Raw genomic sequence first — 56,789 nt, 5'->3', positions numbered from 1 at the left:
ACCGGATGACGACCAGAGGCGCCTGGCCTGGCAGGCGTGCGGAGGGACGCCGCCGCGGATGGAGGTAGCGCCCGGTGAGCGCTATGCTCGAACCCAGGCCTCGACGTGGAGCGTTCCGTCAAAACCGCCGAGTTGCTGATGCCCTGCGTGCCCGCGCTGCTCGTGCGCCGCGCGGCCCACCGTCCCTTGCCGCCGGAGGGACCCGAGTCCGGGTGCTTCCCCGCCGCCGTCCTGCTCGCGGACGTGTCCGGCTTCACTCCCCTCACCGAGCGCCTGGCTCAGCGGGGCTCGGCGGGCGCGGAGGAGCTGTCACGGCTGCTCGAGAAGCTGTTTGGTCCGCTCGTGGAGGTCATCACCGCGCATGGTGGGGAGATCCTCCATTTTCCCGGGGATGCGCTGCTGACGCTGTGGCCCGCGCGAGAGGGTGCGGTGGCGCTCGCGGAGGCCGTGCGGCGCTCGGCGGGGTGTGGCCTCGCGCTCCAGCGGGCGATGCGCGAGCCGCTCATGAGGGAGTTGTCTCTCTCTCTGAGGGTGACGATCGGGGCGGGCGAGGTCCAGGCGGTGGTGGTGGGAGGGGTTTCCGGACGGTGGCAGGCGCTGGTGCGCGGCGAGCCCTTCGTGCAGTTGCGCGAAGCGGAGCGCGCCGCCGCTCCGGGCGAGGTGGTGGTCTCCGTGGCGGCCCGGCGGTGTGTGGGGGAGGCGCTCACGGGCGAGGTGTTGTCTTCGGGTACGGCACGTGTGATGGCGGTGCGCGCGCCCGCGCCCCAGGCACTGTCTCCGCCGGAACTGCCCGAGGCAGCGGACGCGGCGCTGCGGCCCTTCGTGTCGAGGGTGTTGCTCGCGGCCCAGGAAGTGGGAGCCGGGTGGCTCGCCGAACTGCGCCGGGCGACGGTGCTCTTCCTGCGGCTGGAAGGGCTGCCGGAAGAGGCTTCGGACGAGCTGCTGCCGCGGCTGTCGGACGCCGTGCGCGCGATGCAGGAGGCCGTCTATGGCTTGGGCGGCAGCGTCAACCAACTCCTGGTGGACGACAAGGGTCTGGTGCTGGTGGCGGCATTCGGGCTGCCCACGTGCGCGCACGAGGATGACGCGGCGCGGGCGGTGAAGACGGCGCTCCAGGCGCTCGCGACGCTGCGAGCGCAGGGGTTGAGCGCATCCATTGGCATCGCCACCGGGCGGGTGTGCTGCGGTCTGCGCGGTGGCTCCCTCCGGCACGAGTACGCGTTGATGGGCCGGACGGTGAACCTCGCCGCGCGGCTGATGCAGCAGGCTCGGGACGATGTCCTGTTCGACGAGGCCACGGCCCAGGCCCTGGGCGAGCGCCTCTGGGCCGAGCGCCTGCCTCCGGTCAAGGTGAAGGGCGTGGCGGAGCCGGTGCCCATCTTCCGGCCTGGCGGTGTCGCGGAGGCGAGGGCCCACCGCGCCGACCCCCACGCCCTGGTGGGCCGCGATTCGGAACGCGCGGCCCTCGACGAGGCGCTGGAGGGCTTCGCCCGTGACCAGGGCGGCGTCCTGCTCGTGGAGGGCGAGGCGGGCATGGGGAAGTCCAGCCTGCTCACGTACCTGGCGCGGAGCGCGAGAGCGCGAGGGCTGCGCGTGCTGTCCGGTGCCGCGGACGCGGCGGAGAGCGCCACCCTCTACTACGCCTGGCGCCCCGTCTTCACCGCGTTGCTCGGCCTCTCCCCCACGGATCCGCTCGAGACCCGGCGCGCGGCGGTGCGGGCCCGGCTGGCCCGGGACCCCGAGGCGGAGCCGTTGGCGCCGCTGTTGAACTCCGTCTTGTTGCTGGAGCTGCCGGAGACGGAGCGCACCACGCACCTGCGCGACCAGACGCGCGCGGACACCACGCTGTCGTTGATGGCGCGGCTGCTGGGCGGAGCGGGCCCTTCGGTGCTCATCCTCGAGGACGGACATTGGCTGGACTCGTCCTCGTGGGAGTTGCTCCGGCGGGTGGCGCGCGACGTCCCCGACTGGTTGCTGGTGCTGTCCACGCGGCCTTTCCCGGACAACCCACCCCCCGCCTTCGACTCCATCTCCCGCTTGCCCTCCACCCGCCGGATGGTGCTGTCGCAAATGAAGGGCGGGGACATCCTCGCGCTGGTGTGCGAGCGGCTCGGCGTGGCACGGCTGCCGGCGGCGGTGGCTGCCTTCATCCAAGACAAGGCCGAGGGCCACCCCTTCTACAGCGAGGAACTGGCCCATGCCCTGCGCGACAACGGGCTGCTGGTCGTGGAGCGCGGCGAGTGCCGGCTGGCGCCCGAGGCGGGGAACCTGGAGGCACTGGGCCTGCCCTCCACGCTGGAGGGCCTCATCACCAGCCGCATCGATCGGCTGACGACGGTGCAGCAACTCACCCTCAAGGCGGCGAGCGTCATCGGCCGCACCTTCGGCAGCAGGCTGCTCGGGGACGTGCACCCGTTGCCCGAGGAGCGTGAGCGGCTGGAGGAGCACCTCTCGCGCTTGCAGGAGCAGGATCTCGCGCTGCCCGTGGGTGCCCCCTCCGAGCCGAGCTACCTCTTCAAGCACGTCATCACGCAAGAGGTCGCGTACAACCTGCTGCTCTTCTCGCAGCGGCGGCGGCTCCACGAGGCGGTGGCGCGCTGGTACGAGCGCACGCATGCGCGGGAGCTCACCCCCCTCTACCCGCTGCTCGCCTACCACTGGATTCGCGCGAACGTGCGCTCCAAGGCGCTCGACGCATTGGAGAAGGCGGGGGAGCACGCGCTGGCGACGCACGCGCCGAGCGAGGCGGTGGGCTTCTTCTCGAAGGCGCTGGAGCTGGAGGCGGAGGGGCCGGAGCGGGAAGCGTCCTCGCGGCGCGCGCGCTGGGAGCGGAGGCTGGGGCGCGCGCTGAGGTGGCTGGGCAAGCCCGAGGCGCGGCGGCACCTGTTACGGGCGATGGAGTTGCTGGGCCACCCGGTGCCCACGGGCCGCGGGGCGTTGGTCATGGGGACGCTGCTCGGCGCGGCGCGGCACCTCCTGGGGCGGGTGCCAGGCCTCCGGCGCCTCCCGCGAGGGAGCGAGGACTCCGAGAGGTGGGTGGAGGCGACGGAGGCGTGCGCGGACCTGGCGACGCTCGCGTACTACGATTTCGACGCGCCGATGCTCGGCTTCCTGCTGTTCCAGATGGTCAACTTCGCCGAGCGCTCCGGCATGGCGAGCCTCCGGGCGGGGGCCTACGCGTCGCTGGCGGTGTTGATGGGCGCGATTCCATTGCATGCCGCGGCCAACTCCTACATCCGTGCCAGCCTGGCGCTCGCGAGCGAAGCGAATGACCCGCGGGGAATTGTCTCCACCAGGCACGTGCTGTCGCTGTACCTGATGGAGGCGGGCCGCTTCGCCGAGGCACAAGCGATGGTGAAGGAGAGCCTCGCGGGCTTCACGAGCCTGGGCAACCTGCGCCAGGCCGATGAGGCGAGACTGGTGATGATCAACCTGCACATCTGCCAGGGGCGGCTGAGCGAGGCGGCGGCGCTGGCGGCGGCGCTGGTGGCCTCGGCGCGCGAGCGCGAGGACGCGCAATTGGCGGGGTGGGCGGGGGAGGATCTGGCGCGCGTGCTGCTGCGCAGGGGGCGTGTCGCCGAGGCCCTGGAGCACCTGCGGGTGCTGGAGCAGCAGATGGATGCGCGCGCAGTGACGTCCCTCGCGGGCTTGCTGGCGCTGGCGTGGCTGCGATGCGGCAATCCCGAGCAGGCGCGCGCCACCGCCGAGGCACGGGCGGAACAGGTGTTTCGCATCCCGCTCACGGTCCCGGTGTTGGATGGGTATAGCGGCATGGCGGAGACGTTCCTCGAGCTGTGGCTCGTGGCGCGGGAGCGGGACGAGCCGGATGCCCCGGCTCTGGAGCGCCTCGCCCGGCGCTTCTGCGAAGCGATGGAGCGAGGTGCTCGGGCTTGCGTGGTCGCGCTGCCGGCGGCGCGCCTGTGCCGGGGCCGGCTGCTGCTCGCGGATGGGCGGCGCTGGGCCGCTCGGCGGAGGTTCGAGGAAGCCGCGCGCGCGGCCGGGACCTTGGGAATGCCGCTGGAAGCGGCGACCGCGCATCACCTGCTCGCCGAGCTGGGAGGGGTGGATCGCGAGTGGCACCGCTCCGAGTCCCGGCGGCTCATGACAGGGTTGGAGGACACGTAACCATCGCTGTAGCCAAACCCGGTGAACGAAGGCCAGAGGAGCGAGTGCTATGGTGCCCACCCTCTTCGAGGAGGGGTGTTCTTGAACGTGAAGGTGTTTGGAGTGGTAGCCGGGAAAGGTGTCCGGCTCCGCCGTCACCTGCGCCCGGTGGACATTTCACGGCCCTCTCAGCCGAGGGTGCTTTGCATCTGTGCCGGAACGACGGGCGAGTGGCTGGCGTAGAGCAGCTTGTCGTCACCGCCGGTGTAGATGACGCGTGGGTCGGACGGCAGGGTCGCGTCCTTGGCGAACCCCGCGAGCGAGTCGTGCACATACGTGTCGAAGAACGCGGAGAGCTCCGGGTCACGCATCCCCCGCTTCTGCTCGAACTCGGCCTCGTAGGCGAAGAGGAGGGTGAAGTAGTGCGGCCGCAACTGGTCGCGCCCCTTCTTCTTCGCGAGCGCCTGGAGCTTGCGCGCATCCGCGATGAGCTGCCGATCGTAGATCTTGGAGTTGACGCTGAAGGACACGTCCGAACTCGGTAGCGTGTCGTAACGGGACTTCTTGGTGAGGAAGGCGTCCTGCTTCTGGGCGGCGAGCTTTGTCTGGAGCTGGAACTCCTTGCGGCCCGACTCGAACATCGTGGCCCGGGACTCCAGGAGCATCTGGGCCGCCCCCTGCGCCTGCTTGTACTCGGCCTCCAGCGCGTTCATCTCCTTCTTGAGCGCGGCCTCCTCCTTGCTCCAGATGGGCTGGAACTCGTTGAGCAGGGGCCGGTCGCGCGTGGGCCCGTAGGCGCCCCGGGCCTTCTCGTCACTGGCGGCCCGGGACATGCGCCACTGCTGGAAGACCTGGGCGTGCGCCAGCATCACCGCGCCCAGTGGCCCCGCCGTCCTCCCCACCTTCTTCATGTACAGATCGAAGCGGCGGCAGAGCACCTGGAAGGCGGACTTGCTGGCGGGATCCTCGGCGAAGTCCTCCTTGAGGACCTCGGGCAGCTCCGTCTTGATGGGCACGCCCGCCCGGATGGCCTCGTCGCGCATGTGGTGCAGCGGAATGAGGCTCAGGAACGAGCCGGGCACCGGGCTGCGCGCCCCCTCGCCCCGGCGGTAGCCGCCCCCCACGTCCGAGTGTGCTCCGGGGTAGACCATCTCCCGGCAGTTCTTCGGGTAGCTGTTTCCCTGCAGGAGGCTGTCCACGGGGAAGGAGTTGCGGATCTCATGGGCGGCGATCATGTGAACGCATGAGCCCACCATCTCGGGAATGCGCAGATCATCCCCCCAGGACATGTGGCCATTGGCTGGGCCTGAGGCGGGATCCGCGCCCGGCGCGCCCCCCTTGGCGAACGCGATGTCTTCGAGTGTGCTCCCATAGAGGTGGCGCTGCTTGAGCGCCTGCTCCAGGTCGAGCATCCCCGTCGTCAGGTCTAGGGATTGGGCATTGTTCGTCCCCATGGGCATCCCCACCGAGGCCACGGTGTCGAACAGGCCCATGAAGTACAGCTCGAAGGGAGTCCGCGTGTTCTTGGATTGAAAGGTCCAGCCGCCTCCGCTCGTCCTGGTGCAACGGTCCGCGATGCGCCGGGCGAAGGCCCGCGCCAGGGCGGCCCCACGGGAGAAGCCAAACAGGGCCACGTGGGCCGAGCGGCCCATGGCCCGGGAGAGCTGGGTCTCGAGCTTCTTCATCGCCCACTCGAGGCGCTCCTCTCCCATGCCTCCAAAGGCGAGCCCCGTGGTTGTTCCTCCCGGATCATTGATGTCCTTGAAGCGTGTACCGAGCCCCGGGATGTAATGGCTGAAGGAGACTTGTCCCTTATCGGTTTGTTGATGTGCGAGGAACAATCTCGCAACGTTGCTGTGCTCGCGATTGGCGTAATCGGCTTCCAGGTTGTTGCCAGTACCGTCGAAGAAGAAGGAGATCTTCATCCCCTGTCGCACCGTATTGGCCGACACCTTGTTTCCGATTCCGAACACGAGCGGCACGGAGCGGGTGGGCTCGACCTTCGCGCTCGAGAGAGACGCGGCCAGTTGCAGCAAGCCAGGTGATTGAAGCTTCTTTGAATCCTGCTCAGTAGCCATCTTTGCACCTCGCGGTCTGCTCGTCCGCCACCGTGTTTCCAGACTGCTTGCGCTTTTCGTCGTCGAAAGACTCCAACACCAACTTCATCTCAGGGTAGCCCTCTGACAGTTCCACCTCGATGTGCCCATCTGGAAAGAAATGAACTCCGAGGTTCTGAGGATTGGCTGGAATGGGTGCCTTCAGCACGGCTTCCGCTTCACACCAACGGTTGTTGTCCCGCGTCCATTTGATCGTCAGCGTTGTCGGCAATTCCGTACCCGGCCACAAATTCACGCAGCAGGCACTCTTCCCGCCCCCTGACGTAGGGGAACTGACGAAGATGTTGCCACCGCCCTGTCCGTTCACCATGAACGCAGCGATATACAAATCCGTGTAATTGAAGCCGTTGATCTCCAGCGACACGGGCTTGGTGATGGTGGGTTTTTCCTCGGGGGCTTGCGTCGGCTTTGACGCCGTCCTCGGGTCCGATTGGCACTGGCTGCATGCGCTCAGCAGGAGCATCGTCCCGCCAAGGAGCCCTCCCGCTCGCAGTTTGAGCACCGGAGTCCTCGTCCCCTGCTCAGAAACCATCTTTGCACCTCGTGATCCGCTCGTCCGCCACCGTATTCCCTGACTTCTTGCGCTGCCCGTTGGGGAGCGGGTGGAATGGGCCCGTTGAGCACGGCTTTTGCCTCACACCAGCGGTTGTTGTCTCGCGTCCATCCTCCGGATTGCTTGCCGTGTCATCCGCCCACTCATTCCAGGAGTCCCCCCTCCCTTCCGCCCCTCTACAGCATCCCTTGCCCCCGCCCGTCAATGAAAGGACCCGGGCACACCTTTCCCCAGATGGGCCGACGTGGCACATGCGAAGTCCGTGAACGAGCGAGTGCTATGGTGCCCACCCTCTTCGAGGAGGGGTGTACTTGAACGTGAAGGCGTTTGGAGTGGTAGCCGGAGCGGCATTCGCGCTGGGTCTGGGCCTCACTGGCGAAGCCTGGGCGGGCCCGGGCACGGTGGTCATCCCCACGGCGCCGGAGCTGGGGCTGTCGGTGCGCCTCGGTGGACAGGTGCGGATGATCCCGACGCTCGAGAGCAACTGGGACCTCGGGCTGTCCGAGCGGACGCCCATCCGTGGCATGGGGAGTCACGTGAACGAGGCGGGCATCGTCGGCCGCGACTACGTGCGCACGGAGGACCGCCTCTACTTCAACGTGAGCAGGGGCGATGACTGGGACTTCTTCATGGCGCTCGAGTTCGACAGCGTCCTGAACCAGCGGAGGACCGACCGCATCTCCAACCAGGAGAAGGGACTGTTCGATGACTTCGGCGTGGAGCGGTTGCAGGCCAGCGTGAAGCTTCCGTGGATCTCCTCCCGGCTCCATGCCGGGTGGGACACGGGGCCCTCGGCGGACATGGACGGAGGCGGGTTGCTCTACGTGGATGACGACCCAGGCCTCTGGCTGACGGGCAAGGCCGGCCCGCTGGCGTGGAAGGCCGCGTACGTCCTCAAGAACGAGTCGCAGTTCGTCTACGCGGACCGCACCACGAGCGTTCCGGGGGCCTGTCCTCCCGTCATCAACGTGCCGCCGGGCGGCGGAAGCGTCCCCACCGGTTGCGCGCAGTTGCTGCCCATCGGGGCCTTCGATCGCAACTTCGGCGAGCGGCGCATCGGGGTCGGGCGGCTCGACTTCACCCCGGTGGAGGGGTTGACCCTCTCGGGTCTCTACGCGGTGAACCACGCGCGCGTGCGCGGCCAGCCCCCCGCCACGGGAATCAACGCCCTCACCTCCGTCACCCACTACCCGGGCCTGTTGATCACCGGCAACCTGGGGGGGTTCAAGCCCATCCTGGAAGTGGCCGGGAGCTATGGCTCGGTGCACTACCCGGGCACGGCGGCGGACATCCCGGACTCTCTCGGCAAGCCGATCAACGGCCGCACCTTCCGGGTCCAGTCGTTCGCGGCCTTCGCGGACCTGGCCTACGACGCGAGCGCGGCCGTCGGCTTCAAGTTCGAGCCCCACGTGGGCGCCTATTACCTGAAGGGCGATAGCAACCCCGGGGACGACCTCCTCGGAGGCTATACGCCGGTGGTGGGCATGCCCCGGTTCACGCAGCGGTTCGGGGGGGAGAGCATGATCGTCGCCGACGGCAACATCGCCTATGGCAGCACGCTCTACAGCGCCTTTCCCGAGTTGTGGGGCAATCAGAGCAACCTGATGAGCAACGGGGCGGGGCTCTTCAGCAACGGCCGCTCGGACTCGCCCGGCCTGACGATGATCGGTGGAGGGGTGGACACCGAGCCCTTGAAGGGCACGCTGCGGTTCCGGACCAATGCCTATGCGCTCCTCTACAACGAGCGTTTCCTGGTCGGCGCGCTCTCCGAGCCCAACAATGCCTCCTCCGTGGGCCTGACCGCCCGGGACTTCGGCATCAAGCGGCTGGTGGACGAGCGCCTCTTCGGCGTGGAGTGGGACAACGAGTTGACCTACATGTTCAACAGCGTGGTTTCGGCCAAGCTCCAGTTCTCGTTCCTCTTCACGGGAGCGGCGGCCGAGCAGATCGCGGGTGCGCTCTCCGACCAGGGCAGTGGTGAGCCGGTGGAGGTCGCTGGCGTCTCGTTCGAGCGCGCGCGGCGGAGCGAGGCGGATTCGATGCGCCGGATCGCTGTCGAGTTGCTCTGGAACTTCTGACGTACCACCTCCGTGAAGCGCGGCGCGTCCGCCCCTGAGTCCGTCGAGGACTTCCTCGCGTCGCTCGAGCACCCGTTCAAGCGGGAGATCCTCGCCCTGCGGCAGTTCATCCTCGGGGCCGACCGTCGGTGCGGTTTCGTGACATGAAAGACATTGACGCGAAGAGGTCCTCCTTCGCGTCTGTCATAAGACAGTGGATCCAGTGGGTATAAGCCCCTGGCACTCGAGGGCGCTGGCTCGGCGCGGATTCACTTGATTTCACCTGGCTCCCTCGACAAGAGACGGCCTTCGCGGTGGTTGCCACGAAGTGTCTTCCGACAAACAAGGTGAGGAGATCCAGATGAACACCCAGAATCAGGATCATGGGCTCGTGCTTCGCTCGCGGGTGAGTTCCCAGGGCGAGTTGGAGTTGTCGCTGGAGCGGGTCGCGATTCCGGAACCCGCTCCGGACGAGGTCGTCATCCGCGTCGAAGCCTCGCCGATCAACCCCTCGGACCTGGGCCTGCTGCTGGGCCCGGCCGATCTGTCCACGGCCCGGGCCGGAGGAACGGCGGAAAGCCCCGTGGTCACGGCGACCATTCCGAAGCAGACGCTGACGGCCCTGGCATCTCGACTGGACAAGTCCCTGCCCGTGGGCAACGAGGGCGCCGGCGTGGTGATCAAGGCGGGCGCCAATGCCCGGGAACTGCTCGGCAAGACCGTGGCCGCGCTGGGAGGCGGCATGTACTCCCAGTTCCGGGTGATCAAGGCGTCCAACTGCCTGGTCCTGCCGGCGGACGCGACCCCGGCCGACGGCGCCTCCTGCTTCGTCAACCCGCTGACGGCGCTGGGGATGGTCGAGACCATGCGCCGGGAGGGCCACAAGGCGCTGGTGCACACGGCCGCCGCCTCCAACCTCGGACAGATGCTGAACAAGATCTGCCTCAAGGACGGCATCGGGCTGGTGAACATCGTCCGGAGCGCGGAACAGGTGGCGCTCCTGCGCGAGCTCGGCGCGACCCATGTGTATGACAGCTCCTCGGCCACGTTCACCGAGGAGCTGACCCAGGGCCTGGTGGAAACCGGCGCCACGCTCGCGTTCGACGCCACCGGTGGCGGGCGGCTCGCCGGACAGATCCTGGCCTGCATGGAAGTCGCGGCCAACCGCACCGCCACCTCCTACAGTCCTTACGGCTCAACGATCCACAAGCAGGTCTATATCTACGGCAGGCTCGAGCCGCGCCCGCTCGAACTCGCGGGCAGCTTTGGCATGGCCTGGGGGGTGGGGGGCTGGCTGCTGATGCCGTTCCTGGAGAAGATCGGACCTCAGGCCGCACAGAAGCTGCGAGACCGGGTGGCCGCCGAGCTGAAGACCACCTTCGCCAGTCATTACGTCGCGGAGCTGTCGCTGGCCGAGGCGCTGCAGCTCGACAAGATCGCCGTCTACAGCAAGCGCTCCACCGGCAAGAAGTACCTGATCAATCCCAACAAGGGTCTGCGCTAAGCCTTTGGACCCTGCTCATCCAGCGGCTTGGATGAGCAGTGCAGTGCCCAGAGCCAGCTGAGCGAGCCATCGTTGTCCCCGGCTCGCTCCATGAGCTGGGCGCGGTTCTGCCATGAGAGGGTAGGCTGCCGGCATGCGCATTCTCGAGGTCTCGAACTTCATGCCTCCCCATCCCGGAGGCATCGAAATCATGGTGGACACGCTGTTTCAGGGACTGCTGCGCCGGGGACATGACGTGCGGTGGATCGCCGGGGCCACGCCCGCGCAGCCAGGCGTCTCCGGCCCCCACGTCCGGGTGCCCGCGTGGAACTGGCTGGAGCGCAACCTCCACGTCCCCATGCCCGTGTGGTCCGCTTCCGGATGGCGGCAGCTCGACGGGCTCATCCGCGAGGTGGACGTCGTCCATGCACATGACTGTCTCTACCTGTCCTCCAGTGTGACGGCCGCGCTCTGCCGCCTTCACCGCAAGCCCCTGCTCGTCACCCAGCACGTGGGCGAGGTGCCCTATGGAGGCGCCCTGGACGCGGTGCAGGAGCTGGCCTACCGGACGCTCGGGCGCGCCGTGCTGATGGCCGCGACGGAGGTGGTGACGTACAGCCCCCACGTGCAGGCGTACTTCGCGCGGTTGGGGCTGCGCCGCCCGCTGCGCCTGATTCCGCTGGGTTTCGAGCCCCGCTTCCAGCCCCGCTCCGAGCCCGAGCGCCGCGCGGCCCGTGTGTCCTTCGGCCTGCCGGAGACCGGTCCCCTGGTGCTCTTCGCCGCCCGGCTCGTGCCCAAGAAGGGGGTGGACCTGGTGGCGCGGGTGCAGCGCCGGCTCGCTCTGGAGGGCGTCCGGTTGGTGGTCGCGGGAGATGGCCCCCTGGCACCGGAGTTCGACGGCCTGCCGGGGACGCACCACTTGAGGCAGGTGGACCACGCGCGCATGCACGAGCTCTACGCGTGCGCGGACGTGCTGCTGCTGCCCTCGCGCGGCGAGGGCCTTCCGCTCACGCTCCAGGAGGGAATGCTGACGGGCCTGCCCGCCGTCGTCTCCACGGATCCTTCCTTCACGGCCAACGTCGCGGACGCCCCCGGCGTCGTCCGGGTGGAGGGGGTGGACGCGTTGGTGGACGCCGTGCGCCGGATGTTGTCCTCCCCGCCGCCGCGCGAGACCGTGGCGCACTGGGGCCGCGAGCGCTGGGGGCTGTCGCGCTTCATCTCCGACTACGAGCAGACGCTCGAGCGGCTCGCTCGCGCGGGCTGAAGCACACCCGGGTGGGCGTCTCAGGCCCGCTCGAACACCGCGCACGTCACCTCGAAGGGGCGCACCAGCCAGGGCCACAGCCACTGCGTCAGGCTCTCGCGGGGACCAGCGCCGGTGCCCTGCTCCGGCCGGATGAGCCGCTTCATCGCCCGGGGAAGGTCCGCCGCGACGAGGTGCCAGAGCGTGCCGCATGGCACCACGTCGCCGGCCACCAGCCGGAGGTCCGGAAAGAGCGCGGCCACCTCGGTCACGGTCGGCCGGAACATCGTATCGATGGGGTCCGGATGCCAGGGAAAGGCATGGGGCACCGTCACCAGCAGCACGCCTCCTGGCGCCACCAGTCCGGCCACCTGTCGCGCGAAGTCCTCGCGGTCCGGGACGTGTTCCAGCACGCTCGTACAACAGACCGAGCGGATGCCCAGCGCGCCGAGCCGGCTCCGGCACTGGGGATCCGTGAGGCTGCCCACCACGTCCACGCCCTGCTCCGGCTTGAGGTCCTGATGGATCACCTGTCCACCCCGGCTCTGCCAGGGGGCGAAGAGCTCGCGGTGGATCCACGGCTGTTGGACCTCGCGGAAGTAACGCGTGGAACTTCCCACGTTGAGCAGGGGAGAGACGCGGGCCACGTCCATGGACTGGAGCTGGCGCGCCAGCCACCGGGCCTCGGGTTTCAGCATGCTGTGGCTCCAAGGGAGAGGAGGGGGTTCATGGCGAGGACTCCGGGAAGTCGGAGGGCAGCACCTTCTCCACCGGCGGAAAGAGCTCCTCGCGGGCCTCCTCGAGCGGGATGAGCAGGGGCTGGCAGTCGTTGCGGGTCACCACCAGCAGAAAGCCGGTGCGTCCGGGAAACCGCCGCACGAGCTGCCGGTCTCGCTCCACGCCCAGGTGGTTCGCCCAGAGGATGGGGTCGTCGAAGTCCGGTCCGTTGTTGGGCCGGGTGTGCACGAAGTTACGGGCGGGCGCCGCGCGGCAGTTGGGCGAGAAGGGAGTCACCGTGAAGACGATGGAGTTGTCGGGGGCCTCTCGCTCCACGTAGTCCAGGGGCGCGCGGATGTCCTGGGCGATCCGCGACAGCGTGCCCCAGCGAGGGGGCAGGTACATCGCGGCGCACACCAGCAGCAGCCCTCCGACGGCACCGGGCACCAGGCCCGGCCGCCCCTGGGCCCAGCTCCACCGCCACGCCGTGCGCAGCCCGTCCGTGCTCAACAGCACCAGGGGCAGCATGGCTTCCGAGTAGTGCACCGGGCCGAAGGAGTCGATCCCCGCGTCCGCCACCGGCATGTGCATCACCCAGAGCCCCGCGAGGCTCGCCGCCAGCCAGCGCGCGTGCGTCCCCCGCGCCAGGCACGCGAGCCCCAGTCCCAGGGGCCAGCCGAAGGCATCGACGTTCAGCCGGAACAGCGCCATCAAGCCCCGGGCGAGCACCAGCGAGGGCGAGCGCTCCACGAAGAAGTACCAGAAGCCCTCCGGTTGCGCGGCCTCGGGCAAGAAGGTGATGAAACGAAAGGCGTTGGCGCGCGCATAGCGCAGGCTGGCGTGGTAGCCCGTCATCCACGGCGAGCCGGTCTGGGCCGCGTTGCACAGCAGGAAGAGCGCCGCGAGCGGCACGGCCACGGCCAGGAAGGCGCCCACGCGTGCCAGCAGCCGCGGGCGTCCGTCCCGCCCGAGCCCCAGCGCCCACCACACGAGCAGCGGTCCACCCATGCCGAGCGCGGTCGCTGGACGTGTCCAGAACGCCAGACAGAAGAAGAACGCCACGAGCGCGCTCGTCCCCGCGCCGGCCCCGTCGCGCGAGCGCTGGACGAAGTACAGCAACCAGGCCAGGGAGAAGATGACGGCCGTGTGCGACATCTGGGTGGCCGCGCCCGTCATCAACAGGGGAGAGACGAGACAGAGCACTCCCGCGACGCGCGCCCAGGCGGAGCCGAACCACTCGCGCGCCACGAGGAAGACCGCCACGGTCGTCGCCCCGCTCAGCAGCGGGTTGACGAGCCAGGGCAGGCCCACCTTCATTCCGAACGCCAGCAGGAAGGGCCAGCCCAGGAAGTACTGGCTGTACAGCTTCCCGTCATTCACCAGGAAGCCGTTGTCGAAGAAGAGCTTCATCGGCGGCGAGGGCACCCACAGCCGGAAGGAGGCCAGCAGTTGGGCCGCGAAGCGGTAGGAGGCCTCGTCGTCGGTGAGCGGGGCGTGCTCCAGCAGGAGGGACTGGATGGCCAGCGGGATGCACACGCCCAGCAGGCCCAGGAAGAGCAGGGCGCGGCGGTCCGGGTACTGCCGCCATGCGCCGCTCCAGCGTTGGAGCCGTTCGGCCGGGAGTGCCCGCGCCCCGGCGAGCGCCAGGCAGACCACCACGGGCAGCCCCAGGAAGCCGAGCATGGCCGCGAGCGCGAAGTAGCGCGGCGTGGGCAGGTCGATCCGCCCGAGGTCCAACCGGAACCCCTCGTAATAGCCCTGCCAGAACGCGGCGTGGAGCAGCAGCAGGAGCGCGGCCAGCACGAGTGGCGGAAGAGGAGACCTGCCGGGCGAGGAAGGGGCCATGGGAGTGGCGGCGGATGCTAGCGCAACGCGTGCACGCGCGGAGGATGGGGATAGGATGCGGAATGCACCGCATGAACCGCCCGCCCTCACCGACGCCCCCGCGTATCGCGGTCATCCTGCCCTGCTTCAACGAGGCACCCGCCGTCGCGCAGACCGTGCAGGCCTTCAGGCGGGCCCTGCCCTCCGCGGCCCTCTACGTCTATGACAATGCCTCGACGGACGCGACGGCCCAGGTGGCCCGGGACGCGGGCGCGCTCGTGCGCTCGGAGTCCCGGCGGGGCAAGGGCAACGTGCTGCGCCGCGCCTTCGCGGACGTGGACGCCGATGTCTATGTCCTCGCCGATGGTGACGGCACCTATGACGCCAGCGCGGCCGGGGAGATGACCCGGATGCTCATGGAGGAGTCACTGGACATGGTGGTGGGCACCCGCGTGCACACCGAGCAGGAGGCCTACCGCGCGGGGCATGTCCTGGGCAACTGGCTCTTCAACCGGGTGGTGGAGGGGCTCTTCGACAAGGGCTTGTCGGACATCTTCTCCGGCTACCGCGTCCTGTCGCGGCGGTTCGTCAAATCGTTTCCCTGCACGTCCGAGGGCTTCGAGATCGAAGCGGAGATGAGCATCCACGCGCTGCAACTGCGCATGCCCATGCGCGAGGTGTCCACGCGCTATTCGAAGCGCGTGGCGGGGACCCACAGCAAGCTGAACACCTGGCGCGATGGCCTGCGCATCCTCCAGCACATCCTGCGCTTGCAGCGGCTGCTGCGTCCCCGCCAGTTCTTCGGCCTCATCGGCGCCGTGCTCACCGCCGCCGCGCTCCTGCTCTCCATCCCCGTCTTCGTCCAGTTCTTCCAGACAGGCCAGGTGCTGCGCTTTCCCACCGCCATCCTCTGCACGGGCATGGTGCTGCTGGGCGCGCTGTCGGGCCTCGTGGGCCTCGTGCTCGAGGGCGTCAGCCAGCTCTCCCTGGAGACCAAGCGGCTGAGCTACCTGTCGGTGCCGGCCTTGATGCGGCCCGGAGAGGGCGCGAGGGACTTCGGGAACGCGGGCGAGCTGGCGCCGCCCCGCGTCGACCCAGGTCCCTCGGTCGTGCTCGAATGATACCGCCGGGCGCGGCGCCCTTGCCGGAAGCGCGCGCCGCTCAGAACAGCCGCACGCCCAGGCCCAGCCGCGCGCCGTAGCCCAGCCGGCTCTGGGTCACCCCGCGCACTTCCTTGAACACGTCCACGCCGAGCTGGCCCAGCAGCGACAGCGTCAGATCCTCGCCGAGGTAGATCTCCGCGCCCACGCCGGCCAGGGGCTTGACCCGCCAGGTGCCGCCCGGGCTCAGTCCGAGGTCATACGGCACTTCCACCGTGCCGAGCGCCGCCACCGTCTCCACCACCCGCCAGGTGGCCACCAGCGCGGGATCCACCCGCAGGAACCAACCCCGCAGGTTCTGCGCGTCGAAGTAGCGGCTACCCGGGTTGGCCGTCACTCCCAGTCCCAGCTCCGGCGCCACCGCCCACGCGCCCTCGCTCCACACGGGCCAGCGCCCCACCGCCTCCACCGTCGTCGACAGGTGCAGATAGTCGAAGCGCGCCCGGGCTCCCAGCTCCCAGCCCGACAGGCCCTGCCGGTAGGACACGCCCACCTCGGGGGCACCCACCCACCCGGCCACCGCGCTCCCTCCGTCCGGAAGCACCGCCGGGGCCAGCATCGCCCCGAAGTGCCGCTGGCGGTCCTCCACACGCACTGCTTCCGTCTCCGACGGAGTCGTCTTCTCCGGCGCCGTCCCCTGCGCCATCGCCACCCACGGCATCAGCACCCAGGCCTGCATCAGTCGCTTCATAGGGCCGTGCACTCTGGCGCTTCCTCCCCGGCCCCGTCGAGCGTTTCCTTCGCTGACGTATTGCGCTATATCCAACAATTTCAGGTGCTTGGACTTCACAGCGGGACCATTCCACGTAAAACGTGCGACCCGAGTGTTTCCTGGTAGGCTTTTTACCGGAGTCTCGTATTTTTGGGCTGAAAGCGGACAGCGGATCACCCTCGAGCAGGAGTCGTCCATGGCCAACAGCACGCGCGTTGCTTCCGTCCTCGAGCCGGCGCCCACGGCGCCTTGCGCGGATGTCAGCCCCCGGCGCCGCGCCATCCGCTTCCGCCCCCGCGTGCTGCTCGCCGAGCCCCAGTGCGAGGTGCGCACCGCGCTCGCCCAGGAGCTGGTCGGCGCCGGCTTCGAGGTGGTCGCCGCCCCGGTCATCGAGGACCTGCTCGGGGAGCTGAGCGAGGGCGGGCCGCTGCCGCACCTGGTGCTGGTGCCCACCGAGGCCTCGCCGGACGGTCTGGATGGATTGACACTGTGCGAGCGGCTGCGCGCGGATCCGCGCACCGCGTCGCTGCCGGTGTACGTGTTCTCGCGCGAGGCGGCGTCCGCCCCGCGTGAGCGCGCCGAGGCCGTGCGCGTGGATGACCTGCTCGTGCAGCCGGTGGAGCCCCGGGTGGTGGTATCGCTGGCGCGGTTGAAGGCCGGACGGGGGGCGTTCGCGCCCGCCTACGAGGCGCATACCGTGCGCATGCCCCTGGCCCAGATGGTGCGGGCGCTCTTGTGCGGCTCGCGCTCCGGCCGTGTCGAGCTGCGGGACAACGAGGGCTGGCTCGCCTTCCGCCAGGGGCACGTCGTGGATGCGTCCTACGAGGGGGAGCGGGGCCTGGTCGCCCTGCGACGCCTGCTCTTCTTCGGCTCGGGAGCGTACGCGGTGTCCTTCGGGGACGCACTCGCCCAGGGCAAGCCCCTGCTCAGCCCGCGGGTGTTCACCTCGCTGCTGCTGCCGGCCGTGGAGCGCTTCACGGCCCTGTGCGCCCTGGGCATTCCGCTGTCGGCCCGGCTCTCGGTGGACTTCAAGCGGCTGGCGGACGCGCTGCACTCGTTGCCCGACGACGTGGGGCAGGTCATCCGCCTGTGCGATGGCCAGCGCACGGTGCACACCGCGCTCCTGGAGTGCGAGCTGCCGGAGATCACCACCCTGGAGGTGATGACGTTCCTGTACGCGCAAGGGGTGCTGGTGCCGGCCAACTTCATCGCCGAGCGCGAGCCGCCGAGTCCCCGCGTTCCGCCGCCCTTCTTCGAGCCGGATGGCGCCCTGGACGAGGAGCCGTTCTCGGAGGCGTTCGCGGCCGTGGATTCCCGGGCCGCCTGAGGCGCGGGCCCTCCCAAGGGGTTTGACTCCCGCCGCGCGTCCGGGCGACAAGGCGCGGCGCCGTCTCCACCTCGCCGGGGGCATCCGCCTCCAGGAGTGTCATCCCCATGTCCGGTCACAACCGATGGTCGAAGCTCAAGCGGGCCAACGCCATCATGGGCAAGACCAAGGGCAAGCTCTACTCCAAGCTCATCAAGGAGATGACCGTCGCCGCGCGGCTGGGCGGGGGCAATCCGGAGGGCAATGCCCGGCTGCGTGTGGCCATCGCCGCCGCGCGCGAGGCGAACATGCCCAACGACAACATCCAGCGCGCCATCAAGAAGGGCACGGGGGAGTTGGAGGGGGAGAGCTACGAGGAGATCGTCTACGAGGGCTATGGCCCCGGTGGAGTGGCCCTGCTGGTGGAGTGCCTCACCGACAACCGCAACCGCTCGGCGGCCGACGTGCGCTCCATGCTGGGCAAGGAGGGCGGCAACATGGGCGCGGAGGGCTCGGTGAGCTGGATGTTCCACAAGAAGGGCGTCGTCACCGTGAAGCCCGGTCCCAGCGAGGACGTGGTGATGGAGAAGGCGCTCGACGCGGGCGCCGAGGACGTGCTGCCCCTGGGCGAGGACGGCTTCGAGGTGAGATGCGCCCCGGCGGACCTGCACGCGGTGGCCTCGGCCCTGGAGGGAGCGGGCCTGAAGATAGGCGAGCAGAAGTGGACGTACCTGCCGCAGAACACCGTGCGCGTCGAGGGCGACAACGCCCGGAAGATGCTCAAGCTCATGGAGTTGCTCGAGGACAACGACGACGTGCAGAACGTCTACGCCAACTTCGAGATGGACGACGCGCTGATGGACTCGCTCTCGGGGTGAGGGGGCGGGGCGCGCACGGGTCCATCGACACGGAGCGGGCCAACGCGTTATAGGGCTGGCTGAACCCCTGTTCCGTTGTTCGCGGAGAGTTACGTGCGCGTCCTGGGCATCGATCCTGGCAGCCGCTTCATGGGCTATGGCGTGGTGGAGGATCGGCGCGGCCGTCTGGTCCATGTGGGCCATGGCGTCATCAAGGTGGACCCCGACGCCGCGCTCGAGCTGCGGCTCAAGTCGCTGCACGAGGCCCTCCTGGAGGCCTTCAAGCTCTACCGGCCCGTGTCGGTGGCGGTGGAAGGCGTGTTCACCTTCCGCAACGCGCGCAGCGCGCTCATCCTCGGACATGCCCGGGGCGTGGCGCTGCTGGCCGCCGCCCAGGCGGGGCTGAGCGTGCACGAGTACGCGCCCGCCAAGGTGAAGCGCTCGGTGGGGGCCGGGGGCGCGGCGGACAAGGATGCGGTGGAGCGCATGGTGTGCACCTTCCTCGACCTGGAGGAGCTGGAGCGCTCGGACGCGAGCGACGCGCTCGCGGTGGCCGTCTGCCACCTCAACCACGCCCGGGCGGGCGTTCCGGTGGCGGGCACCCGGGGCCGCACGCGCGCCCGCGCGACCCAGGCGAAGCTGGCCGACAAGCTCACGCCGTCCTACCGGCGTCCGGAGGCGCGATGATCGCGGCACTGCGTGGCACCGTGCAGGAGAAGAGCCTCGAGGAGGCCATCATCGACGTGGGGGGCGTGGGCTACCGCGTCTTCTTCTCCACGCTCACCCTGGGCCGGCTGCCCGCGGAGGGCGAGCCCGTGCAGGTGCGCGTGCGCACCGTGGTGCGCGAGGACGCCTTCGAGTTGTTCGGCTTCCTCTCGCGCCCCGAGGAGGAGCTCTTCCTCCTGCTCAACTCGGTGAGCCACGTGGGGCCACGGCTGGCGCTGGCGGTGCTCTCCGGCATGGAGGTGAACGAGCTGGTGGCGGCGCTCGGCCGGGGTGAGGTGGCCCGCCTCACGAAGATTCACGGCGTGGGGAAGAAGACCGCCGAGCGGCTCGTGCTGGAGCTCAAGGACAAGGTGAAGACGCTGCACCTGGAGCAGGTGGCCACGCAGCTGAAGCCGGAGGCCCCCGCGGCCAAGCACCTGGCGGACCTCATCTCGGCGCTCGTCAACCTTGGTTACAAGCAGCCCCAGGCGGAGAAGGCCGCCCAGTCCGCCAGCGAGCGGTTGGGAGAGGAGGCCGCCTTCCAGGCTCTCTTCCGCGAGGCGCTCAAGGTCCTGCGCGCGACGCCTTGAGGCCGGGGGTCGCTCGCGAGGCCGCTCGCACGGAGGCTCAGAAGTAGGTGACGCGCACCTCGGGCTCCGGCGCCTGGTCCGGGACGCCCTCGCGCTTGCGCTGGCAGGCGGCGCAGCACTCCGCCCACGGCACGAGCTGGAGCCGCTCGATCAGGATGATGGCGTAGCAGTCCTCGCACAGGCCGTAGATGCCCGGGGTCACCTCGAGCTTGTGGATGGCCCGCTGCACGCGCGGCAGCAGCTGATCATCCCGCTCCTCGCCGGACTCGGCCGCCTCGCGCAACTGCTCACGCTGGTCCTCGTCGATGGTGGCCCACACCCACTCCGGGGGCTGCTTGCCGGACAGGACGTAATGCAGCACGTGGAGCTGGTGCTCGGCCTCGCGGCGCTGGGCCTCGCGGCGCATGGTGACGAGCTTCGGATTCTCCATGAGGCGCGACAGGCGCTGCTGCACCTCGCGCCGCATCCCGGTGTCCCGGGTGATGTGCTCGATATAGGCCTGGGGCGAGACTTCCGCGGGTCCACACACCTGCTGGAGCACGCGCTCGAAGACGGGCTCGATGCCCACGGTCGCCGCGGTGGCGATCCAACTCGTGGAGGCGTTCAGCGCATCGAGGGTGGAGAGGATCGCTTGATGGATGTCCTTCCACTGCGTCGGAGGGCCTTCTGGGGAACCGGTCGTCATGCCTGGGGGCATCTAACCACAGGGAACCGGGAGACACACGAGCCCGCTTTTCTCGCGGAGCGCGCCAGGAAGGTCCACCGCCGGGCCTCCCTGGCGCGCTCGGCTGCTCCACGGGCGAACCCAGGATTCCCAGGCGCCCGAGGAGTTGCTCCCAGGCGTGCTCAGGCGGCGGAGGCCAGGCGGATGCGGCCGTGCGCCGGCGCGGGCAGGGTGAGGGTGGGCGTGAGTCCAGGGGACACCTTCGCTCCCGTCAGCAGCGACGAGGGGTGGAAGTTCACGAAGCACCCATCCACCCGCGAGGGTCCCGCGAACACCTTCTCCACGATCATCGACGAGTACTGCTCCAGCGAGCTCTCGCGGGTGTTGCCGTTGAGGACGACTTCCCAGCCCATCTGCTCGGCGAAGGCGCGCACGCCGGGGATGCTCGATTGCAGCGGGGTGTAGCTCTCGGTGGCGATGCCGTTCTCGCTCACCACGAAGATCTCCTGATCCGTGGCCACCGCGAGCGACATGTTCCCCAGCGTGTGCCCGGGCGTCGACAGGAGCGCCACGCCCCGGCCGAGCCACGTGTCCCCGTCCAGCAGCACCACGCGCTCCCCGGGCACTCCGTCCGTCCCTCCCGGCACGTACCAGACGCGCTCCAGCGGGTGCAGGTTCTTCACCGAGGACCACTCGGCGCGCTGCACCAACAGCTTCGCCCGGGGGAAGTACGCGGGCTGGCCGTCGCCCCCGAGCCAGCGCCGCACGTCCTGCACGTGCAGGTGATCGAAGGCGATGTAGTCCACGTCCCCGGGCCCGAGGCCCAGCGCCTCGAGGTGCCCCTGCACGGTGCCGTGCTTGCGCGTCATCACCTTGTCCGCGAGGAAGGCGCCGTACTTGCCGCGCAGCGACTTGTAGAAGGGCGCCTCATGCCCGCGCTCATAATCGCTCGGGTTGAAGAGCAGCACGCGCGGGGTTCCCTCCTCCTCGTACTGCACCACCTGCATGCGGTTCATGATCATCACGTAGGGCGCCGGAGAGAGCGCCGCGCCGCTGAAGGCGAACAGGGCCGGATAGGGGAAGGTGATGAGGTCGCAGGTGGCGAGCGCCTGGACCGGGCCATCCGCCGCGAAGACCTCGCGCGCCTGCCAGGCCGCCCGGCGCAGCTTCTGCAACCGGGAGCTGGCGAGGGGCTCGGCGCGGGCTTCGGAGAGGAAGGGCAGGGGGCGGAAGGAAGGAGTCATGGGGTTCACCGGGAAAACGCACGATCCAGGGGGAATGTGTCGCACGTTTCGAGGGGCGGCTGGATGCTCCCGGGCGCGGCGGGGGGGCCTCGGGTTCACTGGTAGACGGGGCTTGCGGGCAGGCGGCCCGGTGGCCGGCGAGCATCGGAGCGCATCATGTAGAGAGCCCTCCACGCGAAGGCCATTCTGGTAGGGTGGGGGCAGAGGACTGGCATGGCGAAGCGGAAATCGGAAGACGCGCTCTCGGGCGAGGCGCTCAACGACGAAGTGCGGGTCGAGGCCTCGCTGCGTCCACGCTCCTTCGACGAGTACGTGGGCCAGAGCGCCGTCGTCGACAAGCTCCGGGTGTACGTGCAGGCGGCGCGCAGCCGCGGGGAAGCGCTCGATCACTGCCTGTTCTCCGGGCCTCCCGGCCTGGGCAAGACGTCGCTCGCCTACCTCATGGCCACGGAGCTGGGCGTGGGCATCCACGTCACCAGCGGCCCGGCGCTCGAGCGCAAGGGGGACCTGGCCGGCCTGCTCACCAACCTCAACGAGCGCGACATCCTCTTCATCGACGAGGTGCACCGCCTCAACGCCGCCATCGAGGAGTACCTCTATCCGGCGATGGAGGACTTCCGGCTGGACATCACCATCGACACCGGCCCCGCCGCGCGCGCGATGAAGATCGACCTGCCGCCCTTCACCCTCATCGGCGCCACCACGCGCACGGGCCTGCTCACCTCGCCCCTGCGCGACCGCTTCCAGATCCAGGAGCGGCTCGAGTACTACGAGCCCAAGCACCTGGAGATGATCCTCAACCGCTCCGCGCGCATCCTGGGCGTGAAGCTGGAGCGTGACGGCGCCCGGGAGATCTCCACCCGCGCCCGGGGCACGCCCCGCATCGCCAACCGGCTCCTGCGCCGCCTGCGCGACTTCGCCCAGGTGGAGGGCGATGGCACCATCACCCGGGAGCTCGCCGCCCAGGCGCTCACCCGGCTGGGCGTGGATGCCTCGGGCCTGGACGCCATGGATCGGAAGATCCTCCTGGCCATCCTCGAGAAGTTCGGCGGGGGACCGGTGGGCGTGGAGACGATCGCCGCGAGCGTGGGCGAGCAGCGCGACACCATCGAGGATGTGTACGAGCCGTACCTCTTGCAGGAGGGCTTCCTGCAGCGCACGCCGCGGGGCCGCACGGCCACGCACCGCGCCTACACGTACTTCAACAAGAAGGCGCCCGAGTCGGCGCAGGGGACCCTCTGGTGAGCACCGCGCCCGTCGTCCATCCGCCTCGTGCCTCGCGCGTCCCCCGCGACTTCTACGAGGACTTCGTGCGCTTCTCCCAGGGCAGCCAGGCCGGCTTCCTCGCCGAGCGCGAGCGCTGGCTGCGTGCCTTGCCCGTGGAGGCGCGCGAGGAGCTGCTCTTCGAGTTCGAGATGCTCCTGCGCGGCCTGGAGCGCTATGTCCACCAGGAGGACAACGGCGTCACCGATGCCCAGGAGCAGCCGCTCGTCACGCGCGACTTCCGCGAGGAACTCAAGGACATCCGCGCCACGCTCAGCCAGGCCATCCGCCTCGCCCGGCACCTGTTGGATCCGGACTCGGATCAGAAGCTGCAATTCCGCCGCTACGTGGAGACGCAGCTCGCCGATGACCGGGGCCTGCGCTCGCGCATCGAGGGCGAGCGCAAGCAGGAGACGCCCCAGGAGAGCCTCTTCGTCCTGCGCCAGTCCTTCGAGTCGCTGCGCAACCTCATCGACCACCTGCTGCAACTGCCGGTGTGCGGCCTGAGCCTCTTCACCGACGTGGGCAACCTCGTCCTGCGCGAGATCGTCCTCAACCGCTACTTCCGGCCCTGCCGCCTCACCGAGTTCCGTCTCGAGTATGACCGGCTGCGCTCGGCGCGCCTGCTGGCGCTGCTCGCCACGGTGCCCGCGGAGACCCGGCCCCTCTTCACCACCGTCTATCTGGGCCTGTTCCGGCTGTTGCACTGCCTGGCCTACGTGAGTCAGGACGCCCAGGGGCCCATTCCCCGGCGCGTGCGCGTGCTGCTCGCCCTGGTGCGCAGCGAGGCGCTCAGCCTCGTGGGCTACCTGAAGAACGAGATCGCTCCCCGGGCGGGCCCCAAGCCGCTCCAGGCCGCGTGCCTGCGCGCCGCGCGTGACATCGCCCGCGAGACGGAGCGCATCGCCCGCGACATCCTCGTGGAGCTGGACAGGGATCGGGCCGCCGCCGCGCGTGCCTCCTACGCCTTCACCCAGCTCTTCCAGGCCCAGGTGGTGGCGCTCACCGAGGCGCTCTCCCCCGGCTCCGCCTCCGGCGAGGCCCCCTACGAGCAGCTCGTCTCCGCCACCGAGAGCGCCGAGCGGCTGCGCCGCGACCTGTGGGTCTTCTCCCAGCTGTGCCGCGCGGCCGAGGGCCACCTGCGCAACGACAACGTGCCGTCGGCCGAGGCCGTCATCTCCAGCATCGTGGCCTTCCTCGGCTACTTCCAGGACGGCAGCTACCAGTTGCTGCGCTACGTGGACTACGAGGCCTTCGATCGTTTCTCCGCGCTGCTCACCGAGCTGCCCTGGCCTCCCGAGGGGCCCGCCGTGCGCACCCGTCTGATCGAGGATCTGCGCGGCTTCTCCCAGGTGCTGGAGAACACCTTCGCCGCCGTCAGCCGCCGCGCCCAACTCCGGGGCTTCAACTTCGACCGGGAAGAGGCGGAGCGCCTGCGGGATCGCTTCCTCGCCGAAGGCAGCTGAGCCGGTGGGCCCGGACGGGCCCCCGTGACGGTTTCATCTGGTGCGGGTTTCGTCCGGTTAGCGGCATTGCAACCGCGCTGGACTTCACGCTTTTTGCCCGCCGCCGTTTGATTCCGGCCCCCCGTCTGCGCTATCTGCGGGGCGTCCGTGACGCGCCAGGACGGCGCGTCGGCAAGTAAAAGTCCGGACACATTTGTCACGGTGGCGGGGCTGGTGCACGGCGGGTCGAGGGGCTGTCGGAGTTCCCGAGGACGGGAGACTTCCAGCGGGACGCCCGAAAACCCAATGAGTTCAAGCCCTTGGCCGAGGGTTGACTCTCCACGCTTCCCCTCGCAGGTTGAAGGGGGGCCTGGTTTGGGTTTTGCAAAGATACGCAGCGCGTCAGATGGGCAGTGAACAGTGAAGGCCCGGGCCCGGAGGTGGAATCCGGGGTGGGGCCAGAGAAGCATCCGCATCGGCGAGGCGACAAAAGAACATGCCTTACACCTCCTTCAACCAGCGCACCCTCCTCCAGCCCGTCCGTTGCCAGGGGGTGGGACTCCACTCCGGCGCCCCGGTGAACCTGTCCCTGCTGCCCGCGCCGGTGAACCACGGCGTCGTCTTCGTGCGCACGGACACGCCGCGCCCGGTCTCCATCCCCGCGTTGACGGAGTACGTGGTGGACACGTCCCTGGCCACCACCCTGGGCAAGGACGGCGTGAAGGTGAGCACGGTGGAGCACCTGATGTCGGCGCTGGCCGGCATGGGGCTGGACAACGTGCGCGTGGAGCTGGATGGCCCCGAGGTGCCCATCATGGATGGGAGCGCCGCTCCCTTCTCCTCCCTCATCTCCGAGGCGGGGGTGCGCGAGCAGGAGGAGCCGCGCCGCCTGCTGGTCATCAAGAAGACGGTGACGGTGACGGACGGGGACAAGGAGGCGAGCCTGTCGCCCGCCAAGGGCTTCCGCATCTCGTGCACCGTGGACTTCAAGCACCCGCTCATCACCGAGCAGTCCTTCGAGCTGGAGTTCTCCGACCGGTGCTTCGCCCGGGAGATTTCCCGCGCGCGCACCTTCTGCTTCCGCCGGGACGTGGAGATGCTGCAGAAGATGGGTCTGGCGCGTGGCGGCTCGCTGGACAACGCCATCGTGGTGGATGAGTTCTCCATCCTCAACCCGGACGGCCTGCGCTTCGCGGATGAGTTCGTGCGTCACAAGATCCTGGACGCCATCGGTGACATCTCCCTCTTTGGCCGCCCGGTGATGGGCCACCTCAAGGCCTTCAAGACGGGCCACGCACTCAACCAGAAGCTGGTCAAGGCGGTGCTCGCCGACCCCAGCTCCTATGAGATCGTCCCGGCGCGCAAGCACCTGGAGCTGCCCGAGCTGCGCCTGCCGGAACTCGGGCTCGAGCCCCTGGTGGCCTGAGAAATTTCTTTGCGACTTCGGGGTTTTCTCGATTAAGGACCCCAACCCATATGCTCATGCGCTCGACTTCCACCCTCCTGGCCGGTCTGCTGGCGGCCTCCCTGTTCTCCGGCTGCAACAAGGAGAAGGCCCCGGCGACCGCCGGCGCTCCCACCACCTCCGCCTCCGCCACGGAGCCCGCCGCCGACACCGTCGTGGCCACCTTCGGCGACGGACAGAAGATCACCTTCGGTGAGCTCAACGAGCGCATCAAGGAGCCGCTGGCCAACCTGGAGAAGCAGAAGTTCCAGACGCGCAAGCAGGGCCTGGATGGCTTCGTGGTGGAGAAGCTCGTGAAGGCCGAGGCCGCCAAGCGCGGCCTCACCGAGGAGCAGCTGGTCAAGGCCGAGGTGGACGACAAGATTCCCCAGCCGCCCGAGGAGGAGATCAAGAAGCTGTACGACGATGCCAAGGAACGGCTGCCCCCGGGCGCCACCTACGAGCAGTTCAAGCCGCAGATCGTCGAATTCCTCAACAGCTCGAAGAAGCAGGAGCGCGCGCGCGAGTACTTCGCCGAGCTGAAGAAGAACGCCAACGTGCAGATCACCCTGCCCGAGCCCCCGCGCCCGCCCGCCGAGCGCAAGGAAGTGGCCGCCACCGGCCCCTCGCGCGGCCCGGACGGCGCGCCCATCACCATCGTGGAGTTCAGCGACTTCCAGTGCCCCTTCTGCAGCCGCGCCGTGAAGACGGTGGACGAGGTGCTCAAGGCCTACCCGGACAAGGTGAAGCTGGTGTTCCGCCAGTTCCCCCTGGACTTCCACAAGGAGGCCCCCAAGGCCGCCGAGGCCTCGCTGTGCGCCCAGGATCAGAACAAGTTCTGGGAGTACCACGACGCCCTGTTCGCCAATCAGCAGGCCCTCAAGGTGGAGGACCTCAAGGCGCACGCCAAGACGGTGGGCCTGGACACGGCGAAGTTCGACAAGTGCCTGGACTCGGGTGAGAAGGCCGCCGTGGTGAAGGCCGATCAGGAGGCCGGCTCGAAGGTGGGCGTCACGGGCACCCCGGCGTTCTTCATCAACGGCATCCTGCTGTCAGGCGCCCAGCCGATCGACGAGTTCAAGAGCATCATCGACAACGAGCTGAAGGCCAAGCAGTAGGGAGTCCGCGTGGCGGCTCGTCCCAAGGCCTCGCTTCGCCCAGGGCAGGGCGGTGAGCCGGCGGTGCTCGAGTTGGAGCGCCCGCTCGCCGCCAGCCTCACGCCGGGCCAACCCCTCGTGGCGCATTTCCACTCGTCCGAGGGGGTGGTGTTGTTGCGCGAGCCCGCCGCCCTGGGCGGCTTCTTCGCCGGCAGCCTCAGCTCGCTGTCCGTGGAGGAGGTGCTCGGCCACGTCGTCTCCGGCATCCGCAGCGGCCAGCTCACCCTCCAGAATGGTCCGGTGCAGCGCACCGTCACCTTCCGGGATGGCCAGCCCACCTTCGCCGTCTCCAGCGTGCACCACGAGCGGCTCGGCTCCGTGGTGGTGCAGCTGGGGCTCGTCACGCCCGAGCAGCTCCACCTCGCGCTCGGCAAGGTGACGCCCTCCTTGCGCATCGGCGCGGTGCTCACCCGCGAGGGCTTCCTGTCCGAGGCCAACCTCTACAGCGCCATGACGTACCTGGTGCGCGAGGTGATGCTCAACCTCTTCGAGATGGCCGAGGGCAGCTTCCTCTTCCTCGAGGGGCGCCAGCCTCCGGGAGATCAGGTGAAGCTCCAGGAGCGCACGAGGGATCTGGTCATCCAGGGCCTCAAGCGGGGCGAGGCGGTGGCGCGGCTGCGCCGGCGCTTCCCGGATGATCTGATGGTCACCACCGGCGCCGAGGCGCCTCCTCCCGGCGAGGAGTCCCTCTTCGCCCAGGCGGCCCCCGGCACCTCGCTGGGCGCGCTGCGCTCCTTCTGGGAGGGCAGCCTCTTTTCCTTCCTCACCTGGGTGGAGGAGCGCATGCGCGATGGCGCGCTCGTCATCCAGCTCAGGACGACCGTGCCGGCCGTGGCGCCTGTGGCGCCCGTTCCCCGGCGAGCCTCGGGCACCTTCGCGGCGATTCCCCCGCCCGTGGTGGCGCCCATGAGCCCCGAGGAGCGCTTCAACTCGCTGCTCGCGCAGATCCACACCGCCATCCGCCTCGCGGGCGCCAACCCGGACCTGCTGCGCGGCTTCCTCGAGTCGCCCCAGCCCGGGCTGGAGGCGGCCTACGAGGGGGTGACGCTCGGGCCGGATGGCCGGCTGGACGTGGAGCGCATCCGCAGCAACGTCTCCAGTGGCGGCGAGGCGCTCGCGCGCGCCATGACGCTCGAGGCGCTCGATGCCTTCGTGTCCTATGCGCTCTTCTCCGCGCGCAACGTGCTGCCCGGAGAGATGTCCGAGCGGCTCTACCGCGGCTACCGCGACCTGCAAGAGGGACTGTCATGACGGAGGTATTCCCCGCGCGGGAGCGGATCGCGCTCGCCGCGGATCTCCCCCTGGACGAGGGCCTGCGCCTCTATGAGCGCGTGGCGCCCCACGTGGGCTACGCCAAGGTGGGCCTGTCGCTCTTCGTGGAGCATGGGCCCCCGGCCGTGGCCGCCTTCCAGCGGCTGGGCGCGCGCATCTTCCTCGACCTGAAGCTGCACGACATCCCCAACACCGTGGAGCTGGCGGCGGCGCGCGCCGGAGCGCTCGGCGTGTCGCTGCTCACCGTGCACGCGGCTGGAGGCGAGAGCATGCTGCGCGCCGCGGTGAAGGGCGCGCGCGAAGGGGCCCGCGCCAAGGGACATGAGGCCCCCCGGGTGCTCGCGGTGACGGTGCTCACCTCCCTGTCCGCCGCGGAGGTGGCGGCGGTGGGCCTGCCCGGCACGCCCGAGGAGGCCGCGCTACGGCTGGCGCGGCTGGCCGTGGGCGCGGGCGTGGACGGTCTCGTGTGCTCGCCCCGCGAGGCCGCCGCCTTCCGCCGCGAGCTCGGGCCCACGCCCTTCCTGTGTACCCCCGGCATCCGTCCCGCGGGCGCCGCGGCGGGGGACCAGAGCCGCGCGGAGACGCCCGCCTTCGCCCGGCGCGCGGGGGCGGATCTGCTCGTGGTGGGCCGCCCCATCCACACCGCCCCCGAGCCGCTGGCGGCCGCGCGCGCCATCGCCGAGGAAGTTTCCTCCGCCTGACATCTCGCGACAGCCCCCCCTGTCTTCCCCCTGGCCGCTTCCGCCCCCCGTCCCCAGCTTGTGTCCCAGGCCATCCGGCCAGGAGAGAACACATGGACGCAAGGCGGTTGTTGGGGTGGGGCCTGGTCGCACTCTGCACGGCATGCAGCGGGGCGAAGCAGGCGGTGCGGGCGTCGTCCAATGAGGCGGTGGGCGGTTCGGGGCTCGTGGCGGAGCGCTCCCAGGAGTCGCAGCTGCCGCCGGAGTCCCGGCGCTACGTGGATCAGACCCTGGGCTTCGAGCTCACCCAGCCGGGGGGCGACTGGCTCCTGGATGAGACGGACGAGCAGACGCCCGAGGGGCTCGCCATTCCCGTCGTCCTGCGCCACCGCACGAGCGGTGCCCAGGTGGTGTTGCAGGTGGCGCCCGCGGTGGCCTCGCCCATCCAGTTCGCCGAGCGGCTGACACTGGGGTTGCGCAGCCAGCCCGGTTTCGTCACCAGCGATCCGGAGCCGCTGGCCCTGTCCGACAGCGCCGTGGGCTTCCAGTTCGCCGTGGGCGACAACGTGCGCGGCCGTGTGGTGGTGCGCGACGGCAGCGCGGGCCACGTCTTCATGATGCTCGCCACGTGGCCCTCGGCCGCGCCGGACGAGGTGCCCGAGACGGTGAACACCCTCTTCGAGAGTGTCCACCCGCTGCCCGTGGAGGTGCCCGAGCAGCTCTGAGCCCGGGACTCAGCTCCGGGCGCGCCCGCCACGCGCGGGCCTGGCCTTGGGCGCGGGGGCGGCAGGGGCCTGCGTGGCCTCGCTGCCCTCGAGCTGCGCGGCGCGGCGCCGCACGTACTCCACGAGCGTGCGCACGCCCACGCCCGTGGGGCCCTTGCCGTTGTAGCCGCGCTCCTTGGGGCTGATGGAGGGGCCCGCGATGTCCAGGTGCACCCACGGCGTGTCCCCGACGAACTCCTTGAGGAAGAGCGCCGCGTTGGTGGCGCCGCCCCAGCGCTCGCCCGAGTTCTTCATGTCGGCGATCTCCGAGCGCAGCGCGTCCTTCTGCAGCTCCGTCACCGGCATGCGCCACATCTCCTCGCCCGCCGCGCGCGCCGACTCCAGCAGCTCGTTCACCGTCGCGTCGTGGTCGCCGAACGCGCCCGTGAGGTAGTGGCCGAGCGCCACCATGCACGCGCCGGTGAGCGTGGCCAGATCGATGAGCGCCGCGGGCTTGTGCTCGTTGGCCCAGGTGATGATGTCGCCGAGCACCAGGCGGCCCTCGGCGTCCGTGTTCGTCACCTCCACCGTCTTGCCCGAGCGCGACACGAGCACGTCGCTCGGCCGGTAGGAGGTGCCCGACGGCATGTTCTCGCACGCGCCGATGAAGGCGTGCACGGGGAAGGGCGGCTTGAGCGCGGCGATGACCTTCATGGCCCCGAGCACCGCGGCCGAGCCGGCCATGTCCGTCTTCATGTCCACCATGGAGTCGGTGGGCTTGAGCGACAGGCCGCCGGAGTCGAAGGTGACGGCCTTGCCCACCAGCGCCACGGGGGCCTGCTTCGCGTGTTTGGCATTCTTCGGCGTGTACTCGAGGTGGATGAGCTGGGGCTCGTTCACGCTGCCCCGGGCCACCGCGAGGAACATCCCCATCTTCAACCGCTCGAGCTCCTTGCGGCCACCCACGCTCGCCTTGAGGCCGGCCTGGCGCGCCATGTCCTGCGCCGCGCGGGCCAGCCGCTCGGGGTTGATGACGTTGGGCGGCTCGTTGGTGAGATCCCTCGCCCAGTTGGTGGCCTCGGCCACGCGCTGCGCGAGCGCCACCGTCTGCTCGAGCTCCTTCGTCTTCTCCCCCTCGGCGAGCGCCAGCTTCACCGTGGTCAGCCGGGGCGCGTTCTTCTCCTCGCGGGCCGAGGACTTGTAGGTCTCGAAGCGGTAGGCGCCCAGCTCCAGGCCCTCCACCACGGCGCGCACGCTGGACGTGGCGTCCAGCCCCCCAGGCAGCGCGAACACCAGCGAGCGCACCTTGAGCCGCTGGGCCGTCTTCGCCGCGCGGCCCGCCGTCAGGCGCAACACCTCGGGGGTGAAACGGGCGCGGGTGCCCAGGCCGAGCAGCAGCACGCGCTCCGCCTCGAGCTTGCCGAGCGAGTGCATCACGAAGGTCTGCTCGCTCTTGCCCTTGAAGCCCTCCTGGGTGGCGGCTGGCAGCAGCCGGGCCTCGAGCGCGGCGTGGGCCTGGGCGAGCAGGCCGGGCGCACCTTCCCCGGTCTCGCCTTCGAAGAGGGGAATCACGAGCAGCTCACCGCTCGCGCGGGCGAGTTCGCCGGAGATGAAACTGAAATTCATGCGGGGGGACAGCTCCTGAAGAGGGAAAGGGGCGCGGGACTGTATCGCCCGGAATGTTTCAAGCAAGAAGGGTCGAACACTCCCGCGTTGCATTGCCCCGTGGGGCTGACTAGGTCCTGCCCATGCCTTCGCTGTTGCTCCACCTCACGGCCATCGAGCGGCTGGCCGCCAATCCCGGCGAGCTGCCCGAGGACTTCATCCGCGCGCTCTCCGAGGACCTGGCCTACGCGCGCTTCGGCGCGGCCCTGCCGGACCTGCCCCTGTGCGATGGGCTCTTCGGCGGGCTGGGTGCCAACTTCTCCGGTCGGGACTGGCCCCCCTTCGCGCGCATGTTCCACGAGCGCGCCCCGGTGGCCCTGGGCCTGAAGATGGCCGAGCTGGTGGCCGCCGGCGCCCTGGTGGGCACCGAGGCCGGGCTGGCGATCCTGGCCGGCTACTTCACCCACCTGTGCCTGGATCGCGCGCTCCACCCCCGGGTGGACGAGCTGGTGCTGCGCCACCGGCGCCGGGGCGAGCACGCCCTTGTCGCCCACCGGCAGATCGAGTGGACCCAGACGCTCTTCTACCTGCGCGAGCTGCATGGGGCGGACCTCATGGGCAGCCCCCGCCTGCGCTCGCGCTTCCAGGTCACCAAGAGCGCGGGCATGCCGCTCAAGGGCATCGGCCGGGGCATCTACGAGCTGGTGCGGCTCGCCTCCCAGGAGACGCTGCAGCAGGCGCCCACCAAGGCCGAGCTGGACGGGTGGGTGCGCGGCCTGTACCTGGGCGGGCTCTACCTCTCCAGTCCCCTGGGCCGCATGCGCGCCCTGCCGGCCTGGTCCCAGTTGAGCTTCCAGGAACTCTACCGCAACGACTCCTTCGACTTCGCCGCCGAGGTGGAGCGCGCCGTGGAGCAGTCGCGCGCGGTGCTGCGGCGGCTGTTGGCCTTCATGGCCCGGGGCATTTTCACTCCCCGTGCCCGCTCGCGCTTCCTCGCCGAGTTCCCCGAAGGAAACATCGGCGCGCGCGCCGCCTAGGCAGAGCCTCCCGGTATTGTCCCGCGGTGGGGGGCTGCCAGCCGATCGAGCCCTGAAAGAGGGGGGAATGCTCCTATCCGAACGTCAAGGGGGCCCCTATCCTCTTTTTGGGTATGACGCTTCTCCTCTTGATCGCAGCGGGTGTGTTCGCGGGAACCATGGGTTCTCTCCTGGGGGTTGGAGGAGGTGTCCTCCTGGTTCCAACGCTCGTCCTGGGGTTCAAGGTGCCGCTGGAGGACGCGGTGCCGGCGAGCCTGATGTGCGTGGTGGCCAGCTCCTGTGGCGCGTCGGCGCGCTACGTGGAGCGGCGGCTGAGTGACATCCGCCTGGGCCTGACGCTGGAGCTGGCCACGGTGACGGGCGCCATCGTCGGCGGGCTGGTGGCGAGCCTGGTGGCTCCCGCCTGGGTCGCCCTGGTGTTCGGCCTCTTCACGCTCTACGTGTCGGCGCAGATGCTGCTGGCGCGCCCGATTCAGGAGCAGGGGCTCGAGGACTACGAGCCCACCAACTATCCGCTGGGCATTTCCGGCTCGTTCGTGGCCGGGGGCCTGTCGGCGCTGCTGGGCGTGGGCGGGGGTCCACTCAAGGTGCCGCTGATGAACCACGGCATGCGCGTGCCCTTCAAGGTGGCCAGCGCCACGAGCAACCTGATGGTTGGCGTGACGGGGGCCGCGAGCGTGGCCGCCTACGCCTGGCGCGGACACATGAACCTCGCGCTGGTGGCGCCGCTGGTGGTGGGAGTGTTGGCGGGGGCCTCGGTGGGCAGCCGGCTCATGCCTCGCCTGCCCACGGCCGTGCTGCGCCGGATGTTCGCCTGTGTGCTGCTGGTGGTGGCGGCACAGATGCTGTGGAAGGGAGTGGAGGGGATATGGCCGAGCGTGGCGAGGTGATGACGAAGAATGTGTCCGTGCCCGTGGCGCAGTGGGTGCCCCAGGAGGCGCCCCGGCGGGCTGGGCCCCGGCGGGCCGTCTCGGGTACCTACCCGGCGGTGCCCCAGGCCGCCACTCCCCCCACCCCCGAGCACATCGCGCGCGCGGAGGCCGGGGAGCGGTGGATCTCCCGGCTCCTCCGGGGGGGCGCGGCCTGCAGTGGCGCGCTCTTCCTGCTGTCCCTGGCGCTCGAGTCCCTGCCGGACAGCGAGTCCGTGCACGTGGCCATCGACGTGCTGCGCAAGGGCGCCGCGTCCGCGCTGTTGGCGACCCCGGTGGTGCGCCTGGTGGTGGCGGGCACCACGCTCGGCATCCGCGGCGAGTGGCGTTATGCCGCCTACGCCGCCGTGGTGTTGGGCCTGCTCGCGGTGGCGGTGGGGGCCGGCTTCCACACCTGAGCCCCGGGGCCCGGGCGCTCAGTCCACGAGCGCTTGATAGACGAGCTGACGCAGCTGCGAGCGGATGGGGTAGGCGCTGGACGGCATGAGCTGGGTCATGAAGACCACGGTCAGGTGCTCGGCCGGATCGACCCAGAACGCGGTGCTCGCCATGCCGCCCCAGTGGTACTCGCCCACGCTCGTGGGCGTGCGGTAGGCCACCGGATTGTCGACCACGGCGAAGCCGAGCCCGAAGCCGACTCCGTCGAACCGGGTCTCGGCGAACAGCGGCCGACCAAAGGTGGCCAGGTCCGCCTTCCCCGGCAAGTGGTTCTGGGTCATGTAGCGCACGGTCCTCGGGGACAGCAGGCGCACGCCATCGAGTTCTCCGCCGCGCAGGAGCATCCAGGTGAAGCGCGTGTAGTCGCGCGTCGTCGACACCAGCCCGCCCCCGCCCGACAGCCACACCGGGGGACGCATCACCTCCTGGCCGATCGCGTCGATGCGCGCCGTGCCCGGGGCTCCGGGCGCGCGGGTGTACAGCGCCGCCAGCCGGGAGTGCTGGGCCTCGGGACACCAGAAGGCGGTGTCCGTCATCCCGAGCGGCCCGAGGATGCGTTCGGAGAAGAAGGTGTCGAGCGACTGGCCGGAGACGGCTTCGACGAACCGGCCGAGCACGTCCGTGGCCACCGAGTAGTTCCACTCCGCCCCGGGCTGGAATGCGAGCGGCAGCTTCGCCCACGCGCGCACGCGCGTGGCGAGATCGGCGTTGTTGCCCAGTTCGGCTTCCGCGAGCCGGTAGATCTCATCGGTGACGTGCACGCGGTGGAAGCCGTACGTCAGCCCGGCGGTCTGGGTGAGCAGGTGCCACACGCGCAGGGGCTCCGTCGCGGGCACGGTGACGGGTTTGGCCGCGGGCCCTCCGGTGTAGACGCGGGGCTCGGCGAACTCGGGCAGCCAGCGGCTGACGGGATCGGACAGCTCGAAGGCGCCTTCCTCCCAGAGCATCATCGCCGCGACGGAGGTGAGGGGCTTCGTCATGGAGTAGATGCGCCAGAGGGTATCCGTGCGCACCGGCACGCCCGCCTCCTTGTCGGCGAGCCCGTGGGACGTCAGGTGCGCGACCTTGCCGTGGCGAGACACCATCACCTGCCAGCCGGCGAGCCGCCCGTCGTCGACGTAGCGGCTGAAGTGCGTGTCGATGCGCCGCAGCCGCCGCGCGTCCAGGCCCACCTCGCCTGGGTCCACGTTGACGCCAAAGCCCATGCTGGAGTCGGTCATCGCGCCGTCCACCCGCAGTCCATCATCTGGGCGGCGCCGGTGATGCCGCCCGCCGCGTCCGAGCACAGGAAGGTCGCGTAGGCGGCCACCTCCGAGGGCTCCAGGAGCCGTTTGACGGCGGCGGGGGCGAGCATGATCTTCTCGATGACGTCGGCTTCGCTCATGTGGTTGACGCGGGCCTGATCGGCGATCTGCTTCTCCACGAGCGGGGTGCGCACGTAGCTGGGGCACAGGGCGTTGACCGTCACGCCCTTGTCCGCGGCCTCCAGGGCCACCGTCTTCGTGAGCCCCATGAGCCCGTGCTTGGCGGAGATGTAGGCGGACTTGTATGGCGAGGCCACCACGCCGTGCAGCGAGGAGATGTTGAGGATGCGGCCCCACTTGCGCGCGTACATGAGGGGCAGGGCGTAGCGGGTGAGCAGGAAGGGCCCCACGAGCATGATGCGGATCATCAGCTCCCACTTGTCCTCGGGGAACTCCTCCACGGGGGACACGTGCTGGAGCCCCGCGTTGTTCACCAAGATGTCGAGCCGACCCCACTCCTTCTGCGCCCGCTCGACGAGGAGCCGGCAGTCCTCGCGCGAGGAGACGTCGGCCCGCTGCGCGATGGCGCCCGGGATGCGCCCGGCCACCGCGCGCGCGCCCGCCTCGTCGAGGTCCGAGACCAGCACCCGGGCTCCTTGCGCGCCCAGCGCCTCGGCGATCGCCTGACCAATTCCACTCGCCGCGCCCGTCACGAGCGCACACCTGTCCGTCAACGTTCCCATGGGTGCTCCTTGCATGGGGGGAATCATCCCCAGTGCGAGCAGCACCGACAAGCCCGTCCCTCGGGTTTCGCAGGGGCCCTCTTGTCTCTTGCCGTCATGACGCGAGCGCGCATAAACCGCGCGCCCATGAACCTGAACAACAAGTGGCTGTGGATGCTGGGCGTGGTGGGACTGATGGGCTGCGGCGTGAGTTCCCAGTCCGATGCCGTGACCGTGGCCGCCCGGAACTCCTGCGAGGCCTACGCGGACTGTGAGCAGATTGGCAGCGGCAAGAAGTACGCGAACGACGATGACTGCATGACGAGAGAGAAGGCCTTCTGGAACAACCTCTGGTCGGTGGAGGCCTGTGACGATCACATCAACAGCAAGAACTTCGACTCCTGCCAGGATGCCATCAAGGTTCTGTCGTGTGGCAGCATCGTCGATCAGGCCCTGCTTGTCGCCGAGAAGTGCCCCCGGAACAAGGTCTGTAGCGGCAATCCGTAATCCGTAGACGAGCCAGGTCTCTCCCGGAAAGGGCTCAGCTTTCCGGGAGGCTGTAGCAAGGGATGTCACGCCCCGGTCGCCAGCAGGCGAGCCGGGTTTTTATTTTCAAGGTCATCAGGATATTCTGGTTAAGCGCTAATTCATGGATGAAATCAGGATTATCAGGGACAATGACAGTCCGCGCATTGGCGCAGCCTCGCCAGGGGGGACTCTGGCGAGCATGAGAAAGAAAAGAGAACCACGATGAGTTCACCGCGTACGGGCCTTGTCACCCTCTTCGTCATGAACCTGCTTTGCGCCTGCGGAGGTGAGGAGGGCGACGGCAGCGGTCCGTACGGCATCACCACGGCCGCGAGCAGTGCACCCACCCTGGATCAGACCAACAACCCGGTGTACGCCGAACTCAACAGCTACAAGAGCTGGCTCAGCACCAGCACGAACGCGGCCACCGCGCTCGCGGCCGACACCACCAAGGCCAACAACATCGTCTCCTGGCAGATGCCGCACGGCGGCTTCTACAAGATTCCCTCGTGGTACAGTTCCGCCTGGAACGGCAAGGCGGCACGCTCGGAGTGGCTCGGCGCGAACGGTGTGGAACTGGGCACCATCGACAACGGCGCCACGGTCTCCGAAATCCTCTTCCTCGCCGACGTCTACAAGCGCGGCGGCAAAACCAACCACCGCGACGCTGCCCGCCGGGCGCTCGACTTCCTGCTGACCATGCAGTCCTCCTCGGGTGGCTGGCCGCAGGTCTATCCGGCGCGTACCGGCACGAGCTACTCCAACTACATCACCTTCAACGACAATGCGATGGTGCGGGTGCTGGTGCTGCTCGATCACGCCTCGCGACAGAAGGCACCGCTCGACGGCGACATCTTCACCGCCGAGCAGCGCGCGAAGCTCGCCCCCGCGATCGACAAGGGCGTGAACTACATCCTCAAGGCGCAGATCGTTCAGGGCGGCGTGAAGACCGTGTGGTGTGCCCAGCATGATCCGGCCAGCTACGCCCCGAAGGGAGCCCGGGCCTATGAGCTGCCCTCCAGGAGCGGCAGCGAATCGGTGGGGATCGTCGCCTTCCTGATGACCCGTCCGCAGACCGCCGAGGTCAAGGCCGCCGTCCAGGCCGCGATTGCCTGGTTCAAGAGAAGCACGGTCAAGGTCGCCAACACCGCCTATGTGAAGCGCCCCTCGGGCAACACCGACGACTCCTACAACCCGATCCAGACCAGGTCCGGCAGCACCATGTGGTACCGCTTCTATGATCTGAACCAGGACAAGGGCTTCTTCAGCGACCGCACCGGCGGCATGTTCTACAACATCATGGACATCGAGGCCGAGCGCCGCTACGGCTACCAGTGGGGCGGCGACTACGGCACCAGGCTGATCAAATACAGCGACTCGGTGGGCTACTGAAGCCACCTGCCTCCGCCAGATGCGCGACAGGCGACTCAGGCGCGGTCGCTGACACAGCGGCCTCGCCTGGGAGGAGTTGGACGTCCGGACCCTCCCGGCATGCATGGACCCTCGCCGGGCGGTTGCGCGGGCGCTTCGCGCTGGTGTTCCCATGCGCTCGATGAGCGTCATGTCCACCCTGCAAGCGCGGGCTCCCGCCCTACTGGACGTCCCAGGCAAGGGCCGGGTCGCCGTGTTCTCGTTCGGGACGAGGAGCAGCGGCATCCCGCCGGAGTGGGCGGCGAGCACGGACAGGCCAGGGGTGGAGTTGCTGGAGAACCTGGCTCCCGCCACGGCGCGCGGCATCGGTGCGAGGGTGCGCGCCATCAAGCACACGGGAGCACTCGTCATCGCCTCCATCCACTGGGGGGGGCAACTGGGGTTACGAGGTGCCCTCCGCGCAGCGGGAGTTCGCCCGGGCCCTCATCGACGAGGCGGGGGTGGATGTCGTCCACGGCCACTCCTCCCACCATCCCCGTGGCATCGAGATCCACCGGGAGCGCCCCATCCTTTATGGCTGTGGAGACTTCCTGAACGACTACGAAGGTATCCGCGACAACGAGGGCTTTCGTGGTGACCTGACCCTGATGTACTTCGTGACGCTGGAGCCCGCGAGCGGCCGGCTGCTTTCCTTCCGCATGACGCCCATGCGGGTGCGCCGCTTCCAGGTGTGCCGGGCCTCCTCCGCCGACGCCGGGTGGTTGCAGGGCATCCTGGACCGGGAGGGCCGCCAGTTCGGCACTCGCGTCACCCTGGCAGGAGACGGCTCACTCTGGCTGCACTGGACCTGACCCCCAGCGCGTTCGGCGATCCTCGGCATCGACAACCCTGCGACGATGGCATGGCGATTCGATGAAGGCCCTGAACCTCTCCTCGGTTCGTGATGCCATCGAGCCCGATGCCGAGCGCCATGCCTCCGAGCGCGGTGAGCCCCAGAAGGTACGGTCCGAGGCGGCTGCATTCTCGAGGGGAGTCGCTCACGTCTGCGCCTCCTGGGGCGGCGGAGCCCGGGAGCTTACCTCACGAGTCACACAGGGGGGAATGACTGGGGCGGTGCCCGCGTCGAGGATGAGCCGCTCGCCCTGGCTCGTCATCTCATGACGCATCCCGCCACATCACGGGTCCGCAACTTTTCTTGTCGAGTTCTGAGAATGTAAACAGACCCCACACATCAGGGGCCAACGCTTCCGCCATTCGAGAGACCGGGCTCCATGAACATCAACCGACTGCCGCCGCGTCCGCCGCCCCCGCCGCCTCCTCCTCCGAAGGTGGCCCCGCGCGCCAACGCGCCCGCGCCCCGCGCCCAGCCGCCGGTGCTCCCCAGCAAGGACACCTTCCAGCGCGCGTCGGCCTTGAGCACGCGCCCCGCGGCCCCTCCGGTGAATCAGGCCGCGGCCCCGGTATCCGCCGCGCGCGGCTTCGCCGGCGTCCAGGCCCAGGGCACGGTGCGAACCGAGCCGGCGGGCTTCTTCGAGAACCTGGGCCACGGCATCCAGGACCTGGGCCACGGCATCCAGGACCTCGCCCACGACACGGTCGAGGGCGCCACGGATCTCGCCCACGACGTGGCCCACGGTGCCACGGACCTCTTCAATGGCGCGGTCGAGGGTGCCCGGGACCTCGCGCAAGGCACAGCCGATGCGGTGCAACAGGGGCTCGATGTCCTCGACACTGCCGTGACTGGCACGGGCAACTACGCGCCCGAGCCGGCCCCCGGTTTCGGCACCACTCCGCCCGGCACGCCCATGCCTCCGGGCGCCCGGCCCGTTCAGGGTCCCCAGCCCACGGATGTGCCGGGCGTGTCGAAGGATCCCGATGATGGCTGGATCGTCGGCGCCGGCCCCACGGGCCCCACCGCCTATCCGCCCAACACGCCGCCCGATCAGGTCAAGCCCTTCACCCCCGAGGGGCAGGAGCCGAACGCGCCCCGGCCCACCGTCTTCTTCACCAATGGCATCCTGACCAACAGCGCGGATCAGGCGAAGGCCGCGCAGCAGCTCGCCAACCAGACCGGTGCCAACGTCGTCTGTGTCCACAACGGCACGGGCGGGTTCGTCCCCGACGTGGCCCAGGCGGGCGGCGACCGGCTGAGCCTGCCCGGCAACGCGGCGACCAATACCCTCACCAACCTGATGACCCAGGCCGCCCGCTCCGGCCAGCCAGTGCACGTGGCGGCGCACAGCCAGGGCGGCATCATCACCAGCGATGCCCTGCAGCAGACCAAGGACAACCTGCGTGCCCAGGGCATGAGCGCCACCCAGGTCGAGCGGACCATGGGCAACTTCCAGGTGGAGACCTTCGGCGGCGCCGCGGCGTCCTATCCATCGGGGCCGCGGTATACGCACGTGATCCACCCGGGCGACCCGGTCTCCGGCCCCCTGGGCATGGGCCAGCCGGCCAACGCGGCGCGGGCCCTCGCCAGCGGCCAGCGCGTCGTCGTCGCGCCCAACCCCGGGCCCATCTACGGCGATCCGTTCCAGAACCACGGCTTCTCTGGCTACGTGCCCCAGGCCCGCCTGCCCTGACACTCACATGGTCCACGCGGCCCGCAGGACGAAGCGCCGCACGCGCCAGTCCTTCGGGGCCAGGTTCTGCAGCGCGGGCTCGATGCGCCCCCCAGCGGGTGATGTGTACCGAGGCATCGCTCAAGGTGGACCCCTTCTCGAGAGGTGAAGAGGATGAGCGCGCGCTGGTGGTCACGGGGATGAAATGGGCAGGGATGGGGTTGTGACGCGCGTGCTTGCTCGGCGCCTCGTGTGGCGGGCCTTCTCCCGGCCTTGGTTGGATTTTCAATCCATTCGAGTGGGCCGCTGACCTTATCTGTGTGAATTCAATCAGGACTGAGGGTGGGGGTCTTCGCGACCACTATCAACGTTCATATCCATTCGTTCCACCCCGAGTCCGGTGCTGGGCAGGGGGGCGTGGATGATGGACATGGCCACCGCGAGGGTCGCGCCATGGTGAACGAAAGGGAACGAGGCTCATGACGAAGCGCATCATTGGGGGATGGGTTCTGGCAATGGCGCTCACGGCGTGCGGTGGGACTGAGGACGACTCTCAGGGCGCCACGGCCACCGATGACGGTCCGTCGATGATGGTCATCGAGGGAGAGGGCATCGCGGAAGAGCCAGTGGCCTCCTTCGAGGAGACCAACCCGGACGGCGTCAGCATGGCCGCGGGATGCTGGGTGGTGCTGGATTACTGTCGATCGCCGTCCACCGGTCAACCGATCTGTCACTTCACCAATTGCACAGCCGCCCGGGCCATCAAGGAGTGCAAGGCCCTGTATCGCAAGTACTGCTGACCGCCGCGAGCGGTTCACGGCGCGGGGCCGACATTCCCGAGCGGCCCCACCACACGTTGGAACTCAGCGCTTGACGGCGTAGTGCGGCAGCACCTGAGCCAGTGCGCCCTGGCCCCGCGCCTCAAAGGCTTTGAGCGCGAGGCCCGCGTCCCTCACTGAGGGCAACTTCCTCCTTGCTGCGGAGGCAGGATGTAGGCCGCGACTCCTTCGTATTTGTAGCGGTAGGTGCGAACGGCGTTGGTTGTCTCCTGCCAGGAGGCCGTATAGAAGTGATCCGTTCCACTCGAAAGCCGATAGAACGGACAGGTCCCCGGCTGCTGTTGGGCGTAGACATAGCAGGCGACGCCTTCATACACATACGCGCCTCCGGCGATGGCGAGGTCCCGTTCCTGCCAGGAGATCGTGTAGAAGTGGTCTCCCACCTTGCCGCCCCACAACCGGTAGAGCGGAGTGGTTCCTCCCTCGGGAGTGGAATGGCAGATGCCCGAAGAGCCCTCATAGGTGTAGGAGCCATTGACGGCCTGGATCATCTCGTCGAAGTTCGTGGTGTAGAAATGGTCCGTAGTGGACGCGGAGTACATGCGGTAGAGCGGAGCTTGTGCGGCTATGCCGAGGGCGGGCACAAGGGTCACGATCAGCGCCGTCGCTGTCTTTCTCATCGCGGGAATCTCCAGTCACACCAAGGAAGTAAACCCAGCCTCGTAACGGTTGTCAGAGGCGTCAAGATCATGTGGTTCCCTTTCTCATACAGAAGGCGCGTGCGATTTACTCCGCACCCGGAGTCGGACCTCATGGCGCTCCGCGAACTCCTAGGACCTCCACGGATTGTGTCTGGTTGCCTGGCAGGGGAAGCACAAGGCTGACGTATAGGAAGGACAGGATCCCTGTTGTGGGGGGAGCGGGCGGGCGCGGAGCGGGAAGTGAGGGCCGCTGACGGGTAGCCTGCCAGCGTAGGTCACCTTCTCTGGCGGGGCGCAGCACCGGATGAGGACTGCGGTGGTGTTGGGAGGAGCAGCCCTTCAGCCACCCTCCTGCCGAACTCGTTTCTCCGATGGAAGTTTTCGCGTGACACCGTCGTGTTTCCCCACGTTCGACTCCGCAGGTGGGGAACACACTCCCTCCCACCTGGGTGGGCCCGGAGGTATAAGAGCACTTCTTCAATCCAAGGAGCCTCGAATGCGCATGCATTGGTGTGTCGTCCTGCTGGTTCCGTTGGTCGGGTGCGTCTCGCAGAAGGCGTTCGACTCAAAGTCGAAGGAGGCGCTCACCCTCAAGCAGCAGTACGACGAGCAACAGGAGCAACTGAAGGCCCTGGAACAGCAGCTTGGCGCGGCCCAGAAGGAGAACGAGGCGCTGGAGTCCTCGCTCTCCAGCAGCGACGCCGAGCGCCGCGCGCTGCGCAAGCGCGTGGACGAGCTGTCGGACCTCAACCAGGAACTGTCCCGCAGCACCGAGAAGCTCGCCGCGGCGAAGGAGGCGCTCGAGAAGAAGTCCAGCGAGTACGAGAACCTCGCCAAGAGCCTCAAGGAGGAGATCAAGACCGGGAAGATCGAGCTGTCCGAGCTGAAGGGCCGGATGGTGGTGAAGATGAAGGACAAGATCCTCTTCTCCTCCGGCAGCACGAAGCTCAACAAGGAGGGCCAGGATGCGCTGGCGAAGGTGGCGCAGGCACTCAAGGACGTGGAAGGGAAGATCATCCGGGTCGAGGGCCACACGGACAACGTTCCGCTGCCGACGGACGCGAAGACGGAGTTCGACTCGAACTGGGAGCTGTCCACCACGCGCGCGCTCGTGGTCGTGAAGCTGCTGCAGGAGCAGGGCGTGCCGCCCACGATGCTCTCCGCGCTGGGCTATGGCGAGTACCAGCCCATTGCCTCCAACCAGACGGTGGAGGGGCGGAGCCTGAACCGGCGCATCGAGATCGTTCTCGCGCCGGCCGAGCAGGCTCCGTCCGCGGTGGTGGCGGCCTCGGTGAAGAAGGCGCCGGCGCCGGCGCCGGCTCCCGTGGTGAAGCCGGCCTCCGGCACCAAGCCCGCCGCGAAGAAGAAGTAGCGGCACGCAAGAAGGCGCGGCGCTGAAGCCAACCTTGTCTCTTGTCTTGGAGCGGCTCCCCACGTCCGTGGGCTCGAAGGGATGAACCGGAGTTCACGGAGTGGAGGAGGCGGGGGCCGGCGGCCCGACCCCAGCAACCCCAGAGGGCTGGAAGGAAGCGGGGCATGATGCGCCTCATGCCCCGCCGTCTCACCTGATGGCTTCTTGAATCTGCCCGCTAGAAGCCGCTGAAGGCGTACAGCGCACGGTGGCTCGACTTTGTACTGCTCACCGTGTAGTCGATCGGCGACGGTTGCACGGCCCCTTGGACGAACAGGTCGTCGAGCTTGGCTGCCCCGTACTTGAGGATGAGGCGGTATGAGCGTTGATTCGGGTAGGTCCCACCTCGTCGCGTGCGCATGCGGCCAGGTGGTATTCGAGGCGGCGGGTGCGCCGATCCTGACCACGGTATGTGATTGCGCGAGCTGCCGCGAAGCGGGCCGGCGGATCGAGGCGCTTCCCGGCGCGGCACCGGTGCTCGATGCCGATGGCGGCACCAGCTTCGTGCTCCATCGCAAGGACCGCGTGCGCTGCACGAGGGGTGGGGCGCAGCTCAAGGAATATCGCCTCAAGCCCGATTCGCCGACGCGGCGGGTGGTGGCGACCTGCTGCAATTCGGCGATGTTCCTCGAATTCAACAAAGGCCATTGGCTGAGCCTGTACCGGAACCGCATCCCCGGTGCGCCGCCGGTGGAGATGCGGGTGATGAGCGGGGACCGCCCCGAGGGCGCGCCCCTGGACGGAAACGTGCCTGCCCATGCCACGCATTCGGTGGCGTTCATGTGGCGGCTGTTCGCGGCGTGGTTCGCGATGGGACTGCGCGTTCCGCGCGGCATCGATGGCACGAAGATCGAGGCATGAGCGGCGCCGACGACGATCCTCATCCTGAAGGAGTCCGTGCAGGGCGCGGTTTCGGCCCTTGAGACGCTCCTGGGTGGGCACTCAGCGCTTGACGGCGTAGTGCAGCAGCACCACGCCACTCAGGTACGTGCGGGTGCCGAGCAACTCGAGTCCGACGAGCTGGGAGAGCCGCGGGGCGACGGCCTTGCCCGAGCCAATCATCACCGGGTTGACCTTGATGAGCACCTCGTCGATGAGGCCCGCATCGAAGAGGGTCGTCGCCAGGAGCCCTCCGCCGCACAGGTAGATGTCCTTGCTGACGCTCAGTTTGGCGGCGCGCACGATGCGGCTCATGTCCTTCTGCTGGCCCGGACGCGATTTGAGTTCCCTCACGAAGCCGACGGCGTCGTCCCGGACGAGGTTCACTCGGGGGGAGGGACTCTCCTTCATGGAGCGCGAGCAGACATGGGTCTCCATGGAAGGGTACGGGTCCGTGACGCCCACCTTCAGACCGAACTCGTAGGTGCTTCGCCCCATCACCACGGTGTCGTACGCCGAGGCCAGGTCATCGAGGTAGTCCATGACGTGGTCGGGGGGGGAGAGGTGGGGGAAGAAATCGGTCGAGTCATCCTCGCGGGCGATGAAGCCGTCGAGGGTCATGGCCACGTGGTACTTGAGCTTGCGCATCTGGGCTTGCATGGGAACTCCACCGGGGTCCTGGACTCCGGGATGAAGGGGGGAGACCGGTGGGCCCAGCTTACTGGACCGCCAGCCCCGCGAGGGCCCGCCGGGTCCCTTGCCCCTGGGCATGACAATGGATTCCTCCATCCTCCGTACTGCTGGAGGACAGGAGCATCGTGCTCCGGATGGAGGATTCGCACCATGCTGGACCTGCACATCGATCAGCGCTTCAAGCGCACTTGGGACTTCTTCGTGGCCAACGCCGCCGCCCTGCTCCTGGGCAGCCTCGTGGTCCTGGCCGGCTCGATCGTCGTCATCCCAGCGCCCTGGTTCGCCTTCAACCTGCTGCAGGAAACCCTTGAGTGCATGCGCACCGGACGCCCCGTGCGCTGGCAGGCGGCCTACGATCGGCCGGGCAATTTCCTCAGGAGCTGGGGCCTCGCCCTGGCCATGGGCATTCCCATCGCCCTGGGCTTCATGCTCTTCGTGGTGCCGGGTGTGCTCCTGGCGCTCTTCTGGTTGCATGCGCCGCTGCTCGCCGCCGAGGGGCGTCCGGTCCTGGAGTCCCTCGGCGAGAGCGGCCGCATCTTCCAGCGTCGCAAGGACTGGGCCTCGTACTTCATCAACTTCCTCGTCCTGGTGGTGCTGTCGGCCGTGGCGGGAGCCACGGTGCTGGCGTGCCTCGTCACGCTGCCGCTTTCCCTCATCTATCTGGCCTACTGCCACACCGACGAGCTGAGGCTGGGGACGGTGCCGCCGCCGTCCGAGCGGCGGATCATCGTGTGAACCCGCGCCGTCCCGCGGTGGCCGCGCCCAGAGCAGGCATCGCGAAGGGGCTACACGCCCCCGGCTCCGTCATGGTGTCGTCCAGGAGAGGGCGACCTGGGCGCCGCCATCCGTCGGAGCCGCGCTGAGGGTGGGCGTCGCCGCGGACGGCCGGAGGAACAGGAGGCTGCCAAGGCTCGCCGCCGCTCCGGCTCCCATGAGAATCCACCCGGCGGCCTCGAAGGCCCTGCCCTGGGTCACGGTGGCGTTCAATTGCTCCCGCGTGGTGACGGAGGCCTCGCCCTGGCGGAGTTGCTGCTCCAGTGACTTCGCCCGGAGCCAGGACAGCGCGCCCACGACGGCGGCGCCCCCTCCCGCGATGGCCACTGGCACCCGGTAGGGCGAAAAGCGATCACCCTGGGAGGGTTGTGCGGAGACGCTGGGCAGGGGCACCTCCGCGGGCTTGTCCGGAGGGGGAGGCGCCTTCGCGGCCAGGGAGGCCTTTACCCGGGTGCGGACCTTCTCCAACTGGGCGGTGATCTTGGGCGACACATCCAGGGGAATCTGCGCATCCGGGGAGAGCGTCAACGCGCGCTCGAAGCACTGTTCCGCCAACCCTGTCTGCTGCGCCGTCTCGTAACGCAGCACCCCCTCCAACAGGGAGATGGTGACCAGCTGCTCGGTTGTATTGGCGGGCCACTTCGCCGCCTTCTCGAGCATCTGCAGGGCGTCGTTGTATTTGAACTTCTCCCGCAGCTGCGTGGCCTTGGCGATATAGGGATTGTCGTGCTCCTTGGCCGCGGCCCAGGACGCGCTCCAGGGGGCGCTCAGGACGAGCAACACTCCACACACCGCTGCCTTGCTCCTGCTGCCTGGTCCTCGCGAATGGCTGTTCATGTGTTGGGGCAGGCCCCCCTGCGCGGGCCTCTGGGGGGGTTGTCCATGAGCCCATATCCCCATGCCGGACCACAGTCCACTACCCCGTGCCGCGTCGAGGACGGCAAAACCAGGGATTTCTGTTGCGAACACGTTGCTTGTCTGGCGGCTCGTGGCGGACGGAGCCGGGTGGCTCCGCCTCGTTCCCGACAGTGTGTGGAAGTGGGTGACTCCCTGTCCCGCCTCTGCTAACGAAAACACGAAGATTCCCTCGCTCGTGGCGCATGGAAGGAGTGATCTGTCCGAATGAACCTGGGCAGGTACCAGCTGATGGGCAAACTGGCCTCCGGCGGTATGGCGGAGGTGTACCTCGCCAAGGCCGCGGGCCCCATGGGCTTCGAGAAGAAGCTCGTGGTCAAGCGCATCCTCCCCCATCTGGCCGAGGACGAGTCGTTCATCGAGATGTTCTTCGCCGAGGCCCGGCTCGTCGCGCGGCTGGACCACCCCAACATCGTGCAGATCTTCGACTTCGGTGAGGCCGATGGCTCGTACTTCCTCGCCATGGAGTACATCGACGGGCTCAACCTGCGTGTACTCCTCAAGCGGGTGCGCGCGGCCGGAGAGCGGCTGCCGGTTGCGTTGTGCGCGAAGATCGTCTCCACGGCCTGCGAGGGGCTCGCCTACGCTCACGAGTTCGTGGAGCCCGACACCGGGAAGCCGCTGCACCTGGTCCACCGGGACATCAGCCCCGACAACATCCTCGTGTCCACCCATGGGGCGGTGAAGCTGGCGGACTTCGGCATCGCCAAGGCGGCCAATCAGCTACACCGCACGCAGACGGGCATCGTCAAGGGCAAGGCGTCCTACATGTCGCCCGAGCAGCTCCAGGGCAAGCCGCTGGATGCGCGCGCCGATCTCTTCGCCCTGGGCGTGGTGCTCTACGAGCTGCTCAGCGGGCGCAAGCCCTTCGAGGCCGAGAACCCGACGGGGATGATGCTGGCCATCCTCCACGAGGAGCCCATTCCCGTGACGCGCTACCGGGAAGATGTTCCCCCGCGCGTGCAGCAGATCCTCGCGCGGACCCTCGCCAAGGAGCGGGACGCGCGCTACGCGAACTGCCGCGAGCTGCAGCTGGACCTGGAGCGCTACCTGCGCACCGTGGACGAGCCCGTGGGTCCCGTCGACATCTCCCGCTGGGTCGCCCGCTTCTCCTCGCCCGGAGCGCCCGAGGCCAACAAGACGCCCAACGCGAAGCTGCTGCTGGAGACGCCCTCGCTCGCCGCGCCCGTGAGCACCCGGGTTTCCCCCCCATCAAGTGAGCGCACGCGGCAGGGGAACGACACCGAATCGCCCGCGAGGGCCCCCACGCTCGTGGAGGAGCCGCTCTCCGCGGGTGATTCCACCCGGACCGATCCGACCCAGCCCCGAGCACCAGGTGCTGCTCTCTCCCGATGGACGGGGAGGGTGGTCCTGGGCGTGTCGGTGCTGGCCCTGGCGTCGGTGGGCTTTGGTGTCTGGCGGGTGACCCAGCCGACTCCGGCTCCCGTTTCTTCCGTGGGCCTGGTGGAGTCCGCGAGCCCTCGTCCCGAGAACCCCGCCAGGCCCGAGGCCGGGGTGGGTCCTTCGCCCACGCCTCCCGTGCCCGTCCCATCCCCGCCCGGCCCGGAGAAGAAGGCGTCCGCCTCCGCCGAGTCCCAGCCGCCCTCGGCCACCGCGCCCACGCCGCCGGAGCCCGAGCCGTCAGCGCCCGCCGCGCTCCTTCCCGCCTCCTTCCGGGTCGAGTCCAACCTCCCTGGCCTGGTGCGGGTGGGCGGCAAGCCCTTTGGAGCCACCCCCGCGGACGTGAAGGGCCTCACGCCTGGCCGGGTGAGCGTGGAGGTGTTCGACAAGCAGCAGGGCTTCTCCAAGAAGCAGACCTTCGAACTCAAGCCCGGCGACAATGGCGTGCTGCGGTTCACCATTGGCAAGGGGCGGTTGTCATTCCTCGTGCTGCCCTATGCCACCGTGGTGCTCGACGGCAAGACCCTGGGGGATACGCCCCTGCCTCCCGTGGAGGTCTACGAGGGCCGCCATGTCATCAAGCTCATCAATGACAAGCAGGGCGCTCCGGTGACGCGCGAGTTCGTGGTCAAGCCGGGCGACAACCCATTCATGTTCAACTACAACGCCCCGCGCTGACCCTGACACCCATGCCGAGCAAGGCCATCACCGTCGACCAGTACCTCGCCTCGCTTCCCGAGGACCGCCGCGCGGCTCTCTCCGCCGTGCGCGAGGTCATCCGGAAGAACCTCGATGGGGACTACGAGGAGGGCATGCAGTACGGGATGATTGGCTACTACGTCCCGCACACGGTGTTCCCGGCGGGCTACCACGTCGATCCGAAGCAGCCGCTGCCGTTCGCGTCACTGGCCTCCCAGAAGAACCACATGGCCGTCTATTTGATGTGTGTCTACGGCCAGCCAGAGCAGGAGCAGTGGTTTCGCGAGGCGTGGGCGAAGACGGGCAAGAAGCTCGACATGGGCAAGTCGTGCGTGCGCTTCAAGAAGCTCGAGGACGTGGCGCTCGGCGTGATTGGCGAGGCCATCCGCCGCATGCCCGCGAAGAAGTACATCGCGCACTACGAGTCCGTGATCCGGCCTCCGGAGAAGAAGAAGGCGCCGGGTGCCAGGAAGGACACCCCAGCGGCGAAGCGGAAGCCGGCGGCGAAGAAGCGCGCGAAGTGAGAGTCCGGCGCCTCACCCCCGATGGAGATGGCGCTGGAGGAAGCCCAGCGTCCGCTCCCAGCTGTCCTCCCAGTCCTGCTGTCTCATCATGTGGTCCGACTCCGGGTACTCGTAGTACTCGACGTGGGAGCCCCAGCCGGGCAGTCCCTGCCAGAGCGTCTGGGCGAAGTCGCGCGCCCAGTGCGGCGGGACGACGCCATCCCGGCCCGCGTTCACCATGAGCAGGGGGTTGCGCGCGCAGTCCCACGGACGGTGGACGGGTGCATGGCGCATCAGCTCGCCAATCTCCTCGGTGATGGGCCCTTCCCGGGGCGTCCAGTCCGGTGAGCCGAGCAGGGACACCGTGGCCTGGACCCTCGAGTCCTCCATGGCCACCGCCAGCGCGGTGTACGCCCCGAACGAGATGCCCACCAGCCCGATGGGGCCATGGCCCTCGTACACCACGTGGTCGATGACGCGGGACACCTCCCGGGCGGCCTCGCGGATGGCATGCAGCAGCCGGGCATGGGACTCGGGAGGGCCGAGCCGCTCCATCTCATCCAACCACGCGTCGCGCCGGGCCCCGTGGTGCGGAGCGTCCACCCCCACCGCGCTGAAGCCCCGGTGGGCGAGCAGGTTCAGCTCCCCCCGCTGGACTTCCGCGTGGGCGCCCAGCCCGTGCAGGACGAGGACGGCCGGAGCGGGCCGGGGCTCGACGTGCAGCTTGAGTACGGGAATGCGTCCATCCACCTGGAAGCGGTATTCGTCGGGCATGTGGCGAGTCTAGGCGGGGTGCCGCGAGCCATGCATCGCCCCTGGCGCCCGGGTGTGATAGCCCGTCCGGGTGAGCTCTTCCTTCAAGACCCTCGGCCTCTCCGATGAATCGCTCGATGCGGTGCGGCGTGCCCGCTTCGCCTCGCCCACTCCCATCCAGGCCCAGGCCATTCCTCCGGCGCTCGCCGGACGGGACGTCATCGGCTGCGCCGCCACCGGCACCGGCAAGACCGCCGCCTACCTGCTGCCCCTCGTCGAGCGGCTGGCGGGGGCTCCCGGCCCGGCCGGAGTGGTGCTCGCCCCCACACGTGAGCTCGTCCAGCAGATCGCCGACGAGGCCACCTTCTTCGGCCAGCCCCGGGGCCTCTCCCAGGCGGTCGTCATCGGCGGCACGGACGCGACGGCCCAGGCCGAGGCGCTCCGTCAGAATCCCTCCCTGGTGCTCGCCACCCCGGGCCGGCTGGCCGACCTGCTCCAGGCGGGTGTGGTGAACCTCTCCACGGTGCGTATGCTCGTGCTCGACGAGGCGGACCGCATGCTGGAGATGGGCTTCATGCCCGAGCTGGAGAAGATCCTCGCCGCGCTGCCCCGCGAGCGCCAGACGCTCCTGTTCTCCGCCACCCTGGGCCACAACGTGACGCGCTTCGCCCAGGAGGTGCTGCGCAAGCCCGTCCGGGTGGAAGTCACTCCGAGCGGCACGCCCGCCGCGCGCGCCGTGCAGCGGCTGTATGACGTGCAGTCGGAGGAGAAGTACCCCCTGCTGCTCACGCTGCTCGCGAAGGATCAGCTCAGCGCCATCGTCTTCACCCGCACCCGCGAGCGCGCCGAGAAGGTGCAGGGCTACCTCAAGCAGGCGGGCCACAAGACGGCCACCATCCACTCCGATCGCACGCAGGGGCAGCGCCGTCAGGCGCTCGCGGGTTTCCGCGAGGGGAAGTACCGGTGCCTGGTGGCCACGGACATCGCCTCGCGCGGGCTGGACGTGGAGGACATCGGCCACGTCATCAACTTCGACCTGCCGCACTCGCCCGAGGACTACGTGCACCGCATCGGCCGCACGGCGCGAGCGGGCGCGAGCGGGCGGGCGTCGACGTTCGTCACCGAGCGGGACGCGGAGACGGTGATCGCCATCGAGCGCATCACCCGCATGAGCCTGCCGCGCACCGAGGTGCCCCGGAAGGATCCGGTCTACGTCGAGGCGCTGGCGGCGTTCCGGGCCCGGAAGGAGGACGAGGACCTGTTGGACGCGCTGGACGCCCCGCGCCCCCGCGCGGCCGAGAAGGCGCCGGCCCGTCCTGCCCGTGCGAAGGGGGCGGGGAGCGAGGCGCGAGGCGCGGGCCATCCGCGCGAGCGCTCGGAGCGAAGGGGAGGGGAGTCCAGCCGCCGTGAGGCGCCGGGCCGGGCCGCGGGGGCCTCGCGTGGCGGCACGGGCCGGGCCAAGGGCCGGGAGGAGTCACGCGAGCGCGGCTTTGGCCGGGGCGCGGCGCCTCGTGGCGCGGCGAAGGCGGGAGGCAAGTCACCCCGGGCCGCGGGGGGTCCGGAACGGAAGGGTCCCCGCGGCGCCGGCGCGGCTCGCCCCGGTGGCCGGGCGGGTGGGCGCAAGGGCGGGCCCGCTCGTGGGTCGGGTGCGCCTTCTCGAGGACGGGGCGGCGGGGGACGGGGGCGCCGGTAGTCGAAGTTGATTCTTCGGGCACGTCCAGGGACACGGGTTGACACGTCGAAGGATGGGTTGACGCATCGGCGGTGCTGGCTGACACGTCAAAGCCATCCATGGCGATCTGGCCTCTCCTCTGCCAATGAGAGGCATGGTTGTTGCTGAGCCCTTTGGAAGACAACCCCCAAGAAACGATGGACACCCCCATGGAGAGGACCATGAAGAACATGAGACGTCTTGCGAATTCCGTCACGCTTTGCACCGGCATGTTGTTGCTGGCGGGGGCCCCCGCGTGGGCGCAGAAGGAAGAACTCTGGCTCGAGACCCAGAGCGCTACCCCCATCCGCGGCACGGCGGCGCTCAAGCGGGGCACGCCGTATCTCCTCACGATGAAGGGGACCTACAACACGTGGAAAACTCTCGACAAGACTGGCTCGAAGTCAGGCAAGCCGGAGCCCACGCCCATGTTCCCGAGCCCGAAGGGCGCGAACAAGCTGGTGGGGATCGACCCCGAGTTCGTCTTCGCGTGGCCCACGGACTCCAGCCTGGACAAGGGCTCGCAGCCCTCTCCCGTGAGAGCGAGCAGCATCCAGGTCAGCCTGGATGGTGGGAAGACGTGGAAGCACCCGTCGAGCACGGCGCCCTTCAACGCGACCGACCACGCGTACAACTACGAGCTGGCTGGAGACGACAACGCGCTGCAGGTGCGCTTCGTCGACAGTCCCTACAGTGACAACTACGGGCGCGTGCAGATCTCCGTGCAGCCCGCCGAGGAGCTGTGGCTCGACTCCCGGAGCGGCGCCCCCATCCGCAGCGAGCTGGTGCTCGAGAAGGGCAAGCCGTATCGCTTCACGATGCAGGGGACGTTCAGCGCCTGGGGTGGCTTCACCACCGTCGGCGCGAACTCGGGCAAGCCGGATCCCTCGCCCATGTTCCCGAGCCCCAATCGAGCGAATCAGCAGGTTGGCATCGACCCCGAGTTCGTCTTCGCGTGGCCCAAGGGCTCCGGTCTGGAGCGGAGTTCGGAGCCTTCTCCCCGGAGAAACACTGGCTCCATCGAGATCAGCCTGGACGGGGGGAAGACGTGGAAGCACCCGTCCAGCACGGCGCCCTTCAACGCGACCGACCACAAGTACACCTATGAGGTGAGCGGGGACGGCAACGCGCTGCAGGTGCGCTTCCTCGACAAGCCCTACGGCGACAACTCCGGACGCGTGCGGATCTTCCTGCTGCCCGGTGCCTAGCCTCATCTGCCCGGCCGTGGGGAGGCTGCTTCAATCCGGGGCTCATCAATCGTGGTAGCGTGTGCCGCCTGGTACGACCAGGGGGCCACCACGTTGCACGGTTTTTCGAGCCAAGAGCGTTCCACGGTGTTCGTCGTGGATGACGATCCCTCGGTGCTGCGCAGCCTCTCGCGCATGTTCCAGCTGGAAGGGTACGAGGTCGAGAGCTTCGAGCACCCGCGACAGGTGCTGGAGCGAAAACCCGGACGGCGTCCGGGGTGCGTGGTGCTGGACCTGCGCATGCCGGAGCTCAACGGGCTGGAACTTCAGGAGGAGCTGCGGCGCGCGGGGTGGATGCAGCCCATTGTCTTCATCAGCGGACACGGAGATGTGCCGGCGGCGGTGAAGGCCATGAAGGCCGGTGCCGTGGACTTTCTGCCCAAGCCGGTCGGCATGGCGGAACTGCTGGAAGCGGTGGAGCGGGCGTTGGCGCGGGACCGGGCGGCGGTGGCCTCCGAGCAGGAACTCGAGGCGCTGCGGCTCCGCTTCTCCACGCTGTCGCCCCGCGAGCGGGAGGTCTGCCAGTGGGTGGCGCGGGGGCTGCTCAACAAGCAGATCGCCGCCGAGCTGGGCACCGCCGAGCAGACCGTGCGCCTGCAGCGCGCCCGAGCCATGGAGAAACTGGCGGTGGACTCGGTGCCCGAGCTGGTGCGGCTGCTGGAGCGGCTGGGCTCACCGCCGTGAGGCCAACCACTGGGACACTTCGGCCAGCCGGGGGGCATTGCCGCGGTGTTGCCAGTCCTTCTGGGCCCGGGTGGCCAGCTCGAGGGCGCGAGGACGCTCCTGCTTCGACTCCCAGAGGGCCTGGGCCAGCACGAACCGCGTCTCCGTGGCCGCCTCCTCCGGCGCGAGCCGCAAGGCCCGCTCGAGCAAGGGCACGGCGGCCGCGGGCTTGCCGCGCGCCAGTTGGAGCAACCCCAGCCCGGTGAGCGGCTCCGCCAGTCCGGCGTGCTCTTCCGGCTGTTGTTGCAGGGCCAGGGCGCGATCCAACTGCCACTGCGCCTCCTCATACCGGCCCAGCCGCGTGAGGGCCCGGCCCAGCAGGGTGCGCGGGACGGAGAGCATCGGGAACTGGGGACCCAGCGCCTTCTCCAGCACCGCCAGCGCGCGCTCCAGCCGGGCCTTGGCTTCTTCATTCCGGCCCAGGTCGACGAGTGCACCCCCCAGGTTGACGAGCATGGCCGCCACATCCGGGTGCTCGGGCCCAAAGGTCTTCTCCTGAATGGCCAACGCGCGCTCGAACCGCAGCCGCGCGTCTTCATACCGGCCCAGGCCCGCCAGATCGATGCCCAGACTGGCGAGCACCTTGGAAACGTCGGGGTGCTCGGGGCCCAGCGCCTTCTCCAGGATGGCCAGGCCGCGCTCATGCCGGGCCCGGGCCTCCTCGTACCGTCCCTGGTCCAGGAGCACATTTCCCAGCTGGCTGAGCAGGGTTGCCGTCTGGAGATGATCGGGGCCCAGGGCAGCCTCCACGATGTTCAGGGCGCGCTCGTGCCGCACGCGGGCCTCCTCGAACTGGCCTAGCTCCTTGAACACGATGCCCAGGGTGGCGAGCGCGTGGGCGACCGACAGGTGCGTGGGTCCCACCGTGTCCCGCTGGATGGCCAGGGCGCGTTCGAGCCGCTCCCGCGCCTCCGCGTACTGGCCCATGCGCCGGAGCACGTTGCCCAGATCCGTGAGCGCCAGGGCCACCTGGAGGTGGCTCTTTCCGTGGAGCTTCTCTCGAAGGGACAAGACGTGCTCATAGCGCTCCCTGGCCTGCTTGAACTGGCCCACGTTCTCCAGCAGCCGGCCGCGCACCTGGAGCGAGTCGGCGCGAGTCGCCTCGTCTCCCGCCAGCTCCACCACCGTCTCCACCATCGGCTCCAGCCACTCGGCGTCCTTGGGGCGGGCCTGGCGGATGCCCACCAGCAGCAGCCGAAGGTTCCAGGCTCGCGCCACCAGCACCGCGTCCCTGCCCCTGGCCGCCTCGGAGATGGCCCGCAGCGCCGTGCTCTCGCTGCCCTTGTAGTCGCCCGCGCCCTCTTGCAGCTGGGCTCGGAGCAGCAGGGCTCGCGCATGCAGGGGCGCATGGCCCACCGGCTCCACCTGGGGCAGCAGCTGCTCGCTCAGCGCCAGCCCCTCTTCGTACTTTCCCGCCGAGAGCAGCACCGCCAGCGGCTCCACCTGCGCCTGTAGTGCCTCCACCCGCGCGCGCACCTGGGGATCCTCGGGAGGCGGCACCGCCGCCAACAGCGCCTGGGCATCCGCGCAGTACTCCAGCGGCGACAGCGCCTGCGCCACCTGCACCGCCTTGTCGACGAGTTCCGGATCCGGCCCGCGCCCCAGCAGTCCGGTGAAGGTCTGGAGCTGGCCGCGCCGCTGCTCCAGGCAGGCCTCCCTCAGGAGATCCAGGCGCTGGGAGCGTGGTGCCGCCGCCGGGTGCGCGGCCGCCACCTGGCACACTTCAATCCGCTGCTTCACCCAGGCCTGGGCATACCCATCCAGCAGCCGCTCTACGCGCCGCGCGGTGTCCTTCGCATACGGCAGCCCCGTGGCCTCCAGGGCCTGGGTGACGCGGGCCTTCACCGGCGCGTCCCATACGCCCTCCAGGCGATGCTCCAGACTCTCGCAGCCGGGGCCCTGCTGGCGCCCCCACGTCCAGACCGCCAGCCCCGCGAGCAGCGCCACCGACGCGGTCAGTCCGCCCATCCGCAGCCAGGTGCGGCGCCGCACCTCGGGATCGTCCTCCAGCCGCCGCAACACCTGCTCCAAGGAGCCAGGCCGCTGCAGCGGGTCGGGGTGCAGGCCCTGCGAGACCGCGCGAGAGACCCAGGCCGGTACCTGCGAGTCCTCGGGAGGAACCGGTGGCTGGCGCTCCTTGAGACGGAGGATCGAGGCCATCGAATCCATGGGGTAGGGGACCCGCCCATGGAGCGCCTCATGGAGCGAGGCACAAAAGGCATACACGTCACTGCGCACGTTCGCTGTCTCGCCTTGGAGCAGCTCCGGAGCCATGTACGCGGGCGTCCCCAGCACGGAGCCCGGCAGGGTGAGCGGCGCCTGCATCGCCGAGCTGGGAAGGGCGGTGCCAGGCGGCTCGGCGTCGTCCGGGACGGACCCGGCACGTGCCAGGCCAAAGTCCGTGACGCGCACCCGGCCGTCCTCGCCGACCAGGACATTGTCCGGCTTGAAGTCGCGGTGAACGAGGCCCGCCGCGTGCGCGGCCGCCAGCCCGCGCCCCGCGTCCAGATAGGCGTCAATCACCTGGCGCCAGGGCCGGGACGGAGTGTGCTGGCACCAGCTGCGCAACGTCTGTCCCTGGACGTACTCCATGGCGATGAAGACGGAGCCATCCTCGAGCGTCCCCGCGTCATAGACCGCCACCACGTGGGGATGATTGAGGCGGGCCATGCTCTGCGCCTCACGCACCATGCGGACCTGGGCCAACCCATCTCCTCCGCGGTCCGCCTCGCGCGAGTGCACCAGCTTCAGGGCCACGCGCCGATCCAGTCTCGCGTCATAGGCGGCCAACACCACGCCCATGCCGCCCTGCCCCAAGACGTCCAGCACGGTGTAGCGGCCCGCCAGGGTGCGCCCGGGAGCCACGTGCAAGCCCTCACCCCCTGACGCAGGGGGCGTGGGCCGCTCGTCCGCGGCGGGGGAGGGGCCCCTCCGCGGGCTGATGACCGTGCGGGCTTCCCCGGGGGCCGCCGTGCGCTCATCCTGCTCGGGCTCACTCATCCACGCAGCTCCTCGTCTGGTTCACGAATGGAAGCCAGCCCATCCACAACTCCGAGTACCTGTCAATTCGACCTGGAGCGTACGGGATGGAATGATGGGAGCGATGGCAGGAGGGAGGTTGCGGCCTGCACGGAGAATGGGGATGCGCGCCCTGGGTGTTTTGATGCCGTGGCCGATGGCCACCCCGATCTTGGCCGCCGAGCCGGGCAACATGGTGCTGCTCGCGGTGGTGGCGGCGGTCCTGCTCCAGGCGGCGCTCATCGTCGTGCTGTTGCTGGAGCGGCGCAGGCGCATGGGCGCCCAGCGGCTGAACCTGGCCGTGCTGGATTCGCTCCCGGGCGCGGTGGCCATTCTGGACAGGCGGGGCGCGGTGCTTCGGGCCAGCGCCCCCTCGGCCCAACGCGAGGGGCTGGGCGCGTTGTCCACCCAGCGGCTGCTCTTCCCGGGCAGCTCCTACCTGCGGTCCCTGCAGAAGCTGGCGCACGAGGGCGAGCTCGAGACGGCGGGAGTGGCCACGCTGCTGGAGGACGTGCTCTCGGGCCGGGTGGAGGAGGGCATGGTGGAGTTCCGGGGTCCTCGGGCGGACACCTGGTTCGAGCTGCGCGCCCGGCGGCTGGAGCTGCCGGGCGGTGGCGCCGTGGTCACGGTGGTGGACGCGACTCCGCGCAGGCGCGCCGAACTGGAGGCACGCCGGGCCCGGGACGAGCGGGCCCACATGGAACGGGTCGCCGCGGTGGGCGAGTTGGGGGCCTCCATCGCCCATGAACTGAACCAGCCCCTGTCGGCCATTCTCACCAACGCCGAGACGGCACGGCGGCTGCTGCAGCGCACGCCGGCCGATCTCACCCTGCTGCGAGAGAT

The 56,789-nt window shown here is 69.2% G+C and carries 48 protein-coding genes and 2 pseudogenes (1 of these 50 cut by a window edge); 35 read left to right on the top strand and 15 right to left on the bottom strand.

The annotated features are described in order from the left end of the window. Positions 1–105 precede the first annotated feature (105 nt). On the top strand, positions 106–4,125 hold the full coding sequence (locus F0U63_RS33300; protein WP_395836204.1) for an AAA family ATPase: 4,020 nt from the start codon (positions 106–108) through the stop codon (positions 4,123–4,125). Between the two features lie 167 nt (positions 4,126–4,292). Here the strand turns inward: F0U63_RS33300 and F0U63_RS33295 are convergent, their stop codons facing one another. Beyond that, positions 4,293–6,182, bottom strand: a complete 1,890-nt coding sequence (locus F0U63_RS33295) for a T6SS phospholipase effector Tle1-like catalytic domain-containing protein (RefSeq protein WP_395836202.1) — start codon at positions 6,180–6,182, stop codon at positions 4,293–4,295. After that, the gene (locus F0U63_RS33290) at positions 6,172–6,684 is read right to left on the bottom strand and encodes a DUF3304 domain-containing protein (RefSeq protein WP_395836200.1); all 513 of its coding nucleotides are present in this window, start codon (positions 6,682–6,684) and stop codon (positions 6,172–6,174) included. The genes F0U63_RS33295 and F0U63_RS33290 overlap by 11 nt, the downstream gene beginning before the upstream one ends. A gap of 401 nt (positions 6,685–7,085) precedes the next feature. Between F0U63_RS33290 and F0U63_RS33285 the strand changes: the two genes are divergently transcribed. The 4 genes from F0U63_RS33285 to F0U63_RS33270 all read left to right on the top strand — a co-directional run bounded on the left by F0U63_RS33285 (position 7,086) and on the right by F0U63_RS33270 (position 11,578). Next, a complete protein-coding gene (locus F0U63_RS33285; protein ID WP_395836198.1) occupies positions 7,086–8,852 on the top strand; it encodes a hypothetical protein in 1,767 nt (588 codons plus the stop codon). Between the two features lie 12 nt (positions 8,853–8,864). Continuing rightward, positions 8,865–8,999: a hypothetical protein gene (locus F0U63_RS33280; protein WP_395836196.1), complete on the top strand. Its 135-nt coding sequence runs from the start codon at positions 8,865–8,867 to the stop codon at positions 8,997–8,999. 193 nt (positions 9,000–9,192) lie between these two features. Continuing rightward, positions 9,193–10,335 (top strand): zinc-binding dehydrogenase, encoded by a 1,143-nt coding sequence (locus tag F0U63_RS33275; protein WP_395836194.1) that lies wholly within the window; start codon positions 9,193–9,195, stop codon positions 10,333–10,335. Positions 10,336–10,468: 133 nt separating this feature from the next. Beyond that, positions 10,469–11,578, top strand: a complete 1,110-nt coding sequence (locus F0U63_RS33270) for a glycosyltransferase family 4 protein (protein WP_395836192.1) — start codon at positions 10,469–10,471, stop codon at positions 11,576–11,578. 20 nt (positions 11,579–11,598) lie between these two features. Here F0U63_RS33270 and F0U63_RS33265 read toward each other — a convergent pair whose 3' ends face one another. Both F0U63_RS33265 and F0U63_RS33260 read right to left on the bottom strand, forming a co-directional pair. Next, the gene (locus F0U63_RS33265; protein ID WP_395836190.1) at positions 11,599–12,255 is read right to left on the bottom strand and encodes a class I SAM-dependent methyltransferase; all 657 of its coding nucleotides are present in this window, start codon (positions 12,253–12,255) and stop codon (positions 11,599–11,601) included. Between the two features lie 28 nt (positions 12,256–12,283). After that, positions 12,284–14,119, bottom strand: a complete 1,836-nt coding sequence (locus F0U63_RS33260) for an ArnT family glycosyltransferase (protein WP_395836188.1) — start codon at positions 14,117–14,119, stop codon at positions 12,284–12,286. Between the two features lie 62 nt (positions 14,120–14,181). On the opposite strand from F0U63_RS33260, the gene F0U63_RS33255 reads away from it, so the two are divergent. After that, entirely contained in the window at positions 14,182–15,219 is a 1,038-nt protein-coding gene (locus tag F0U63_RS33255) for a glycosyltransferase (RefSeq protein ID WP_395836186.1), read from the top strand. 40 nt (positions 15,220–15,259) lie between these two features. On the opposite strand, the gene F0U63_RS33250 is transcribed toward F0U63_RS33255, so the two are convergent. Beyond that, positions 15,260–15,949, bottom strand: a complete 690-nt coding sequence (locus F0U63_RS33250; RefSeq protein ID WP_395836184.1) for a hypothetical protein — start codon at positions 15,947–15,949, stop codon at positions 15,260–15,262. A 217-nt stretch (positions 15,950–16,166) separates the two neighbouring features. Here F0U63_RS33250 and F0U63_RS33245 point away from each other — a divergent pair, with 217 nt between their 5' ends. From F0U63_RS33245 to ruvA, 4 genes are all read left to right on the top strand, one after another. Beyond that, the gene (locus F0U63_RS33245; RefSeq protein WP_395836182.1) at positions 16,167–17,297 is read left to right on the top strand and encodes a DNA-binding response regulator; all 1,131 of its coding nucleotides are present in this window, start codon (positions 16,167–16,169) and stop codon (positions 17,295–17,297) included. Positions 17,298–17,404: 107 nt separating this feature from the next. Then, entirely contained in the window at positions 17,405–18,154 is a 750-nt protein-coding gene (locus tag F0U63_RS33240) for a YebC/PmpR family DNA-binding transcriptional regulator (protein WP_395836180.1), read from the top strand. 93 nt (positions 18,155–18,247) lie between these two features. Further along, positions 18,248–18,820: a crossover junction endodeoxyribonuclease RuvC gene (gene ruvC / locus F0U63_RS33235; RefSeq protein ID WP_395836178.1), complete on the top strand. Its 573-nt coding sequence runs from the start codon at positions 18,248–18,250 to the stop codon at positions 18,818–18,820. After that, positions 18,817–19,428: a Holliday junction branch migration protein RuvA gene (gene ruvA, locus F0U63_RS33230; protein ID WP_095989057.1), complete on the top strand. Its 612-nt coding sequence runs from the start codon at positions 18,817–18,819 to the stop codon at positions 19,426–19,428. Before ruvC ends, ruvA begins: the two co-directional genes overlap by 4 nt. Before the next feature lie 37 nt (positions 19,429–19,465). On the opposite strand, the gene F0U63_RS33225 is transcribed toward ruvA, so the two are convergent. Beyond that, complete coding sequence (locus F0U63_RS33225) at positions 19,466–20,113, bottom strand: TraR/DksA family transcriptional regulator (RefSeq protein ID WP_395836176.1); 648 nt, start codon at positions 20,111–20,113, stop codon at positions 19,466–19,468. A 161-nt stretch (positions 20,114–20,274) separates the two neighbouring features. Continuing rightward, complete coding sequence (locus tag F0U63_RS33220; RefSeq protein WP_395836174.1) at positions 20,275–21,336, bottom strand: hypothetical protein; 1,062 nt, start codon at positions 21,334–21,336, stop codon at positions 20,275–20,277. A 213-nt stretch (positions 21,337–21,549) separates the two neighbouring features. On the opposite strand from F0U63_RS33220, the gene ruvB reads away from it, so the two are divergent. The 7 genes from ruvB (at position 21,550) to F0U63_RS33185 (ending at position 29,322) form a co-directional block, all read left to right on the top strand. Continuing rightward, complete coding sequence (gene ruvB / locus F0U63_RS33215; protein WP_395836172.1) at positions 21,550–22,581, top strand: Holliday junction branch migration DNA helicase RuvB; 1,032 nt, start codon at positions 21,550–21,552, stop codon at positions 22,579–22,581. Next, positions 22,578–24,065 carry a hypothetical protein gene (locus F0U63_RS33210; RefSeq protein WP_395836169.1) on the top strand — a complete coding sequence of 496 codons (1,488 nt, stop codon included), beginning with the start codon at positions 22,578–22,580 and terminating at the stop codon, positions 24,063–24,065. Before ruvB ends, F0U63_RS33210 begins: the two co-directional genes overlap by 4 nt. A gap of 475 nt (positions 24,066–24,540) precedes the next feature. Continuing rightward, positions 24,541–25,470, top strand: a complete 930-nt coding sequence (gene lpxC / locus F0U63_RS33205; RefSeq protein ID WP_395836167.1) for a UDP-3-O-acyl-N-acetylglucosamine deacetylase — start codon at positions 24,541–24,543, stop codon at positions 25,468–25,470. Between the two features lie 50 nt (positions 25,471–25,520). Continuing rightward, positions 25,521–26,606, top strand: coding sequence for a thioredoxin domain-containing protein (locus F0U63_RS33200; RefSeq protein ID WP_395836165.1), 1,086 nt, complete (start codon positions 25,521–25,523; stop codon positions 26,604–26,606). A gap of 9 nt (positions 26,607–26,615) precedes the next feature. Beyond that, complete coding sequence (locus tag F0U63_RS33195) at positions 26,616–27,896, top strand: DUF4388 domain-containing protein (RefSeq protein ID WP_395836163.1); 1,281 nt, start codon at positions 26,616–26,618, stop codon at positions 27,894–27,896. Then, positions 27,893–28,618 carry an orotidine-5'-phosphate decarboxylase gene (pyrF, locus tag F0U63_RS33190; RefSeq protein ID WP_395836161.1) on the top strand — a complete coding sequence of 242 codons (726 nt, stop codon included), beginning with the start codon at positions 27,893–27,895 and terminating at the stop codon, positions 28,616–28,618. The genes F0U63_RS33195 and pyrF overlap by 4 nt, the downstream gene beginning before the upstream one ends. Positions 28,619–28,710: 92 nt before the next feature. Continuing rightward, complete coding sequence (locus F0U63_RS33185) at positions 28,711–29,322, top strand: hypothetical protein (protein WP_395836159.1); 612 nt, start codon at positions 28,711–28,713, stop codon at positions 29,320–29,322. A gap of 9 nt (positions 29,323–29,331) precedes the next feature. Here the strand turns inward: F0U63_RS33185 and F0U63_RS33180 are convergent, their stop codons facing one another. Next, positions 29,332–30,927 carry a leucyl aminopeptidase gene (locus tag F0U63_RS33180; RefSeq protein WP_395836157.1) on the bottom strand — a complete coding sequence of 532 codons (1,596 nt, stop codon included), beginning with the start codon at positions 30,925–30,927 and terminating at the stop codon, positions 29,332–29,334. 122 nt (positions 30,928–31,049) lie between these two features. On the opposite strand from F0U63_RS33180, the gene F0U63_RS33175 reads away from it, so the two are divergent. From F0U63_RS33175 to F0U63_RS33165, 3 genes are all read left to right on the top strand, one after another. Next, positions 31,050–31,943, top strand: coding sequence for a zinc dependent phospholipase C family protein (locus tag F0U63_RS33175; RefSeq protein WP_395836155.1), 894 nt, complete (start codon positions 31,050–31,052; stop codon positions 31,941–31,943). A 113-nt stretch (positions 31,944–32,056) separates the two neighbouring features. Continuing rightward, positions 32,057–32,833: a sulfite exporter TauE/SafE family protein gene (locus F0U63_RS33170; protein ID WP_395836153.1), complete on the top strand. Its 777-nt coding sequence runs from the start codon at positions 32,057–32,059 to the stop codon at positions 32,831–32,833. Then, on the top strand, positions 32,812–33,270 hold the full coding sequence (locus F0U63_RS33165; RefSeq protein ID WP_395836151.1) for a DUF1634 domain-containing protein: 459 nt from the start codon (positions 32,812–32,814) through the stop codon (positions 33,268–33,270). The genes F0U63_RS33170 and F0U63_RS33165 overlap by 22 nt, the downstream gene beginning before the upstream one ends. 18 nt (positions 33,271–33,288) lie before the next feature. On the opposite strand, the gene F0U63_RS33160 is transcribed toward F0U63_RS33165, so the two are convergent. Continuing rightward, the gene (locus tag F0U63_RS33160) at positions 33,289–34,530 is read right to left on the bottom strand and encodes a serine hydrolase domain-containing protein (protein WP_395836149.1); all 1,242 of its coding nucleotides are present in this window, start codon (positions 34,528–34,530) and stop codon (positions 33,289–33,291) included. Next, a complete protein-coding gene (locus F0U63_RS33155; RefSeq protein WP_395836147.1) occupies positions 34,527–35,297 on the bottom strand; it encodes a 3-hydroxybutyrate dehydrogenase in 771 nt (256 codons plus the stop codon). Before F0U63_RS33155 ends, F0U63_RS33160 begins: the two co-directional genes overlap by 4 nt. 126 nt (positions 35,298–35,423) lie before the next feature. Here F0U63_RS33155 and F0U63_RS33150 point away from each other — a divergent pair, with 126 nt between their 5' ends. From F0U63_RS33150 to F0U63_RS33125, 6 genes and pseudogenes are all read left to right on the top strand, one after another. Next, positions 35,424–35,783, top strand: coding sequence for a DUF6184 family natural product biosynthesis lipoprotein (locus F0U63_RS33150; RefSeq protein WP_395836145.1), 360 nt, complete (start codon positions 35,424–35,426; stop codon positions 35,781–35,783). A gap of 243 nt (positions 35,784–36,026) precedes the next feature. Continuing rightward, positions 36,027–37,196, top strand: a complete 1,170-nt coding sequence (gene pelA, locus F0U63_RS33145) for a pectate lyase (protein WP_395836143.1) — start codon at positions 36,027–36,029, stop codon at positions 37,194–37,196. A 103-nt stretch (positions 37,197–37,299) separates the two neighbouring features. After that, positions 37,300–37,551, top strand: a pseudogene (locus F0U63_RS33140) (hypothetical protein); the annotation flags it as partial. A gap of 73 nt (positions 37,552–37,624) precedes the next feature. After that, a complete protein-coding gene (locus tag F0U63_RS33135) occupies positions 37,625–38,026 on the top strand; it encodes a CapA family protein (RefSeq protein ID WP_395836141.1) in 402 nt (133 codons plus the stop codon). A gap of 420 nt (positions 38,027–38,446) precedes the next feature. Next, complete coding sequence (locus F0U63_RS33130; RefSeq protein WP_395836139.1) at positions 38,447–39,760, top strand: hypothetical protein; 1,314 nt, start codon at positions 38,447–38,449, stop codon at positions 39,758–39,760. 458 nt (positions 39,761–40,218) lie between these two features. Beyond that, on the top strand, positions 40,219–40,539 hold the full coding sequence (locus F0U63_RS33125) for a hypothetical protein (protein ID WP_395836137.1): 321 nt from the start codon (positions 40,219–40,221) through the stop codon (positions 40,537–40,539). A gap of 152 nt (positions 40,540–40,691) precedes the next feature. Here the strand turns inward: F0U63_RS33125 and F0U63_RS33120 are convergent, their stop codons facing one another. Continuing rightward, entirely contained in the window at positions 40,692–41,198 is a 507-nt protein-coding gene (locus F0U63_RS33120; RefSeq protein WP_395836135.1) for a hypothetical protein, read from the bottom strand. A 517-nt stretch (positions 41,199–41,715) separates the two neighbouring features. Between F0U63_RS33120 and F0U63_RS33115 the strand changes: the two genes are divergently transcribed. Both F0U63_RS33115 and F0U63_RS33110 read left to right on the top strand, forming a co-directional pair. Continuing rightward, positions 41,716–42,591 (top strand): OmpA family protein, encoded by an 876-nt coding sequence (locus F0U63_RS33115; protein WP_395836133.1) that lies wholly within the window; start codon positions 41,716–41,718, stop codon positions 42,589–42,591. A gap of 357 nt (positions 42,592–42,948) precedes the next feature. After that, complete coding sequence (locus F0U63_RS33110; RefSeq protein WP_395836131.1) at positions 42,949–43,491, top strand: GFA family protein; 543 nt, start codon at positions 42,949–42,951, stop codon at positions 43,489–43,491. 81 nt (positions 43,492–43,572) lie between these two features. On the opposite strand, the gene F0U63_RS33105 is transcribed toward F0U63_RS33110, so the two are convergent. Then, entirely contained in the window at positions 43,573–44,169 is a 597-nt protein-coding gene (locus tag F0U63_RS33105; protein ID WP_395836129.1) for a dihydrofolate reductase family protein, read from the bottom strand. A gap of 183 nt (positions 44,170–44,352) precedes the next feature. Here F0U63_RS33105 and F0U63_RS33100 point away from each other — a divergent pair, with 183 nt between their 5' ends. Continuing rightward, on the top strand, positions 44,353–44,937 hold the full coding sequence (locus F0U63_RS33100; RefSeq protein WP_395836127.1) for a hypothetical protein: 585 nt from the start codon (positions 44,353–44,355) through the stop codon (positions 44,935–44,937). 69 nt (positions 44,938–45,006) lie between these two features. Here F0U63_RS33100 and F0U63_RS33095 read toward each other — a convergent pair whose 3' ends face one another. Further along, complete coding sequence (locus F0U63_RS33095) at positions 45,007–45,768, bottom strand: hypothetical protein (RefSeq protein ID WP_395836125.1); 762 nt, start codon at positions 45,766–45,768, stop codon at positions 45,007–45,009. Between the two features lie 330 nt (positions 45,769–46,098). On the opposite strand from F0U63_RS33095, the pseudogene F0U63_RS33090 reads away from it, so the two are divergent. Together F0U63_RS33090 and F0U63_RS33085 are read left to right on the top strand one after the other, a co-directional pair. Beyond that, a pseudogene (locus F0U63_RS33090) lies at positions 46,099–46,975 on the top strand (serine/threonine protein kinase); the annotation flags it as partial. Between the two features lie 1,006 nt (positions 46,976–47,981). Continuing rightward, the gene (locus F0U63_RS33085) at positions 47,982–48,515 is read left to right on the top strand and encodes a DUF1801 domain-containing protein (RefSeq protein WP_395836123.1); all 534 of its coding nucleotides are present in this window, start codon (positions 47,982–47,984) and stop codon (positions 48,513–48,515) included. 12 nt (positions 48,516–48,527) lie between these two features. Here F0U63_RS33085 and F0U63_RS33080 read toward each other — a convergent pair whose 3' ends face one another. After that, a complete protein-coding gene (locus F0U63_RS33080) occupies positions 48,528–49,268 on the bottom strand; it encodes a dienelactone hydrolase family protein (protein ID WP_395836121.1) in 741 nt (246 codons plus the stop codon). A gap of 70 nt (positions 49,269–49,338) precedes the next feature. Between F0U63_RS33080 and F0U63_RS33075 the strand changes: the two genes are divergently transcribed. From F0U63_RS33075 to F0U63_RS33065, 3 genes are all read left to right on the top strand, one after another. Next, positions 49,339–50,940 carry a DEAD/DEAH box helicase gene (locus F0U63_RS33075; protein ID WP_395836119.1) on the top strand — a complete coding sequence of 534 codons (1,602 nt, stop codon included), beginning with the start codon at positions 49,339–49,341 and terminating at the stop codon, positions 50,938–50,940. Between the two features lie 209 nt (positions 50,941–51,149). Beyond that, a complete protein-coding gene (locus tag F0U63_RS33070) occupies positions 51,150–52,166 on the top strand; it encodes a hypothetical protein (protein ID WP_395836117.1) in 1,017 nt (338 codons plus the stop codon). Positions 52,167–52,292: 126 nt separating this feature from the next. Then, positions 52,293–52,889, top strand: coding sequence for a response regulator transcription factor (locus tag F0U63_RS33065; protein ID WP_395836115.1), 597 nt, complete (start codon positions 52,293–52,295; stop codon positions 52,887–52,889). Here the strand turns inward: F0U63_RS33065 and F0U63_RS33060 are convergent. Continuing rightward, positions 52,878–55,928: a tetratricopeptide repeat protein gene (locus tag F0U63_RS33060; protein WP_395836113.1), complete on the bottom strand. Its 3,051-nt coding sequence runs from the start codon at positions 55,926–55,928 to the stop codon at positions 52,878–52,880. The genes F0U63_RS33065 and F0U63_RS33060 overlap by 12 nt on opposite strands. 175 nt (positions 55,929–56,103) lie before the next feature. Between F0U63_RS33060 and F0U63_RS33055 the strand changes: the two genes are divergently transcribed. Further along, on the top strand, positions 56,104–56,789 hold the 5' portion of the coding sequence (locus F0U63_RS33055) for a sensor histidine kinase (RefSeq protein WP_395836112.1). The gene runs 538 nt beyond the window's last position; the window shows 686 of its 1,224 coding nt (coding positions 1–686); the start codon lies at positions 56,104–56,106; its stop codon lies off the right edge, out of view.

The sequence above is a fragment of the Cystobacter fuscus genome, from assembly GCF_044360685.1.
Lineage (GTDB): Bacteria > Myxococcota > Myxococcia > Myxococcales > Myxococcaceae > Cystobacter > Cystobacter fuscus_C.
Note: the sequence above shows the minus strand (reverse complement) of the source record. Positions and strands in the feature narration are given on the sequence as shown.

Excerpts from the sequence above, each read along its gene's own strand:
- F0U63_RS33175 (WP_395836155.1), top strand. The coding sequence starts at position 31,050 with ATGCCTTCGCTGTTGCTCCACCTCACGGCCATCGAGCGGCTGGCCGCC.
- F0U63_RS33250 (WP_395836184.1), bottom strand. The coding sequence starts at position 15,949 with ATGAAGCGACTGATGCAGGCCTGGGTGCTGATGCCGTGGGTGGCGATG.
- F0U63_RS33200 (WP_395836165.1), top strand. The coding sequence starts at position 25,521 with ATGCTCATGCGCTCGACTTCCACCCTCCTGGCCGGTCTGCTGGCGGCC.
- F0U63_RS33100 (WP_395836127.1), top strand. The coding sequence starts at position 44,353 with ATGCTGGACCTGCACATCGATCAGCGCTTCAAGCGCACTTGGGACTTC.
- F0U63_RS33070 (WP_395836117.1), top strand. The coding sequence starts at position 51,150 with ATGAGACGTCTTGCGAATTCCGTCACGCTTTGCACCGGCATGTTGTTG.
- pelA (WP_395836143.1), top strand. The coding sequence starts at position 36,027 with ATGAGTTCACCGCGTACGGGCCTTGTCACCCTCTTCGTCATGAACCTG.
- F0U63_RS33295 (WP_395836202.1), bottom strand. The coding sequence starts at position 6,182 with ATGGCTACTGAGCAGGATTCAAAGAAGCTTCAATCACCTGGCTTGCTG.
- F0U63_RS33105 (WP_395836129.1), bottom strand. The coding sequence starts at position 44,169 with ATGCAAGCCCAGATGCGCAAGCTCAAGTACCACGTGGCCATGACCCTC.
- F0U63_RS33220 (WP_395836174.1), bottom strand. The coding sequence starts at position 21,336 with ATGACTCCTTCCTTCCGCCCCCTGCCCTTCCTCTCCGAAGCCCGCGCC.
- F0U63_RS33130 (WP_395836139.1), top strand. The coding sequence starts at position 38,447 with ATGAACATCAACCGACTGCCGCCGCGTCCGCCGCCCCCGCCGCCTCCT.
- F0U63_RS33180 (WP_395836157.1), bottom strand. The coding sequence starts at position 30,927 with ATGAATTTCAGTTTCATCTCCGGCGAACTCGCCCGCGCGAGCGGTGAG.
- F0U63_RS33110 (WP_395836131.1), top strand. The coding sequence starts at position 42,949 with ATGAGCGTTGATTCGGGTAGGTCCCACCTCGTCGCGTGCGCATGCGGC.
- F0U63_RS33165 (WP_395836151.1), top strand. The coding sequence starts at position 32,812 with ATGGCCGAGCGTGGCGAGGTGATGACGAAGAATGTGTCCGTGCCCGTG.
- F0U63_RS33125 (WP_395836137.1), top strand. The coding sequence starts at position 40,219 with ATGACGAAGCGCATCATTGGGGGATGGGTTCTGGCAATGGCGCTCACG.
- F0U63_RS33245 (WP_395836182.1), top strand. The coding sequence starts at position 16,167 with ATGGCCAACAGCACGCGCGTTGCTTCCGTCCTCGAGCCGGCGCCCACG.
- F0U63_RS33120 (WP_395836135.1), bottom strand. The coding sequence starts at position 41,198 with ATGAGAAAGACAGCGACGGCGCTGATCGTGACCCTTGTGCCCGCCCTC.
- F0U63_RS33085 (WP_395836123.1), top strand. The coding sequence starts at position 47,982 with ATGCCGAGCAAGGCCATCACCGTCGACCAGTACCTCGCCTCGCTTCCC.
- F0U63_RS33265 (WP_395836190.1), bottom strand. The coding sequence starts at position 12,255 with ATGCTGAAACCCGAGGCCCGGTGGCTGGCGCGCCAGCTCCAGTCCATG.
- ruvA (WP_095989057.1), top strand. The coding sequence starts at position 18,817 with ATGATCGCGGCACTGCGTGGCACCGTGCAGGAGAAGAGCCTCGAGGAG.
- F0U63_RS33115 (WP_395836133.1), top strand. The coding sequence starts at position 41,716 with ATGCGCATGCATTGGTGTGTCGTCCTGCTGGTTCCGTTGGTCGGGTGC.
- F0U63_RS33270 (WP_395836192.1), top strand. The coding sequence starts at position 10,469 with ATGCGCATTCTCGAGGTCTCGAACTTCATGCCTCCCCATCCCGGAGGC.
- F0U63_RS33150 (WP_395836145.1), top strand. The coding sequence starts at position 35,424 with ATGAACCTGAACAACAAGTGGCTGTGGATGCTGGGCGTGGTGGGACTG.
- pyrF (WP_395836161.1), top strand. The coding sequence starts at position 27,893 with ATGACGGAGGTATTCCCCGCGCGGGAGCGGATCGCGCTCGCCGCGGAT.
- F0U63_RS33275 (WP_395836194.1), top strand. The coding sequence starts at position 9,193 with ATGAACACCCAGAATCAGGATCATGGGCTCGTGCTTCGCTCGCGGGTG.
- F0U63_RS33185 (WP_395836159.1), top strand. The coding sequence starts at position 28,711 with ATGGACGCAAGGCGGTTGTTGGGGTGGGGCCTGGTCGCACTCTGCACG.
- ruvB (WP_395836172.1), top strand. The coding sequence starts at position 21,550 with ATGGCGAAGCGGAAATCGGAAGACGCGCTCTCGGGCGAGGCGCTCAAC.
- F0U63_RS33290 (WP_395836200.1), bottom strand. The coding sequence starts at position 6,684 with ATGCTCCTGCTGAGCGCATGCAGCCAGTGCCAATCGGACCCGAGGACG.
- F0U63_RS33225 (WP_395836176.1), bottom strand. The coding sequence starts at position 20,113 with ATGACGACCGGTTCCCCAGAAGGCCCTCCGACGCAGTGGAAGGACATC.
- F0U63_RS33080 (WP_395836121.1), bottom strand. The coding sequence starts at position 49,268 with ATGCCCGACGAATACCGCTTCCAGGTGGATGGACGCATTCCCGTACTC.
- F0U63_RS33255 (WP_395836186.1), top strand. The coding sequence starts at position 14,182 with ATGCACCGCATGAACCGCCCGCCCTCACCGACGCCCCCGCGTATCGCG.
- F0U63_RS33260 (WP_395836188.1), bottom strand. The coding sequence starts at position 14,119 with ATGGCCCCTTCCTCGCCCGGCAGGTCTCCTCTTCCGCCACTCGTGCTG.
- F0U63_RS33240 (WP_395836180.1), top strand. The coding sequence starts at position 17,405 with ATGTCCGGTCACAACCGATGGTCGAAGCTCAAGCGGGCCAACGCCATC.
- F0U63_RS33060 (WP_395836113.1), bottom strand. The coding sequence starts at position 55,928 with ATGAGTGAGCCCGAGCAGGATGAGCGCACGGCGGCCCCCGGGGAAGCC.
- F0U63_RS33170 (WP_395836153.1), top strand. The coding sequence starts at position 32,057 with ATGACGCTTCTCCTCTTGATCGCAGCGGGTGTGTTCGCGGGAACCATG.
- F0U63_RS33160 (WP_395836149.1), bottom strand. The coding sequence starts at position 34,530 with ATGACCGACTCCAGCATGGGCTTTGGCGTCAACGTGGACCCAGGCGAG.
- lpxC (WP_395836167.1), top strand. The coding sequence starts at position 24,541 with ATGCCTTACACCTCCTTCAACCAGCGCACCCTCCTCCAGCCCGTCCGT.
- F0U63_RS33155 (WP_395836147.1), bottom strand. The coding sequence starts at position 35,297 with ATGGGAACGTTGACGGACAGGTGTGCGCTCGTGACGGGCGCGGCGAGT.